48 protein-coding genes, 1 tRNA gene and 1 pseudogene (1 of these 50 running past the window's edge) are annotated in these 57,671 nt (G+C 60.2%); 31 read left to right on the top strand and 19 right to left on the bottom strand.

What is annotated here, in order from left to right:
• The 9 genes from CKW25_RS23295 to CKW25_RS23255 all read right to left on the bottom strand — a co-directional run.
• On the bottom strand, positions 1 to 331 hold the start of the coding sequence (locus CKW25_RS23295) for a phosphoglycolate phosphatase (protein ID WP_095082954.1). 488 nt of this gene lie to the left of the window's left edge; 331 of the gene's 819 nt are visible here — the first part of the coding sequence; it begins with the start codon at positions 329 to 331; its stop codon lies off the left edge, out of view.
• Positions 328 to 1,002 (bottom strand): ribulose-phosphate 3-epimerase, encoded by a 675-nt coding sequence (gene rpe, locus CKW25_RS23290; RefSeq protein ID WP_095082952.1) that lies wholly within the window; start codon positions 1,000 to 1,002, stop codon positions 328 to 330. The genes CKW25_RS23295 and rpe overlap by 4 nt, the downstream gene beginning before the upstream one ends.
• An 80-nt stretch (positions 1,003 to 1,082) precedes the next feature.
• Positions 1,083 to 2,231 (bottom strand): iron-containing alcohol dehydrogenase, encoded by a 1,149-nt coding sequence (locus CKW25_RS23285; protein ID WP_095082950.1) that lies wholly within the window; start codon positions 2,229 to 2,231, stop codon positions 1,083 to 1,085.
• A 202-nt stretch (positions 2,232 to 2,433) separates the two neighbouring features.
• Positions 2,434 to 3,258 (bottom strand): ABC transporter permease, encoded by an 825-nt coding sequence (locus tag CKW25_RS23280; RefSeq protein ID WP_095082948.1) that lies wholly within the window; start codon positions 3,256 to 3,258, stop codon positions 2,434 to 2,436.
• Between the two features lie 13 nt (positions 3,259 to 3,271).
• Positions 3,272 to 4,519: an ABC transporter permease gene (locus CKW25_RS23275; RefSeq protein WP_095082946.1), complete on the bottom strand. Its 1,248-nt coding sequence runs from the start codon at positions 4,517 to 4,519 to the stop codon at positions 3,272 to 3,274.
• Between the two features lie 226 nt (positions 4,520 to 4,745).
• Positions 4,746 to 5,789: an ABC transporter substrate-binding protein gene (locus tag CKW25_RS23270; RefSeq protein WP_095082944.1), complete on the bottom strand. Its 1,044-nt coding sequence runs from the start codon at positions 5,787 to 5,789 to the stop codon at positions 4,746 to 4,748.
• A gap of 43 nt (positions 5,790 to 5,832) precedes the next feature.
• Positions 5,833 to 6,957: an ABC transporter ATP-binding protein gene (locus CKW25_RS23265; RefSeq protein ID WP_095082942.1), complete on the bottom strand. Its 1,125-nt coding sequence runs from the start codon at positions 6,955 to 6,957 to the stop codon at positions 5,833 to 5,835.
• Positions 6,958 to 7,305: 348 nt separating this feature from the next.
• A complete protein-coding gene (locus tag CKW25_RS23260; protein ID WP_095082940.1) occupies positions 7,306 to 7,935 on the bottom strand; it encodes a response regulator transcription factor in 630 nt (209 codons plus the stop codon).
• A 23-nt stretch (positions 7,936 to 7,958) separates the two neighbouring features.
• Positions 7,959 to 10,355 (bottom strand): PAS domain S-box protein, encoded by a 2,397-nt coding sequence (locus CKW25_RS23255; RefSeq protein WP_095082938.1) that lies wholly within the window; start codon positions 10,353 to 10,355, stop codon positions 7,959 to 7,961.
• A gap of 74 nt (positions 10,356 to 10,429) precedes the next feature.
• Here CKW25_RS23255 and CKW25_RS23250 point away from each other — a divergent pair, with 74 nt between their 5' ends.
• Positions 10,430 to 11,419 (top strand): alpha/beta hydrolase family protein, encoded by a 990-nt coding sequence (locus CKW25_RS23250; RefSeq protein ID WP_095082936.1) that lies wholly within the window; start codon positions 10,430 to 10,432, stop codon positions 11,417 to 11,419.
• 43 nt (positions 11,420 to 11,462) lie between these two features.
• On the opposite strand, the gene CKW25_RS23245 is transcribed toward CKW25_RS23250, so the two are convergent.
• Genes CKW25_RS23245 through CKW25_RS23235 form a run of 3 tightly spaced genes read right to left on the bottom strand, consistent with a single transcriptional unit; the run spans position 11,463 to position 13,925 of the window.
• Positions 11,463 to 12,230 (bottom strand): TerB family tellurite resistance protein, encoded by a 768-nt coding sequence (locus CKW25_RS23245; RefSeq protein WP_095082935.1) that lies wholly within the window; start codon positions 12,228 to 12,230, stop codon positions 11,463 to 11,465.
• A gap of 1 nt (position 12,231) precedes the next feature.
• A complete protein-coding gene (gene murU, locus CKW25_RS23240) occupies positions 12,232 to 12,903 on the bottom strand; it encodes an N-acetylmuramate alpha-1-phosphate uridylyltransferase MurU (protein WP_095082933.1) in 672 nt (223 codons plus the stop codon).
• Positions 12,900 to 13,925 carry an aminoglycoside phosphotransferase family protein gene (locus CKW25_RS23235; protein ID WP_095082931.1) on the bottom strand — a complete coding sequence of 342 codons (1,026 nt, stop codon included), beginning with the start codon at positions 13,923 to 13,925 and terminating at the stop codon, positions 12,900 to 12,902. The genes murU and CKW25_RS23235 overlap by 4 nt, the downstream gene beginning before the upstream one ends.
• 130 nt (positions 13,926 to 14,055) lie before the next feature.
• Between CKW25_RS23235 and CKW25_RS23230 the strand changes: the two genes are divergently transcribed.
• The 11 genes from CKW25_RS23230 to CKW25_RS23180 all read left to right on the top strand — a co-directional run bounded on the left by CKW25_RS23230 (position 14,056) and on the right by CKW25_RS23180 (position 28,145).
• Positions 14,056 to 16,854, top strand: a complete 2,799-nt coding sequence (locus tag CKW25_RS23230) for an LPS-assembly protein LptD (protein ID WP_095082929.1) — start codon at positions 14,056 to 14,058, stop codon at positions 16,852 to 16,854.
• A complete protein-coding gene (gene surA / locus CKW25_RS23225; protein ID WP_143497457.1) occupies positions 16,835 to 18,151 on the top strand; it encodes a peptidylprolyl isomerase SurA in 1,317 nt (438 codons plus the stop codon). The genes CKW25_RS23230 and surA overlap by 20 nt, the downstream gene beginning before the upstream one ends.
• Positions 18,148 to 19,137, top strand: a complete 990-nt coding sequence (gene pdxA, locus CKW25_RS23220) for a 4-hydroxythreonine-4-phosphate dehydrogenase PdxA (RefSeq protein ID WP_095082925.1) — start codon at positions 18,148 to 18,150, stop codon at positions 19,135 to 19,137. The genes surA and pdxA overlap by 4 nt, the downstream gene beginning before the upstream one ends.
• Positions 19,134 to 19,952, top strand: coding sequence for a 16S rRNA (adenine(1518)-N(6)/adenine(1519)-N(6))-dimethyltransferase RsmA (rsmA, locus tag CKW25_RS23215; RefSeq protein ID WP_095082923.1), 819 nt, complete (start codon positions 19,134 to 19,136; stop codon positions 19,950 to 19,952). Before pdxA ends, rsmA begins: the two co-directional genes overlap by 4 nt.
• Before the next feature lie 123 nt (positions 19,953 to 20,075).
• On the top strand, positions 20,076 to 20,456 hold the full coding sequence (gene apaG, locus CKW25_RS23210; RefSeq protein ID WP_095082921.1) for a Co2+/Mg2+ efflux protein ApaG: 381 nt from the start codon (positions 20,076 to 20,078) through the stop codon (positions 20,454 to 20,456).
• Positions 20,456 to 21,337, top strand: a complete 882-nt coding sequence (locus tag CKW25_RS23205) for a symmetrical bis(5'-nucleosyl)-tetraphosphatase (RefSeq protein WP_095082919.1) — start codon at positions 20,456 to 20,458, stop codon at positions 21,335 to 21,337. Before apaG ends, CKW25_RS23205 begins: the two co-directional genes overlap by 1 nt.
• 33 nt (positions 21,338 to 21,370) lie before the next feature.
• The gene (gene glpE, locus CKW25_RS23200) at positions 21,371 to 21,700 is read left to right on the top strand and encodes a thiosulfate sulfurtransferase GlpE (protein WP_095082917.1); all 330 of its coding nucleotides are present in this window, start codon (positions 21,371 to 21,373) and stop codon (positions 21,698 to 21,700) included.
• 283 nt (positions 21,701 to 21,983) lie between these two features.
• Positions 21,984 to 23,906 carry a PrkA family serine protein kinase gene (locus tag CKW25_RS23195; protein WP_095082915.1) on the top strand — a complete coding sequence of 641 codons (1,923 nt, stop codon included), beginning with the start codon at positions 21,984 to 21,986 and terminating at the stop codon, positions 23,904 to 23,906.
• Between the two features lie 118 nt (positions 23,907 to 24,024).
• Complete coding sequence (locus CKW25_RS23190; RefSeq protein ID WP_095082912.1) at positions 24,025 to 25,296, top strand: YeaH/YhbH family protein; 1,272 nt, start codon at positions 24,025 to 24,027, stop codon at positions 25,294 to 25,296.
• A complete protein-coding gene (locus CKW25_RS23185; protein ID WP_095082910.1) occupies positions 25,293 to 26,855 on the top strand; it encodes a SpoVR family protein in 1,563 nt (520 codons plus the stop codon). The genes CKW25_RS23190 and CKW25_RS23185 overlap by 4 nt, the downstream gene beginning before the upstream one ends.
• A gap of 63 nt (positions 26,856 to 26,918) precedes the next feature.
• Positions 26,919 to 28,145 (top strand): multifunctional CCA addition/repair protein, encoded by a 1,227-nt coding sequence (locus CKW25_RS23180; protein ID WP_095082908.1) that lies wholly within the window; start codon positions 26,919 to 26,921, stop codon positions 28,143 to 28,145.
• An 81-nt stretch (positions 28,146 to 28,226) separates the two neighbouring features.
• Here CKW25_RS23180 and folK read toward each other — a convergent pair whose 3' ends face one another.
• Entirely contained in the window at positions 28,227 to 28,745 is a 519-nt protein-coding gene (gene folK, locus CKW25_RS23175) for a 2-amino-4-hydroxy-6-hydroxymethyldihydropteridine diphosphokinase (protein ID WP_095082906.1), read from the bottom strand.
• Positions 28,736 to 29,089, bottom strand: coding sequence for a dihydroneopterin aldolase (gene folB, locus CKW25_RS23170; RefSeq protein WP_095082904.1), 354 nt, complete (start codon positions 29,087 to 29,089; stop codon positions 28,736 to 28,738). Before folB ends, folK begins: the two co-directional genes overlap by 10 nt.
• A 74-nt stretch (positions 29,090 to 29,163) precedes the next feature.
• Here folB and plsY point away from each other — a divergent pair, with 74 nt between their 5' ends.
• The gene (gene plsY / locus CKW25_RS23165) at positions 29,164 to 29,733 is read left to right on the top strand and encodes a glycerol-3-phosphate 1-O-acyltransferase PlsY (protein ID WP_095082902.1); all 570 of its coding nucleotides are present in this window, start codon (positions 29,164 to 29,166) and stop codon (positions 29,731 to 29,733) included.
• Positions 29,734 to 29,770: 37 nt separating this feature from the next.
• On the opposite strand, the gene tsaD is transcribed toward plsY, so the two are convergent.
• Positions 29,771 to 30,796: a tRNA (adenosine(37)-N6)-threonylcarbamoyltransferase complex transferase subunit TsaD gene (tsaD, locus tag CKW25_RS23160; RefSeq protein ID WP_095082900.1), complete on the bottom strand. Its 1,026-nt coding sequence runs from the start codon at positions 30,794 to 30,796 to the stop codon at positions 29,771 to 29,773.
• A gap of 199 nt (positions 30,797 to 30,995) precedes the next feature.
• Here tsaD and rpsU point away from each other — a divergent pair, with 199 nt between their 5' ends.
• The 17 genes from rpsU (at position 30,996) to CKW25_RS23075 (ending at position 53,942) form a co-directional block, all read left to right on the top strand.
• Positions 30,996 to 31,211, top strand: coding sequence for a 30S ribosomal protein S21 (gene rpsU, locus CKW25_RS23155; protein WP_002551877.1), 216 nt, complete (start codon positions 30,996 to 30,998; stop codon positions 31,209 to 31,211).
• A 485-nt stretch (positions 31,212 to 31,696) separates the two neighbouring features.
• The gene (dnaG, locus tag CKW25_RS23150; RefSeq protein WP_095082898.1) at positions 31,697 to 33,664 is read left to right on the top strand and encodes a DNA primase; all 1,968 of its coding nucleotides are present in this window, start codon (positions 31,697 to 31,699) and stop codon (positions 33,662 to 33,664) included.
• 67 nt (positions 33,665 to 33,731) lie between these two features.
• Positions 33,732 to 35,579 carry an RNA polymerase sigma factor RpoD gene (rpoD, locus tag CKW25_RS23145; protein ID WP_095082896.1) on the top strand — a complete coding sequence of 616 codons (1,848 nt, stop codon included), beginning with the start codon at positions 33,732 to 33,734 and terminating at the stop codon, positions 35,577 to 35,579.
• 124 nt (positions 35,580 to 35,703) lie between these two features.
• Entirely contained in the window at positions 35,704 to 39,447 is a 3,744-nt protein-coding gene (locus CKW25_RS23140) for an EAL domain-containing protein (RefSeq protein WP_095082894.1), read from the top strand.
• 15 nt (positions 39,448 to 39,462) lie between these two features.
• A tRNA-Ile gene (locus CKW25_RS23135) sits at positions 39,463 to 39,539 on the top strand.
• A 1,325-nt stretch (positions 39,540 to 40,864) separates the two neighbouring features.
• Positions 40,865 to 41,647 (top strand): lipopolysaccharide biosynthesis protein, encoded by a 783-nt coding sequence (locus CKW25_RS23130; protein ID WP_256578011.1) that lies wholly within the window; start codon positions 40,865 to 40,867, stop codon positions 41,645 to 41,647.
• Between the two features lie 488 nt (positions 41,648 to 42,135).
• The gene (locus tag CKW25_RS23125; RefSeq protein WP_095082891.1) at positions 42,136 to 42,930 is read left to right on the top strand and encodes a lipopolysaccharide biosynthesis protein; all 795 of its coding nucleotides are present in this window, start codon (positions 42,136 to 42,138) and stop codon (positions 42,928 to 42,930) included.
• A gap of 103 nt (positions 42,931 to 43,033) precedes the next feature.
• A complete protein-coding gene (locus tag CKW25_RS23120; RefSeq protein ID WP_095082889.1) occupies positions 43,034 to 43,495 on the top strand; it encodes an Lrp/AsnC family transcriptional regulator in 462 nt (153 codons plus the stop codon).
• Between the two features lie 140 nt (positions 43,496 to 43,635).
• The gene (locus CKW25_RS23115) at positions 43,636 to 45,318 is read left to right on the top strand and encodes an NAD(P)/FAD-dependent oxidoreductase (RefSeq protein WP_095082887.1); all 1,683 of its coding nucleotides are present in this window, start codon (positions 43,636 to 43,638) and stop codon (positions 45,316 to 45,318) included.
• 12 nt (positions 45,319 to 45,330) lie between these two features.
• On the top strand, positions 45,331 to 46,125 hold the full coding sequence (locus CKW25_RS23110; protein ID WP_095082885.1) for a carbon-nitrogen hydrolase family protein: 795 nt from the start codon (positions 45,331 to 45,333) through the stop codon (positions 46,123 to 46,125).
• A gap of 47 nt (positions 46,126 to 46,172) precedes the next feature.
• On the top strand, positions 46,173 to 48,617 hold the full coding sequence (gene pqqF, locus CKW25_RS23105) for a pyrroloquinoline quinone biosynthesis protein PqqF (protein WP_095082883.1): 2,445 nt from the start codon (positions 46,173 to 46,175) through the stop codon (positions 48,615 to 48,617).
• A gap of 127 nt (positions 48,618 to 48,744) precedes the next feature.
• Positions 48,745 to 48,819: a pyrroloquinoline quinone precursor peptide PqqA gene (gene pqqA / locus CKW25_RS23100; protein ID WP_003194766.1), complete on the top strand. Its 75-nt coding sequence runs from the start codon at positions 48,745 to 48,747 to the stop codon at positions 48,817 to 48,819.
• Positions 48,820 to 48,904: 85 nt separating this feature from the next.
• A complete protein-coding gene (gene pqqB / locus CKW25_RS23095) occupies positions 48,905 to 49,816 on the top strand; it encodes a pyrroloquinoline quinone biosynthesis protein PqqB (RefSeq protein WP_095082881.1) in 912 nt (303 codons plus the stop codon).
• 171 nt (positions 49,817 to 49,987) lie between these two features.
• Positions 49,988 to 50,740: a pyrroloquinoline-quinone synthase PqqC gene (gene pqqC / locus CKW25_RS23090; RefSeq protein WP_095082879.1), complete on the top strand. Its 753-nt coding sequence runs from the start codon at positions 49,988 to 49,990 to the stop codon at positions 50,738 to 50,740.
• Entirely contained in the window at positions 50,737 to 51,012 is a 276-nt protein-coding gene (gene pqqD / locus CKW25_RS23085) for a pyrroloquinoline quinone biosynthesis peptide chaperone PqqD (RefSeq protein WP_095082877.1), read from the top strand. Before pqqC ends, pqqD begins: the two co-directional genes overlap by 4 nt.
• A gap of 10 nt (positions 51,013 to 51,022) precedes the next feature.
• Positions 51,023 to 52,153 (top strand): pyrroloquinoline quinone biosynthesis protein PqqE, encoded by a 1,131-nt coding sequence (gene pqqE / locus CKW25_RS23080; RefSeq protein WP_172736614.1) that lies wholly within the window; start codon positions 51,023 to 51,025, stop codon positions 52,151 to 52,153.
• Positions 52,119 to 53,942, top strand: a complete 1,824-nt coding sequence (locus tag CKW25_RS23075; RefSeq protein ID WP_095082873.1) for a S9 family peptidase — start codon at positions 52,119 to 52,121, stop codon at positions 53,940 to 53,942. Before pqqE ends, CKW25_RS23075 begins: the two co-directional genes overlap by 35 nt.
• Positions 53,943 to 53,995: 53 nt before the next feature.
• On the opposite strand, the gene CKW25_RS23070 is transcribed toward CKW25_RS23075, so the two are convergent.
• From CKW25_RS23070 to CKW25_RS23060, 4 genes and pseudogenes are all read right to left on the bottom strand, one after another.
• On the bottom strand, positions 53,996 to 54,154 hold the full coding sequence (locus CKW25_RS23070) for a YqaE/Pmp3 family membrane protein (RefSeq protein ID WP_003228885.1): 159 nt from the start codon (positions 54,152 to 54,154) through the stop codon (positions 53,996 to 53,998).
• Positions 54,155 to 54,273: 119 nt separating this feature from the next.
• Positions 54,274 to 54,399 (bottom strand): annotated as a pseudogene (locus CKW25_RS26480) (helix-turn-helix domain-containing protein); the annotation flags it as partial.
• A gap of 118 nt (positions 54,400 to 54,517) precedes the next feature.
• A complete protein-coding gene (locus CKW25_RS23065; RefSeq protein ID WP_095082871.1) occupies positions 54,518 to 55,795 on the bottom strand; it encodes an aspartate aminotransferase family protein in 1,278 nt (425 codons plus the stop codon).
• On the bottom strand, positions 55,792 to 56,490 hold the full coding sequence (locus tag CKW25_RS23060; RefSeq protein ID WP_095082869.1) for an MOSC domain-containing protein: 699 nt from the start codon (positions 56,488 to 56,490) through the stop codon (positions 55,792 to 55,794). Before CKW25_RS23060 ends, CKW25_RS23065 begins: the two co-directional genes overlap by 4 nt.
• A gap of 101 nt (positions 56,491 to 56,591) precedes the next feature.
• Between CKW25_RS23060 and CKW25_RS23055 the strand changes: the two genes are divergently transcribed.
• A complete protein-coding gene (locus CKW25_RS23055; RefSeq protein WP_095082867.1) occupies positions 56,592 to 57,521 on the top strand; it encodes a LysR family transcriptional regulator in 930 nt (309 codons plus the stop codon).
• Positions 57,522 to 57,671: the final 150 nt, after the last annotated feature.

Here is a 57,671-nt window from a genome sequence, read left to right as displayed (position 1 = left end):
TCAGGGTGTCGCGTACGCCGGGGTAGACCACCGTCAACTCATGGCCGTCCGCGTAGGCCTCCATGAAAATCGCCAGGGCGTGCTCGGCCTCGCCATCGTCGACGTGGCTGTGGTCGATACTGCCCGCCAGCGCGCGCCGCACCAGCACCGGCGCACCGTTGCCGACCCACTCGCGCACCGCGACCAGACCGGCCGGTTCACGCCCCAGTTTGAGCAGCATGTTATCCACAGCCACTGCCAGGTCCGGGACCGAATCGATCAAAGTGCCATCCAGATCGAACATCACCAACCGTGGCAGGCGCCCCGGGAACAGCTGCTCAAACCCGCTCATGGGCGAGCCAGGGCCAGTTCGGAGCGCATCTTCTCAATCACTTCCTGGTAGTTCGGCGCGTTGAAGATCGCAGAACCCGCCACGAAGGTGTCGGCGCCCGCCGCCGCGATTTCACGGATGTTGTTCACGTTCACGCCACCGTCGATTTCCAGGCGGATATCACGGCCCGATGCGTCGATCAGTGCACGGGCTTCACGCAGCTTGTCGAGGGTCGCCGGAATGAACGTCTGCCCGCCGAAGCCTGGGTTGACGCTCATCAGCAGGATCATGTCGACCTTGTCCATCACGTACTTCAGCACGTCCAGCGGGGTCGCCGGATTGAACACCAGGCCCGCCTTGCAACCGCCTTCGCGGATCATTTGCAGGGAGCGGTCGACGTGGGTCGAGGCGTCCGGGTGGAAGGTGATGTAGGTCGCGCCGGCTTCGATGAAGTCGCCGATGATGCGGTCTACCGGGCTGACCATCAGGTGCGCGTCGATCGGCGCGGTCACGCCATACTTGCGCAAAGCCGAGCAGACCATCGGCCCGATGGTCAGGTTTGGCACATAGTGATTGTCCATGACATCGAAGTGAACGATGTCGGCACCCGCGGCCAGAACGTTGTCCACTTCTTCACCCAGGCGGGCGAAGTCGGCGGAGAGAATCGACGGAGCAATTGCGAAGGGCTGCATGACGCACCTTTTTTGAGCAGGATCACGATGGCGCGCATTGTATACCTCATGCTTTGACGCGCACACCGTGAGTGCAATGATCAGTAGGCAGCCCGGTAAATCTTCTCGATATCGACAGCACTCAACTGGCGTGGATTGTTGCGCATCAACCGCTCGATTCCCGCGGCCTCCACGGCCATCGCCGGGATCGCGTCTTCCGGCACCCCGAAACTGCGCAAGCCTTGAGGGATCTCCACTGCGGCACAGAGTCGCGCCATCGCCTCAACCGCCTGGTCCGCCGCTTCCTGCACACTCAAGTGCGTCGTCTTCACGCCAAATGCCTCGGCGATGTCCTGCATACGTTCCACACAGGCCATCTTGTTCCAGGTCATGACATGGGGCAGCAACAGGGCATTGCTCACGCCGTGGGCAATGTTGAAACGCCCGCCCAGCGGATACGCCAGGGCATGCACCGCGCCGACACCCGCGTTGCCAAAGGCCATGCCGGCCATCAGGCTGGCGGTAGCCATGTCCTCACGGGCCTGCAGGTTCGAGGGGTTGGCATAGGCCTTGGGCAACGCATTGGCGATCAACCTGATCGCACCAATGGCCAAGGCGTCGGTAATGGGCGATGCGTTGACCGACAGATAAGACTCCACCGCGTGCACCAGCGCATCAACGCCGCTGGCGGCGGTCACGCTGCGCGGGCAGGTCAAAGTCATTTGCGGACTGACCAGGGCCACATCGGGTAACAGGTAATCGCTGACGATGCCTTTTTTGAGTTGCGCCACCTTGTCGGACAGGATCGCCACATTGGTGACTTCCGATCCGGTACCGGCGGTGGTCGGGATGGCGATCAGCGGTGGGCCCTTGCGTGGCACCTGATCGACACCGAACAGATCCTCAAGCGCCCCGTGATACCCGGCGTAGGCCGCCACGCTTTTGGCGATGTCGATGGCACTGCCGCCGCCCAGGCCGATCAGGCCGTCATGCCCGCCTTCGCGGTAGACGCGCATGCAGTCTTCGACGATGGCGATTTCCGGGTCGGGTAGCACCCGGTCGAAAATCTCGAAAGTACGCCCGCCCAATTGGGCCAGCGCCAGCTCTACCGTACCGGACTTGACCAGTGCAGCATCGGTGACGATCAGCGGGTGGTCGACATCCAGGCGGGTCAGCTCAGCGGCCAACTGCTCGATGGCGCTCGCGCCGGTGAGCAATTTGTGAGCGATTTTGAAAGAGGAAATACTCATGTGCGCAGCCTCTTATAGATAGGGGAGCTGGGCACAATAGTAGCTATGGATTCGGGTTTGTCTGTTATTCAGCCAGTGAATGGGCGGATGTCCTGCTACCCGTGGCAAGGGAGCTTGCTCCCGCTGGGCTGCGAGGCAGCCCTGAAAGAGCGCCTGCTGCGCAGTCGAACGGGAGCAAGCTCCCTCGCCACAAAGCAAACCGTCAGGCCTGGGCCGTGCGCAACTTCTCGCTACGCCCACGCAACCATTCCAGGGTCAGCAACAGGATCACCGAGAAAACGATCAGCAGCGTCGCGGCGGCGGCGATGGTCGGGCTGAGGTTTTCACGGATGCCGCTGAACATCTGCCGAGGCAAGGTCGCCTGCTCGGGGCCGGCGAGGAACAGCGTCACCACCACTTCATCGAACGAGGTGGCGAAGGCAAACAGTGCGCCGGAAATCACGCCAGGCGCGATCAGCGGCAAGGTTACCCGACGGAATGCCGTCAGTGGCGAAGCTCCCAGGCTGGCCGCTGCACGCACCAGGTTGTGGTTGAACCCCTGCAAGGTGGCCGACACCGTGATGATCACGAACGGCACACCCAGCACCGCATGCACGACGATCAGCGAGAAGAAACTGTTGCCCAGGCCCAGTGGAGCAAAGAACAGGTAGCTCGCCACACCGATGATCACCACCGGCACCACCATGGGCGAAATCACCAGTGCCATCACCAGCGCCTTGCCGGGGAAGTCCCCCCGGGTCAGGCCGATCGCCGCCAGCGTACCGAAGACCATCGCCAGAACGGTGGCCGCCGGAGCAACGATGATGCTGTTCTTCAACGCCCGCATCCATTCGGCGGAGGCGAAGAAGTCCTGATACCAATGCAACGAGAAACCTTGCAGCGGATACACCAGGAAACTCCCCGAGTTGAACGACAACGGGATGATGACCAGCACCGGCAGAATCAGGAACAACAGGATCAGCCCGCAGAGAATGCGCAAGCTGTAGAACCACACCCGCTCGACGGGCGACATATACGGACTCAGCATTTCGATTCTCCCCTTAGCTCAGGCGCAGGCGGCTCGCGCCTACCAGCCAGCTGTAAATCAGATAGAGCACTACCGTGGCCAGCAACAGCAGCCCACCGAGCGCGGTCGCCATGCCCCAGTTGATGCTGGTGTTGGTGTAGAACGCGACGAAGTAGCTGACCATCTGATCGTTCGGGCTGCCCAGCAGCGCCGGGGTGATGTAGTAACCAATCGCCAGGATGAACACCAACAGGCAACCGGCGCCGACACCGGCATAGGTCTGTGGGAAGTACACCCGCCAGAAGCTGGCGAACGGATGGCAACCCAGGGAAATCGCCGCACGCATGTAGGTCGGCGAGATCCCCTTCATCACGCTGTAGATCGGCAGAATCATGAACGGCAACAGGATGTGCACCATCGAGATGTAAACCCCGACGCGGTTGAATACCAGTTCCAGCGGTTTATCGATGATGCCCATGGCCATCAAGGCGCTGTTGATCAGGCCACCGGACTGCAGCAAGACAATCCACGCCGCCACTCGCACCAGGATCGAAGTCCAGAACGGCAGCAAGACCAGAATCATCAGCAGGTTGCTTTGCCGTGATGGCAGGTTGGCCAGCAGGTAAGCCAGGGGATAGGCCAGGACCAGGCAGATCGCGGTGATGACCAGGCCCATCCAGAAGGTTCGGGCAAAGATATCGAGGTAAATGGCTTGATCGGGGGTTGCCGGGGCGATTTCGCCCAGATCGTCGACCCGGTGGTCGACTGCCGCCAACAGATAATAGGGGGTGATGCTGCTGGTGTTGCGACGGACGGCCTGCCAGTAGGCCGGATCCCCCCAACGCTCATCCAGGGCTTCGAGCGCTTCCTTATAAGAAGCCGGCTCGGTCTTGAACGGCAGCGCGCGGGCGGTTTTGGTCAGCAGGCTGCGATAGCCGGCCAATTCCATGTTCAGGCGCTTGGACAGATCGCCCAGGGTTTGATGCTTGCGGGCTTCGGCCAGGTCTTCGCTGGCGGCCTTGTAGACCGGATCCGCGGGCAGGCCTCGGCCATCCCAGGACGCAATGGCTGCCACAGTGCGCGGCATGCCACCAACCACTTCCGGGTTACCGACACTTTTGTAGAGCAGCGCCACGATCGGCACCAGGAACACCAGCAACAGAAACAGCACCAAGGGCGCGATCAGGGCTTGCGCCTTCCAGCGGTTGACCCGCTCGGCACGCGCCAGGCGCTGCTTCAAGGTGCTTTGGGTGCCCTCGTTCAAGGGAACGGCGATGGCCATGGCGAACTCCGAAATTCTTGGATCAATCGTTAATGTGGGAGCGGACTTGTGGTGAGGGGCTTGCCCCCGCTGGGTCGCGAAGCGGCCCAAAAACCTGTAACCGAGGTGTTTCAGGCACACCACATGCGACAGTTTTACGACTGCTTCGCAGCCGAACGGGGGCAAGTCCCCTCGCCACACAAGCTCGCTCCCTCAGGTGGGCAAGCCCACCAGCAAAGGGTTGTGGTTACTTCGCAGCCCACGAGTTGAAGCGCTGCTCCAGTTGCTCACCGTTGTCAGCCCAGAAGCTGACGTCGATCTGCACCTGATTGGCGATGTTTTCCGGAGTGGTCGGCATGTCTTTCAGGACGTCCTGAGCCAACAGCGGTACGGCTTGGGTATTGGCCGGGCCGTAAGCGATGTTTTCCGAGTAGGTCTTCTGCTGCTGCGGCTGGACCGAGAAGGCGATGAATTTCTTCGCGGCTTCAGCACGGGTTTTGTCCAGGCCTTTTGGAATGGCCCAGGCGTCGAAGTCGTAGATGCCGCCGTTCCATACCACTTTCAGGTTGCTTTCTTTCTGCACGGCAGCGATTCGACCGTTGTAGGCCGAGCTCATGACCACGTCACCGGATGCCAGGTACTGCGGCGGTTGGGCACCGGCTTCCCACCACTGAATGCTTGGCTTGAGCTCATCGAGCTTCTTGAAGGCGCGGTCCTGACCGTCCTTGCCGGCCAGCACTTTGTAGACGTCCTTGGGTGCGACGCCGTCGGCCATCAAGGCGAATTCCAGGGTGTACTTGGCCCCTTTACGCAGCCCACGCTTGCCCGGGAAGTTCTTGGTGTCCCAGAAATCGACCCAACTGGTCGGTGCGGTTTTCAGCTTGTCGGCGTTGTAGGCCAGCACGGTCGACCACACGAAGAAGCCCACGCCACAGGGCTGTATCGCACCCTTGACGTAGTCTTCGTTCTTGCCGAACAACGCAGGGTCCAGCTGCTCGAACATGTCTTCGTCACAACCACGGGACAACTCAGGCGACTCGACTTCTACCAGGTCCCAGGACACGCTCTTGGTGTCGACCATGGCTTTGACCTTGGCCATTTCACCGTTGTACTCACCGGCGATGATCTTGCCATGGCCCGCGGCTTCCCAGGGTGCGTAGAAGGCCTTGACCTGTGCCGCCTTGTTCGCGCCGCCAAACGACACCACGGTCAGGTCCGGGCCCGCCGCCATCGCGTGCGCCGCACCCAGCATGCCCACGACCAGGGCGGTGAATTTCAGGGATTTTGACATTTATTATTCTCTCCACGTGCAGGGTTGGTGAAGCGGGGGGCGATCAGTTCGCCTCTAGAAGTGGGTCAAGCGCGCGAACGTGCTCGACCTGCCAGCCAAGCGGAACCACGTCTCCAACGGCCAGCGCCGGATCCAGCTCGGCAATGGGCTGTTTCACGAAGAAGTCGGTCTTGCCACAGACTTCCAGGCGTACCCGGACGTGGTCGCCCAGATAGATGAATTCCGCCACCCGCCCCGAGAAGCGGTTGACGCATGACTCGCTGGAGCCGTTGAGGCTCACGCGCTCCGGACGAATGGACAAGGTCACCGGCTCGCCGGTCTTGCCGACATTCACCGCCAGCGCTTCCACCTTCTCACCACGCCCCAGCTCGACCACGCAGCGGTCGCCGTTCTGGCTGTGCAGGCGGCCGTTGAGACGATTGTTCTCACCGATGAAGTTGGCGACAAAGGTGTTCTTCGGCTCTTCGTACAGCATGCGCGGGGGAGCGATCTGCTGGATTTCGCCTTGATGGAACACGGCTACGCGATCGGACATGGTCAGGGCTTCGCCCTGGTCGTGGGTCACGTAGACCACCGTCACGCCGAGTCGCTGGTGCAGGTGTTTGATTTCCATCTGCATGTGTTCACGCAGTTGCTTGTCCAGCGCGCCCAGCGGCTCATCCATCAACACCAGTTGCGGCTCGAACACCAATGCCCGGGCCAGGGCCACACGCTGTTGCTGGCCACCGGAAAGCTGCGCCGGGTAACGCTGGGCGAACTTGTCGAGTTGAACCATGCTCAGTACGCGCTTGACCCGGTCACTGACGTCGCTTTTGTTCAACCCGCGAACGGTCAGCGGGAATGCCAGGTTCTCGGCCACCGTCATGTGCGGGAACAATGCGTAGTTCTGGAACACCATGCCGATGTCGCGCTTGTGCGGCGGCACGTTGTTGATCGAACGGCCGGCCAGCAGGATCTCGCCCGCCGTCGGCGTTTCAAAGCCGGCGAGCATCATCAGACTGGTGGTCTTGCCGGAGCCGGACGGCCCGAGCAAGGTGAGGAATTCGCCTTTGCGAATGTCCAGGTTGAGGTCTTTGACGATCAGGTTCTCGCCGTCGTAGCTCTTTTGCACGCCACGAAAGCTGACCAGTACATCATTCGCCCCAGCGCTTGAATCAACCTCGCTCATACCCGCACCTTTGTATTCTTTATATGTAGGACTGCTGAGGACTAAGCCTAGTGGAGCCTTAAGACCACGCAAATCGGGGCGCAGGAGAGAATCGCCTCAGCCGGATGGAAGGCTGGGGGTAGGGATTGCCCTACAAGGATGGCGCGTTTTGACAAACGCAGAGGCAGGCTGTCAGCTACAAGCCGCAAGAATGGGCAACCGCGAGATCGCCAGCTGTCGTAAATGGATATGTCACGCCGCTCTTGTGGGAGCGGGCTTGCTCGCGACAGCAAGGGGCCAGTCGAAATCAATGCTGGCTGACACGGCCCCTTCGCGAGCAAATAGCCGTGAACCCGTGGAATGGTTGTGTCAGAGAAGTTTATGTTCCATCGCGTACTTCACCAGTTCCGCCAGGGAGGTGATGTTGAGTTTCTGCATCAGCCGCGCCTTGTGGGTACTGATGGTCTTGCTGCTCAACGCCAGTTGCTGGGCGATATCGTTGACGTTGGCGCCCTGCGCCAGGCGCTCGAACACCGAGAACTCACGCTCCGACAGCAGCGAATGCAACGGCCGAGAATCCGTCAGGCCGACTTCGAAGACCATGCGGTCCGCCAGTTCCGGGTCAATGTAACGTCCCCCCGAAGCCACCTTGCGGATAGCGGTCAACAGCAGCGCCGGGTCGCTGTCCTTGGTGGCATAGCCGGCCGCCCCCACCTTCAATGCCCGGGCAGCCATTTGCGCCTCGTCGTGCATCGACAGCACCAGAATGGCCGGTGGATTGTTCAGCGCGCGGATCCGCGGGATGGCTTCCAGCCCATTGACGCCTGGCATGGAGATATCGAGCAGCACCACTTCGCAGGGAACGTGGCGCAAGGTTTCCAGCAGTTGTTCGCCATTGCTCGCCTCCCCTACCACCAGCAAATCCTTGGCCAGGCCGATCAACTGCTTGATGCCCTCGCGGACGATGGTGTGGTCTTCGGCTACCAGTACACGGATCACAGATTTCTCCAGAAAAAACAGCGTCAGGCTTCAAGCAACGGTACGCGGACCTTGAGGGTTGTGCCTTCACCCGGCTCGCTGTCCAGGATCAACAGCCCCCCCATGATCAACACCCGCTCACGCATGCCAACCAACCCAAAAGACGTTGACCTGCCTGTGGGGGCGACAAAACCTACACCATCATCGCTGATCGTCAGGCATAACTCGTTGCCTTCCAGCACCAGCGTCAGCTCTACAGTATGCGCCTGGGCATGGCGCATGACATTGGTCAGTGCTTCCTGAAGTATCCGGAACAGGCCAATAGCCTTGGCATCGCTGAGGCTCGGCAGATTATCCGGCACCTGCACCAGGCACGGTATATGCGTGCGCGCTTCGAAGCGCCGGGCCTGCCACTCGATCGCCGAAGCGATCCCGGCGTCGAGAATCGGCGGACGCAATGCCGTGGCGACGTCGCGCACCAACTGGAACAGCTGGGCGATCAGGCGCTTCATGCTGTTGAGGCGCTCCCCCAGGCCCGGATCCAGGTCGGCGTAGGCCAGTTCACACATCGATGTTTCCAGCTTGAGCACGGTCAACATCTGCCCCAGCTCATCGTGAACCTCGCGAGCAATCCGTGCTTTTTCCTCTTCGCGCACATTTTCCAGGTGCGCCGACAGCTCACGCAATTGCTCCCGCGAACTGGCCAGCTCCAATTCGATGCGCTTGCTCTCGCTGATGTCCCAGACAATCCCGTCCCAGACAAAGGCGCCGTCGTCGAGGCGGCGAGTGATGGCTTTGATTTCTGCCCAGCGCTGCTGGCCCTGGCGGGTGACGATTCGTCCTTGCCACGACCAGTCGCTGTCGGTGTCCAGCGCGTGGTCCTGGGTCTGGTGATAGCTGGCCTTGTCATCCGGATGCACCAGGCTGCGCAGGCCCATGTCGCGATGACTCAAGGTCGCGGGCGAATACCCCACCAGGCTTTCGCTGCCCTCGCTGATGTAGGCAAAGTCGATTTGCCCGGTCACTGGCGCCCGTTCCAGTCGAAACACCAGTCCGGGAACGTTGGCGGCGATCCCCTGCAACCGTGCCTCGCTTTCTCGCAAGGCGGCCAAGGCCCGACGCCGTTCGGTGACATCGGTGAGGTAAACCACCAGGTATTCGCTGTCGCGAAAACGCAGGAAACTCAACGACACGTCGGCCGGCAAAATACTGCCATCGGCGCGCACGCAGTTGGTTTCGAAACTTTGCACCCCTTCTTCACTGGCCCGGGCACGCTTCCAGAGGTTCAACCAACGGTCCATGTGCAGGTCGGGCTCAAAATCGATCAGCGGCCGATCGATAACGCCGCCCGGCGCATAACCGAGCATGTTCTCGGCGGCACGGTTGGCGTAGCGCACATGGCTGTCCCAATTGACCCAAAGGATTCCGACGGTACTTTGATCGATTGAAAACTGGGTCAGGCGCAACGCCTCTTCGCTGGCTTCGCGCCGTGCAATGTTCTCTCTCGCGGCCAGCAAGCGCTGCTCCAGCACGTGTTGCTGACGACGCTGCCAGATCACGATGGCCATGGCACCGAGCACCATCACCACTAGCAGCAGGCAAAGGTTTTGCCAGAACCCCGGTGACTCCGACAGCTGCGGGTACTTGGGTTGTAGCCAGCGCGCGTGCAGCTGTTCCAGATCCTTGGCCGGTATCGCATGCAGCGCACTTTCGACAATGCCGGCCAACTCCGGCCAGTCGCGGCGCGTCGCCACCCTCAGCAACTGCGGCAACCCGATATCGCCAACCACGGCCAACCCGGCAAACTCAGGTTCGGCAGACAACCGACTCAGTTGGGCCTCATCGACGACGGCGTAGCGCGCCTGCTGAGTCAGCAGCAATTGCAGGGCCTGACGCTCCAGCGGTACGCCTTGCAGATTGAGGTTGGCGTAATTGCTGCGTAAATAATCGGCGATTGCACTTGGCATTCGCACCGCGACCCGCGATTGACTGTCGAGTTTCTCCAGGTCCACCACCCCCGCGGTTTTCTGCTCGCCCACCACCAGTTGCGGCACACGCATGTAGGGGTCGGTGAATTGCCACAGCCGCAAGCCTGCCGGGGTTTGCGTCAGGCCAGGAGCGACGTCGACCTCACCTTCGCGCGCTGCGGCCTCCAGTTGCGTCAGATCGGAAAAATGACGCCAGGTCAGCTCGACGTTCAGTGCGCCGGCCAACCACTGCATCAATTCGATATTGGCCCCGGACAAGCGCTGCAAACGCCGGTCGTACTGGGCATAAGGCGCTTGCAGGACCACCCCCACACGCAACTCACTGTGCTGCGCCAGCCATTGACGCTGCTCACTGCTCAGCGGAACGACGCGCGCAGGTGGCACGGCGACCGCCCACGCCATCAAGGGAAGCCAACAACAGCCGATAACCAACAGGCAGCGAAAACGCATCATCCGAAGTCTCACACACTGACAAATACTGACCAACCCATTAGGCTGCCGGGATTACTTCTGGCCTGGAATATCCGATGCCCCCTGTCTACCGCTCGGCACTGCCAGCATTGTGCCTGTCGCTGATACTGCCTTGTGCCTTTTCAGTTCAGGCCGCCGACCCGGCGCCTGCGACACCTGAAAAAACAGCCGAAGAAAAACCCCTGGAACGCCAGCCACTGCTTGAGCGTAGCCAAGAAGACGCAGCAGCCCTCGAACGCACGGTCCCCGCCCAGGAGCAACAACGGTTACAGGCGGGCAGCGAGACCTTTCTGGCACTCTGGAAGCCGGCCAACACCAGCGACCCCAAGGGTGCCGTGATTATTCTCCCGGGCGCCGGTGAAACGGCTGACTGGCCTCAAGCAATCGGTCCTTTGCGGAAAAAGTTGCCCGATGCCGACTGGGGCAGCCTGAGTCTTACCCTGCCAGACCTGCAAAGCAATGCCCCACAGTCACGTATCGTCGAGGCCCCGCCACCCGCCGCCACTACCGAGACACAGAACAAGGACGCCAGTACGGCGGCGCCCATCGAACAAGTGGCCGGCGGCGAAGTGGATATTGCGGATCGCCCGCTCGCCGAAACCGGCGAGGAGCGACTCAAGGCCGATGCCGAGCGGATCTACGCACGCATCGATGCCGCGATCGGCTTCGCCGAGCAACAGAGTGTGCGCAGCATTGTCTTGCTGGGCCACGGCACCGGGGCCTACTGGGCCGCTCGCTACCTGAGCGAAAGACAACCGGCACAGATTGATAAGTTGGTGATGATTGCGGCCCAGGCCCCTGCTCCCCAGCCCGGTTTAAGCGAACTGACGACCCAGCTGAAACTGGCAACGCTGGACCTCTACTACACGGACAAAGCGACCGCCCAGAACGCGGCCCAGGAGCGCTTGAAAGCAAGCAAGCGCCTGAAAGACTCGACCTTCAGGCAGATCCCCCTCAAGACCCTGCCGGGTAACAGTGCGGCCCAGCAGGAGCAATTGTTCCGCCGGGTGCGTGGCTGGTTGAGTCCACTGAGTGCACAAAGCTGATCGAGCCCGGGCCTCACCACAGGTCCGCCTTCAGGCAGCCCGACTAACGAAAGCCCCGCCGCTGACGAATCAACGTGTAAGCGTTGTGCAGCTCCCGGGTCTTTTCTGTCGCCTCGCGAACCTGCGACGGCGTCGCGCCACTGCCAGCGATTTTATCCGGATGGTGGCGACTGAGCAGGCGACGATACGCGCGTTTGATCTGTGACGGCTCACTGGTGACGGACACCCCCAACAGGCGCATCGCCTCCTGATATGCCTCGCCACTGTTGGGCCGCGCTCGCTTGTGCGGTTCGTAGTCACTGGCCAGCGCCTGCACCTGTCCAGGCGTGCAGCCCAGCCACTTACCCCACAGTGCAATCAGCTCGCGCTCGGCAGCTCCGGCCCGTCCGTCCGCCCAGACCATCCGCCAACACGCACGCAAGACCCCCTCCGCCGCATGAGGCTGGGCACTCAATCGCCGCAAATAGCCACGCAAGCGATCATGCCCGGACTTGCCCCGATTGAACGCGGCGATCGCCCGTTGCTGCGCAAAATCGTTCATCTCCAGCGCCCGCATTTCCTGACGTGCCTGGTAGATGTGGCTATCCACCACCCGGCCGTCACTCTTGGCCAGGCGCCCGAGCAACACAAACAGCAGTTCGTCGTTACGCAACATCGAACGACCGCCCAACTGCTCACGCAAATGCCCCAGGCTTTGCAGTTGCAGGCGCCGGTCCAGCGCCTGTCCCAACAAAGCGCCGAGCATGGCCCCCGGGATACTGGCTATAGCAAAGCCAGCCCCGGCTCCGATCAGAGTCCCTGGCCACAGCATCTCAGCGGCTCGCTTGCAGCAAATGTTCAACTTCGGCCAGGCGCTCGTGCGTGCCCACGTCGACCCAATGCCCCCGCAGTCGCTCGCCCGTCACCTGCCCTTGGGCCATGGCCTCGCGCAACAACGGCGCCAGCTTGAAGGCGCCCTCCCGGCAACCGGCAAAGAGCTTCGGATGCAGCACCGCAATGCCACTGTAGGTCAGGGTTTGTGCGTCCGCCCCGGCGTCATGCACCCGCCCCTCGACCAGACTGAAATCGCCCCGCGGATGGTGGGCCGGGTTGTCGGCCAGCACCAGGTGAGCCAGCCCGGCCAGCGGTTCACGCAAAGCGGCGAAGGCGTAATCCGTCCAGATATCACCGTTGACCACCACAAAGGCTTCCTCGCCGAGCAGCGGCAATGCACGAAAAATCCCGCCGCCGGTTTCCAGCGGCTCGCCTTCAGGCGAATACTGAATCTTCAGGCCATAGCGAGAACCGTCGCCCAGATAGTCTTCGATCTGCTGCCCCAACCAGGCGTGATTGATCACCACCTCGCTGAACCCGGCTGCCGCCAGCGCCCGCAGGTGATACTCGATCAACGGCATCCCCCCCACGCGCACCAGCGGCTTGGGCGTGGTCAATGTCAGCGGGCGCATACGCTCGCCCTTGCCGGCCGCCAGAATCATTGCCTTCATGCAGAGACTCCCACCGAAGCGCGCAGACTGGTCAGCAATGCACTCAAGTCAGCCAGCTCAGGACGACGAGCCAGCACAGCGTCTATATAAGCAAAGAACCGGGGCACGTCCGTGAGATAACGCGGCTTGCCATCGCGGTGGCAGATGCGGGCAAAGATCCCGATCACTTTCAAATGCCGCTGCACACCCATCAGATCGCTGGCACGCAGGAAGTCTTCGAAGTCCGGTTGAACCGGGATCCCGACACTGCCAGCTTGTTGCCAGTAGCTTTCCAGCCAATCACGCACACGCGCCTCGGGCCAACTGAGGAAGGCGTCCTTGAACAGGCAGGTCACGTCATAGGTCACCGGCCCGTACACCGCGTCCTGAAAGTCCAGCACGCCCGGGTTCGGCTGACTGATCATCAGGTTGCGCGGCATGTAGTCGCGGTGCACCAGCACTTTCGGCTGGGCCAGGGCGCTGTCGATCAGCAGGTCGCTGGCACGCTGCCAGAGTGCCTGCTGAGTCGCATCGAACTCGATACCCAACTCCCGCTTCACATACCACTCGGGGAACAGCTCCAGTTCGCGGCGCAGCAGTGCCACGTCATAGCTGGGCAGCGGTGCAGCCATTGGCAACTGTTGGAAAGCCAGCAATGCCTGCAGCGAATCCTTGAACAAATCGTCGGCATTGTCGCCGTTGATCACGTCCAGATAGGTCTGATTGCCCAGGTCGTTGAGCAAAAGAAAACCGCGATCAAGATCCTTTGCATAGATTTTCGGCACATTGATGCCGGATTTCGCCAGCAAAAAGGCGATATCCACGAAGGGCTTACAGTTTTCCTGAGGGGGTGGAGCGTCCATCACGACAAAGCTCCTGTCGCCGCCTTCCCAGCGGAAATACCGACGGAAGCTCGCGTCGCTGCTGGCCGCGGTCAACGTGGCCTGGGGTACGTCCCCCCATCCTTGAGCGGCAAATACAATTGCCAATTGCTCATCGAGCCAAACTTTCAGGTGTTGCAAGCGTACATCTTGATCAGGCATTACAAGGGTCTCCGACGGCGCTAGCCGTCAAGCGGGTCATGCTTTATTATCCAGCATCTTTTTCAGACCATCGAGAGGCGTGCGGCCCACACCGCGGGCAGATGGCACGCAGGAAGCCCGGACTAATAAGATGGCATTGAAATCCCCCGCGTTTCGTAAAAAATTTCCGTTGTTTGTGACCGGCACTCTGCTGGCCATGCAACCACTAGCCACTTCCTTCGTGGTCGCCGCGGAACAGTATGACTGCTCAGTCTCTGCTTCGGGTGCCTGGGATTGCGCGCCGAAAACCAACGCGGCTCAACTGCCCCCGCGCCCTGTGCATGATGCCAGCGCGGTCAGTTCGAACAACGAATCGGCAGCAGACGGCACAACTGAAGGCGAAACCGCCGACAAACCGGCATTGGTCACCGAGGCCAAGGGCCGTGGCCTGAAGTCGCGCAGTGCTGACTACAGCCACCTCGACTGGGTTCCGCGTGAGCAGCTCACTGCGGCGCAACTGGCCGAAACAGGCCCTTATTGCGCGGGCGGCTATGTCGAACCGACGCGTCCCGGCATGAATGACACGACGGCCAAGAGCGACGCCCCCACCTTCATCGGCGCCAAAGCCTCCCGCTACCAGCAGGAAGAGCAGATTGCGACCCTTGCCGGTGACGTGGTCATGCGCCAGGGCAGCATGCAGGTCGAGGCCGACGAGGCCAGCCTGTACCAGGCCGAGAACCGTGGCGAGCTGAGCGGCAACGTGCGCGTGCGCGACAACGGTGCACTGATCGTCGGCGATCACGCCGACGTTCAGCTGGATACCGGTGAAGCCAAGGTCGACAACGCCGAATACGTGTTGCACAAGTCCCGCATTCGCGGCAGCGCGCTGTACGCCAAGCGGGCCGAGAACGCGATCATCCGCCTCAAGGATGGTACCTACACCTCGTGCGAACCGAGCAGCAACGCCTGGCAGCTCAAGGGCAACAACATCACCTTGAACCCGGCAACCGGCTTCGGCACCGCGACCAACGTGACGCTACGGGTCAAGGACATCCCGGTGATGTACACCCCGTACATCTACTTCCCGATCGATGATCGCCGCCAGTCCGGCTTCCTGCCGCCGACCATCGGCAGTGGCAGCGATACCGGCATGCTGCTGGTCACACCGTATTACTTCAACCTGGCACCCAACTACGATGCCACGTTGTATCCGCGCTACATGAGCAAGCGCGGCCTGTTGATGGAAGGCGAATTCCGTTACCTGACCGAATCCAGCGAAGGCCAGTTCGGCGCGGCCTATCTGGACGACCAGGAAGACGAGCGCAAGCTGCAGTCCGACTACGAAAAAACCCGCTACATGTACAACTGGCAGCACAAGGGTGGCCTGGACTCGCGCGTCCTGACCGAGGTCGACTACACCAAGATCAGCGACCCTTACTACTTCCAGGACCTGCAGACCGATCAGCTGGGCGTCAAGAGCGTTTCCGACTTCGTGAACCAGCAAGGTGCGGTCAGCTATCGTGGCGATACGTATACCGCGCGTATCAACGCACAAGCCTTTGAGCTGGCCTCGGTATCCAACCTCACGCCTTACGACCGCCTGCCGCAGATCACCTTCAATGGTTTCTTGCCGCAGACACCTGGCGGGCTGAATTTTGCCTATCAGACCGAACTCGTGCGGTTTGATCGGGATTTGCAAAACGGTGACTACGTCGATGAGGATGGCATTTCAGCTCCCCGAATCGATAACAACATCCAGGGTCTGGCACGCGCCACCGGCGATCGCATGAACCTGGCACCGAGTATGAGTCTGCCGCTTGATGCGACTTATGGTTTCGTGAAGCCTACGCTCAAGTTCCAGTACACCCAATACGAACTCGATTTGGACAGCATCGGCAAGGGCCAGGTTGCAAATCAGACACCGGCCCAAGATGACGCCAATGGCACCTTCGACAGCAATCAGAGCCGTGCGGTCCCCATCGCCAGCATCGACAGTGGCCTGTACTTCGACCGAAATACCCAATGGTTCGGCAAGAACTATCGCCAGACCCTGGAACCGCGCCTGTACTACCTCTATGTCCCCGAGAAAGACCAGGCCGACATTCCGGTATTCGATACCAGCGAATCCACGTTCAATTATTCCTCGTTGTTCCGCGACAACCGTTTCACCGGCTCCGACCGTGTCGGCGACGAGAACAAGCTATCGCTGGGCGTGACCAACCGCTGGATCGAAGACAACGGCTTCGAACGCCAACGCATCAGTGTTGGCCAGGCCATGTACTTCAAGGACCGCGAAGTTCAGCTCCCGGGTATCGAAGCCAAAGACCGTGCGGATGCCCAGTCGAGTGTTTCGCCGTACGCTTTGGAATACGAATACCGCTGGAACCGCGATTGGCGTACCACGGCTGACTACAACTGGGACCCGGACAGCCAGAGCCCTCGCTCGGGCAGCGCGATGTTCCACTACCAGCCTGAAGACAACCCGAACAAGGTGATCAACGCCGGCTATCGCTATCGCAACGACCAGGTGATCTACAACCAGAACACCGGTAAATGGCAGTTCGGTGGTGACTATGGCACTCCGGGCACGGATGGCTACGTGAAGGACTACTACAAGATCGAACAGCACGACTTCTCGGTCATCTGGCCAGTCGTGCCGCAGTGGAATGCCATCAGCCGCTGGCAGTACGACTACAACCGCAACCGTACCCTGGAAGCCTTCGGTGGCTTCGAGTACGACAACTGCTGCTGGAAACTGCGCCTGATCAACCGTTACTGGGTTTCGTATGACGAGTTCAGTCAAGAAGCTCCGGAAAACGAGAAAGGCGACCACGGCATTTTCCTCCAAATTGTTCTGAAGGGACTCGGTGGCGTGACTGGCGCCAAGGTAGAGAGCTTCCTCGACAAAGGCATCCAAGGTTATCGTGAACGTGAAGACCAAGCTTTCTGATTGTCTGCGCCCGCTGATGCTGGGCGCGTTGTTCCTGAGTACCGCGGCTAGCGCCGCGGTGCAGTCCATCGACAAAGTGGTGGCCATCGTCGACAACGACGTGGTCATGCAAAGCCAACTGGACCAGCGGGTTCGCGAAGTTCAGCAAACCATCGCCAAGCGAGGCTCGGCCGTTCCACCGGCCGGTGTCCTGGAGCAACAGGTGCTGGAGCGCCTGATCGTCGAGAACCTGCAATTGCAGATCGGCGAACGCTCCGGTATCCGCATTACCGATGAAGAACTGAACCAGGCAATCGGCACCATTGCCCAGCGCAACAACATGACCGTGGATCAATTCCGCGCCGCCCTGTCCCGCGACGGCCTGTCTTATGAAGACGCTCGCGACCAGGTTCGCCGGGAAATGATCGTCAGCCGTGTGCGTCAGCGTCGTGTGGCCGAGCGCATCCAGGTGTCCGAGCAGGAAGTGAAGAACTTCCTTGCCTCCGACCTCGGCAAAATGCAGCTATCCGAAGAACTGCACCTGGCCAATATCCTGATTCCAACCCCGGAAAGCGCTAACTCCGAAGCGATTCAGAGCGCTGCGCGCCAGGCCATGGAGATCTACCAGCAGCTCAAGCAAGGCGCTGATTTCGCCCAGCTGGCCATTGCCCGTTCGGCAAGCGACAACGCCCTGGAAGGCGGCGACATGGGCTGGCGCAAGGCCGCTCAACTGCCACCGCCGTTCGACCGCGAGCTGAGTGCCATGGCGGTCGGTGACGTGACCCAACCTGCGCGCACGCCAGGCGGTTTCATCATCCTCAAGCTGCTGGCCAAGCGTGGCGGTGGTAATCAGGTGCGTGACGAAATCCACGTTCGCCACATCCTGATCAAACCAAGCGAAATCCGTAGCGAAGCAGAGACCAAGCGTCTGGCGCAGAAGCTCTACGACCGCATTGAAGCGGGCGAAGACTTCGCCGAACTGGCCAAGAGCTATTCGGAAGACCCGGGCTCCGCCCTCAATGGCGGCGACCTGAACTGGATCGACCCGAACGCACTGGTACCGGAATTCCGCGCCGTGATGGACAAGACCCCACAAGGTCAACTGTCCCAGCCATTCCAGAGTCCTTACGGCTGGCATGTCCTGGAAGTCCTTGGCCGTCGCGCCACCGACAGCACCTCCCAGGCTCGCGAGCAACAAGCAATGACAGTACTGCGTAACCGCAAGTACGACGAAGAGCTGCAAACCTGGCTGCGTCAGATCCGTGACGAAGCCTACGTTGAAATCAAGCTCCCTGGCGTCGACCAGGCGGCGAAGTGAAACCCCAACGTTTCGCTCTGACACCCGGTGAACCAGCCGGCATAGGTCCAGACCTATGCCTGCTGCTCGCCTCGCAAGCCCAGCCGCACCCCCTGATTGCCATTACCAGCCGCGACCTGCTCCTTGAGCGGGCCACGCAGCTGGGCGTGGTCGTCAACCTGCTGGACGTCACGCCTGGCCACTGGCCGGACGCGCCTGCGCCAGCCAATAGTCTTTACGTCTGGGACACCCCGCTCAACGCCAAGGTCACCGCCGGACAACTGGACAAGGCCAATGCGGCTTTTGTTCTGGAAACCCTGACCCGCGCCGGCCAAGGCTGCCTGGACGGAGACTTCGCCGGGATGATCACCGCCCCGGTGCACAAGGGCGTGATCAATGAATCCGGCATCGCCTTTTCGGGCCATACCGAGTTCCTGGCGGACCTGACCCATACCGCCCAAGTGGTGATGATGCTTGCCACCCATGGCTTGCGCGTCGCACTGGTGACCACGCACCTGCCATTGCGGGAGATTGCCGACGCCATCACCCCTGAGCGCCTGGAGCGGGTCACGCGGATCCTGCATACCGACCTGCAGCAAAAATTCGGCATTGCCCGGCCACGCATCCTCGTCTGTGGGCTCAACCCCCATGCCGGCGAAGGCGGACACCTGGGCCATGAAGAAATCGACATCATCGAACCCACCCTTGAGCGTCTGCGCGGTGAAGGCATGGACCTGCGTGGCCCCCTGCCCGCCGACACTCTGTTTACCCCAAAATATCTGGAGCACTGCGACGCAGTGCTGGCGATGTACCATGACCAGGGCCTGCCCGTGCTGAAGTACAAAGGCTTCGGCGCGGCAGTCAACGTGACCCTTGGCCTGCCGATCATCCGCACCTCAGTCGACCACGGCACCGCCCTGGACCTGGCTGGCAGCGGAAAAATCGACACCGGCAGCCTGCAAGTCGCCCTGGAAACCGCCTACCAGATGGCCGAGACCCGTTTATGACCGAGCACTACCAACACCGGGCGCGCAAGCGCTTCGGCCAGAACTTCCTGCACGATGCCGGTGTTATCGACCGCATCCTGCGCTCCATTCACGCCAAGGCCGACGACCGCCTGCTGGAAATCGGCCCGGGCCAGGGCGCCCTGACCGAGGGCCTGCTCAACAGCGGTGCCCAGCTTGATGTCGTGGAGTTGGACAAGGACCTGATCCCGATCCTCAACCAGCAATTCGCCGGCAAGAGCAACTTCAACCTGCATCAGGGCGACGCACTGAAGTTCGACTTCAACAGCCTGAATGCCGCTCCCAATAGCCTGCGCGTAGTCGGCAACCTGCCCTACAACATCTCCACGCCGCTGATCTTCCACCTGCTGAACAACGCAGGCATCATCCGCGACATGCACTTCATGCTGCAAAAGGAAGTGGTCGAGCGCCTGGCAGCAGGTCCTGGCGGTGGTGATTGGGGTCGCCTGTCGATCATGGTTCAGTACCACTGCCGGGTCGAACACCTGTTCAACGTCGGCCCGGGCGCGTTCAATCCGCCACCGAAAGTCGACTCGGCCATTGTTCGCCTGGTGCCGCACGCCGTACTGCCACACCCGGCCAAGGATCATCGCCTGCTGGAGCGCGTCGTTCGCGAGGCGTTCAACCAGCGCCGCAAGACCCTGCGCAATACCCTCAAGGCCCTGATGAGCAGCGCCGAAATCGAAGCCGCCGGCGTCGATGGCAGCCTGCGCCCGGAACAGCTCGACCTGGCAGCCTTCGTGCGCCTGGCCGACAAACTCAGCGAACAGGTCGCCGAGAATCCAGCCGACATCTGACCGGCCTGAAGCGTTATCGGGTAGGAACCAGGCGCCCGGTCTGGTTTACTACCCGATACTTGGCCTAGACTGATCCACATCAGTCACGCCCCGCGTCCCGCTTTGCTTTTAAGGCCTTTTTGCATGTCCGATCCTCGTTATCAGGTCGACGTCAGCGTCGTCACTCGCTTTCTGGCAGAACAATCGCAACCCGAGCACAACCGCTTTGCCTTTGCCTACACCATTACCGTACAGAACAACGGCCTGCTACCGGCCAGGCTGCTCTCACGGCACTGGGTGATTACCGATGGCGACGGGCATGTCGAAGAGGTTCGCGGTGCCGGCGTGGTTGGCCAGCAGCCGCTGATCGAACCCGGCAAGAATCACACCTACAGCAGCGGTACCGTGATGACCACCCGCGTTGGCAACATGCAAGGCAGTTATCAGATGCTCGCCGACGACGGCACCCACTTCGACGCCATCATCGCGCCATTCCTCCTGGCCGTACCCGGAGCCTTGCACTGATGGCGACCTACGCCGTCGGCGATCTCCAGGGTTGCCTCGAGCCGCTGCAATGCCTGCTCAAGCGTGTCGCCTTCGACCCGGCAAAGGACCACTTGTGGCTGGTCGGCGACCTGGTGAACCGGGGGCCGCAATCACTGGAAACCCTGCGCTTCCTCTATAGCATCCGCCAATCGCTGGTGTGCGTACTGGGCAACCACGACCTGCACCTGCTAGCGGCTGGGAAAAATATCGAGCGCCTGAAAAAAGCCGATACCCTGCGCGAAATCCTCGACGCTCCGGACAGCAAGGACCTGCTTGAGTGGCTGCGCCAGCAAAAACTCCTGCACTACGACGAACAACGCGACATGGTGCTGGTGCATGCCGGCATACCGCCGCAATGGTCCCTGCGCAAAGCCATCAAGTACGCCGCCGAAGTCGAGACCGCACTGCGTGACGACAACCTGTTCACCCCGTACCTGGACGGCATGTACGGCAGCGAACCGGCGAAATGGGACAACGACCTCAACGGCGTGACCCGTTTGCGGGTGATTACCAACTATTTCACCCGCATGCGCTTCTGCACCCGCGAAGGCAAGCTTGACCTCAAAAGCAAGGAAGGCATCGACACCGCCCCACCCGGCTACGCCCCCTGGTTCAAGCACAAGGAGCGCAAGACCCGCGGCCAGAAGATCATTTTCGGTCACTGGGCGGCACTCGAAGGCCAGTGCAACGAACCCGGCATCTTCGCCCTCGACACCGGTTGCGTCTGGGGTGGCGCCATGACACTGATGAACATCGACACCGGCGAGCGCCTGAGTTGCAAATGCGACGAACACGGCCACCTCGCACCACCTGTCGCCTCACCCACCCCCGAACCATTGGCGGCCAGCGCCAAGCGCTAGGCTGCGCCCCCAGCCAGGCCACAGGAGTCCACCATGAGCGAATTCAAACGCATCCCCCCCGAACAAGCCCAGGCCCTGCGAGAGCAAGGCGCGGTGGTGGTCGACATCCGCGACCCGCAGACCTATGCCGCACTGCACATCAGCGGCTCAAAGCACCTGGACAACCATTCGATCTCGGATTTCATCCGCGGTGCCGACCTCGACGCACCCACGGTAGTGGTCTGCTACCACGGCAACTCGAGCCAGAACGCCGCCGCCTACCTGATCAGCCAGGGCTTCTCCGACGTCTACAGCATGGACGGCGGCTTCGAACTGTGGCGCACGACCTTTCCTTCGGAAACGGCGCAAGGCACGTCCGAATAATTTTTTTCAGTGCTGCAGCCCACGTCTGCCGTGGGCTGACAGACGGTCATTTACAACAAATTACGCATTGCCCCTTTACCTCCCGGATTCCGAACTATCCTTAGGCTCAGGCCATCCAAAACAGGGGAGAGCCGGTACACCGGCGTGCGGGTCATCGGGAGTAACCTTTCAAGGTTGATAGCTTTGAAGGTGTTCTGGGGGGGTAAAAAGCAGCTGCACTTTCAGTTGCTTACCAGCATCGACTGATCCGGCGCCGGCTCCACGTATCGAGCGAGGTGTCGTCATGAGTATTTTTAGCCACTTCCAACAACGCTTCGAGTCCACACGCCAGGAAGAACTCACGCTGCAGGAGTACCTGGAGCTGTGCAAGCAGGACCGGAGCGCCTACGCTTCCTCCGCCGAGCGTCTGCTGTTGGCCATCGGTGAGCCGGAATTGCTGGACACCTCGACCAACTCGAGGCTGTCGCGCATCTTTTCCAACAAGGTGATCCGCCGTTATCCGGCCTTTGAAGACTTCCACGGAATGGAGGAATGCATTGACCAGATCGTCTCCTACTTCCGCCATGCGGCCCAAGGCCTGGAAGAGAAGAAACAGATCCTCTACCTGCTCGGCCCCGTCGGTGGCGGCAAGTCGTCCCTGGCCGAAAAGCTGAAACAGCTGATCGAGAAAGTCCCCTTCTATGCCATCAAGGGCTCTCCCGTGTTCGAGTCGCCACTGGGGCTGTTCAACGCCACCGAAGACGGCGCGATCCTGGAAGAGGACTTCGGCATTCCTCGGCGCTACCTGAACACCATCATGTCGCCTTGGGCGACCAAGCGGCTTGCCGAGTTTGGCGGCGATATCAGTCAATTCCGGGTGGTCAAGCTCTACCCTTCGATCCTCAACCAGATCGCCGTCGCCAAGACCGAACCGGGCGACGAAAACAACCAGGACATCTCGGCGCTGGTGGGCAAGGTCGATATCCGCAAACTCGAAGAGTTCCCGCAAAACGACGCCGATGCCTACAGCTACTCGGGCGCACTGTGCCGGTCCAACCAGGGCCTGATGGAATTCGTTGAAATGTTCAAGGCGCCGATCAAGGTGCTGCACCCTCTGCTGACCGCCACCCAGGAAGGCAACTACAACAGCACCGAAGGCCTGGGCGCGATTCCGTTCACCGGGATCCTGCTGGCGCACTCCAACGAATCGGAATGGCACACCTTCCGCAACAACAAGAACAACGAAGCCTTCATCGACCGGATCTACATCGTCAAGGTCCCGTACTGCCTGCGGGTCACCGACGAAGTGAAGATCTACGACAAGCTGCTGTTCAACAGCTCCCTGGCCAAGGCTCACTGCGCACCCGATACCCTGAAGATGCTCGCCCAGTTCACCGTGCTCTCGCGCCTCAAGGAGCCCGAGAACTCGAACATCTACTCGAAAATGCGCGTGTATGACGGCGAGAACCTCAAGGACACCGATCCGAAGGCCAAGTCGATCCAGGAGTACCGCGACACGGCCGGCGTCGACGAAGGCATGAACGGTCTTTCGACCCGTTTCGCCTTCAAGATCCTGTCCAAGGTCTTCAACTTCGACCCGCACGAAATCGCCGCCAACCCGGTGCACCTGCTCTACGTGCTCGAACAACAGATCGAACAGGAGCAATTCCAGGCGGAAACCCGCGAACGCTACCTGCGCTTCCTGAAGGAATACCTGGCGCCGCGCTACATCGAGTTCATCGGCAAGGAGATCCAGACCGCATACCTGGAGTCCTACAGCGAGTACGGGCAGAACATCTTCGACCGCTATGTGCTGTACGCCGACTTCTGGATTCAGGACCAGGAGTATCGCGACCCGGAAACCGGCGAAATTCTCAACCGCGTCGCCCTCAACGAAGAATTGGAGAAAATCGAAAAACCGGCGGGCATCAGCAATCCGAAGGATTTTCGCAACGAAATCGTCAACTTCGTCCTGCGTGCCCGGGCCAACAACAATGGCAAGAATCCGACCTGGCTCAGCTACGAGAAGCTGCGGGTGGTCATCGAGAAGAAAATGTTCTCGAACACCGAGGATCTGCTGCCGGTCATCAGTTTCAACGCCAAGGCCAGCAAAGAGGACCAGCAAAAACACAACGACTTCGTTACTCGAATGGTCGAGCGCGGCTACACCGACAAACAGGTACGGCTTCTGTCCGAGTGGTACCTGCGGGTCCGGAAATCGCAGTGAGACAGCTGCAAGCTACAAGCCACAAGCTGCATGAGAAAGGCGCGTAAGCCCGAGAGCCGGGTAACAGCTTCTACTTGCAGCTTGTAGCTCACAACTTGAAGCTGCCCGGAGGGCCCCTATGAGTTATGTGATCGACCGACGCCTCAATGGCAAGAACAAGAGCACGGTAAACCGCCAGCGGTTTCTGCGGCGCTACCGTGACCACATCAAAAAGGCCGTCGAAGAGGCCGTGAGCCGGCGCTCCATTACGGACATGGAGCACGGCGAGCAAATCAGCATTCCCGGGCGCGATATCGACGAGCCAGTGCTTCACCATGGTCGTGGTGGCAAACAGACCATCGTGCACCCCGGTAACAAGGAGTTCACGACCGGCGAGCACATTGCCCGCCCACCGGCAGGTGGGGGTGGCCGTGGTCCGGGCAAGGCCGGAAATTCCGGCGAAGGCATGGACGAGTTCGTGTTCCAGATCACCCAGGAAGAGTTCCTCGAATTCATGTTCGAGGACCTGGAGCTGCCCAACCTGGTCAAACGCAACCTCAGCGGCACCGACACCTTCAAGACTGTGCGCGCCGGTATCAGCAACGAAGGCAACCCGTCACGAATCAACATCATCCGCACCCTGCGCTCGGCCCATGCCCGGCGTATTGCGCTGTCGGGCAGCAGCCGGGCAAAACTGCGCGAAGCCAAGGACGAGCTGGCACGCCTCAAACAGGAAGAACCGGACAACTTTGGCGATATCCAGAAAATCGAGGCTGAAATCGAACGCCTGAGCGCGCGCATTCACCGCGTGCCGTTTCTCGACACCTTCGACCTCAAGTACAACCTGCTGATCAAACAGCCCAACCCCAGCTCCAAGGCGGTCATGTTCTGCCTGATGGACGTTTCCGGCTCCATGACCCAGGCGACCAAGGACATCGCCAAACGGTTCTTCATCCTGTTGTACCTGTTCCTGAAACGGAACTACGAAAAGATCGACGTCGTGTTCATCCGCCACCACACCAGCGCCCGGGAAGTCGACGAAGAAGAGTTCTTCTACTCTCGTGAAACTGGCGGCACCATTGTCTCCAGCGCCCTTAAACTGATGCAGGAGATCATGGCCGAGCGCTATCCGAGCAACGACTGGAACATCTATGCCGCACAGGCCTCCGATGGCGACAACTGGAACGATGACTCGCCAATCTGCCGTGACATCCTGATCAACCAGATCATGCCTTTCGTGCAGTATTACACTTATGTAGAGATCACTCCGCGCGAGCACCAGGCCCTGTGGTACGAATACGAGCGTATCGCCGAAGCCTTCACCGACACCTTTGCCCAGCAGCAGCTGGTTTCGGCCGGAGATATCTACCCGGTCTTCCGTGAACTCTTCCAGCGCAGGTTAGTGACATGACCGCCAAAGAGCAGAAACGCCAACCCATTTCCACCGGCTCCGAATGGACGTTCGAGCTGATCCAGGCCTACGACCGCGAAATCAGCCGTATAGCGGCCCGCTATGCGCTGGACACCTACCCCAACCAGATCGAAGTGATTACCGCCGAACAGATGATGGATGCCTATGCGTCCGTCGGCATGCCACTGGGTTATCACCATTGGTCCTATGGCAAACACTTCCTCAGCACGGAAAAGTCCTACAGTCGTGGCCAGATGGGACTGGCCTACGAAATCGTGATCAACTCCGACCCGTGCATTGCCTACCTGATGGAAGAAAACACCATCTGCATGCAAGCGCTGGTGGTGGCCCATGCCTGCTATGGCCATAACAGCTTTTTCAAAGGCAACTACCTGTTCCGCACCTGGACCGATGCCAGTTCGATCATCGATTACCTGGTCTTCGCCAAGCAGTACATCATGCAATGCGAGGAGCGCCACGGCATCGACGCCGTGGAGGACCTGCTGGACTCCTGCCACGCCCTGATGAACTACGGCGTCGACCGCTACAAGCGCCCTTACCCGATCTCCGCCGAAGAAGAGCGACGCCGGCAAAAGGACCGCGAAGAGCACCTGCAAAAGCAGATCAACGACCTGTGGCGAACCATTCCCAAAGGCGCTGGCAAGTACAGCGAGAAAGACAACGCACGCTTTCCGGCCGAACCGCAGGAGAACATCCTCTACTTCATCGAAAAACACGCCCCGCTGCTGGAGCCATGGCAGCGGGAAATCGTGCGGATCGTGCGCAAGATCGCGCAGTACTTTTATCCACAGCGCCAGACGCAAGTCATGAACGAGGGCTGGGCAACGTTCTGGCACTACACCCTGATGAACGACCTGTACGACGAAGGCCTGGTGACCGACGGCTTCATGATGGAGTTCCTGGCCTCGCACACCAGCGTGGTCTTCCAGCCCGGGTTCGATAGCCCGTATTACAGCGGGATCAACCCCTACACCCTGGGCTTCTCCATGTACCGCGACATCCGCCGCATGTGCGAGGAGCCGACGGAAGAGGACTACCGCTGGTTTCCGGAAATCGCCGGGACCGACTGGCTGTCAGCCATCAAGTTCGCCATGAGCAGCTTCAAGGATGAGAGTTTCATCCTGCAGTACCTGTCGCCGAAGGTGATCCGCGACCTCAAACTGTTCAGCATTCTCGATGACGATCAAAAGGACGATCTTCTGGTACCCGCCATTCATGACGAGGACGGCTACCGCACCATTCGTGAAACCCTGGCAGCCCAATACAACCTGGGCAACCGCGAACCCAACATACAGATCTACAGCATCGACCGCCGCGGCGATCGCTCGCTGACCCTGCGCCATCAACAACACGACCGCAAACCACTGGGAGACTCCACAGACGAGGTTCTAAAGCACCTGCACCGCCTCTGGGGCTTCGATATCCACCTGGAGACCCTGCAGGGCGACCAGGTGATGAAAACCCACCACGTGCCCCCCAGGGGCGAGCACAGCGAGGGCGACTACGGTCGACTCGACCTGGCCGTCATTCACCTTTGAACCTTCCAGAACCTCCGGAAGTTCGACACAAGGGTTATCCTGTCGAGCTAACGGAGGTTTTTTATGCAGATTTATAAAGTCGGCGGCGCGGTCAGGGATCGCCTGCTCGGCAAGCCTGTCACCGACATTGACCGGGTTGTGGTCGGTGCCAGCACCGAAGAGATGCTCGCCAAGGGCTTTCGCCCGGTCGGAGCCGATTTCCCGGTCTTCCTGCACCCTGAAAGTGGCGAGGAATATGCCCTCGCCCGCACCGAACGTAAAACCGGGCGCGGTTACGGTGGCTTCACCTTTCACGCCAGCCCCGAAGTCACCCTGGAAGAAGACCTGATTCGCCGTGACCTGACGATCAATGCCATGGCTGAAGACGATCGGGGCCAACTGACCGACCCCTATCATGGCCAGCGCGATCTCGAGGCACGCATACTTCGCCATGTTTCCCCCGCATTCGCCGAAGATCCCTTGCGAGTCCTGCGCGTTGCCCGTTTCGCCGCCCGTTACGCCGAGCTCGGTTTCACGGTCGCACCCGAAACCCTCGAACTGATGCGCCAACTCAGCGAATCAGGCGAACTTGAGGCACTGACTGCCGAACGCAGCTGGAAAGAAATATCCCGCGCCCTGATGGAAAACCAGCCTCAGGTTTTCATCCAGGTACTCAGGGACTGCGACGCTTTGAAGGTGCTGATGCCCGAGGTTGATGCGCTGTTCGGCGTGCCGCAGCCTGAAGCCCATCACCCGGAAATCGACAGCGGCCTCCATACCCTGAGCGTTCTGGAACAGGCCGCTGCCCACAAGCAGCCGCTGACCGTGCGCTGGGCCTGTTTGCTGCATGACCTTGGCAAAGGCCTGACACCCGAGAGCGAATGGCCCAGGCACATCGCCCATGAACACAAGGGACTGAAACTGATCAAGGCCGTCAACGCACGCTTCAAGGCTCCGCGCGACTGCCAGGAACTGGCGCTGCTGGTGGGGGAATACCACACCCACGGCCATCGCGCCCTGGAGCTGAAAGCCTCGACCTTGCTGGAGTTGCTACAGAGCTTTGATGTGTATCGACGGCCGCAGCGATTCGAGGAGTTCATTGCAGCCTGCGAAATGGACGCACGAGGCCGCAAAGGTCTTGAACAGAGAAGTTATCCACAAGCCGATTACTTGCGAGGTGCAGCCACGGCCGCACGCAGCGTGGCGGTTCAACCCTTGCTGGAGCAGGGATTCAAGGGCCCGGAGCTGGGCGAGGCCATCAAGCGCGAGCGGCTCAAGGCGTTGAAAGCCTACAAGGAGGCGCTTGCCTGAAAACATCGCGGGCAAGCCCGCTCCCACAGGTACGGCGCACACCTTGTGGGAGCGGGCTTGCCCGCGATAGCGTCCGTCAGGTCACAGCAAATTCAAAGGCGTCAACGGCTCACTGCGCCACTCAAACGCCACCGGCGCCAACACCTGGTCAATCTGCGCTTCACCCCACAAGGTCGCGAAGTTTTTGCCGACACCCGGATGCACCCTGTCCGGCGCAATCAGCGACAGCGGCCATAACACAAAGGCGTTTTTCAGGATTTCCGCTCGCGGCAGGACCAACCCATCGAAATTACCCACCAGATCGCCGTACAGCAGCACGTCGATATCCAGCGGCAAGCCCTTGCGATCCGGGGCGTACCGACCATTGTCGGCCTCAATGAACTTCAATCGCCGATCCAGCTCCATCAAGGGCAGATCGGTAAACGCAGACACCACGAAATTGAAAAATGGTCCGCTCTTGATCCCGACCGGCTGGCTTTCGAACACCGCCGAGCAGCGGATATCCACCAGGAAGCCCGACAGCGCTTCCAACCCAGCCCGCAGATGAGCTTCGCGCTCGACATTGCTGCCGAGCCCGAGAAATACCTGAGTTAGCGACATCCGCGCTCGATCTCCACGCCCACGCCCGCTGCAGCCGGGATGGCGCCTGGCTTGGTCAGCTTGAGACGCATCCAGGTGATCTTGAATTCGTCCATCAAGACTTCCGCCAGACGCTCGGCAAAGGTCTCCACCAGTTGGTAGCTGGACTGCTCGGCGAACGCCTGGATACGCGATGTGACACTGGCATAGTCGAGCGCCAGGGTCAGGTCATCACCCGCCGCTGCCGGACGGTTGTCCCAGGCAAAGCTCAGGTCAAGACGCAGGCACTGACGGATGCCGCGCTCCCAGTCGTAGGCACCAATCACCGTGTCGACTTCCAGGCCCTCGATAAACACTCTGTCCAAGCACTTTTCTCCGCAGCACGACAAGGGCGCAATGCGCCGTTAGAATCAGGGCGTCCTCGCCCGGAATAGTTAGCATGTTTTGGTTACTGGCGATCCTCGCCTACCTGCTTGGCTCTCTGTCCTTCGCCATTTTGCTCAGCCGCCTGACCGGTAACCCCGATCCGCGAATGAGTGGATCGGGTAATGCCGGCGCCACCAACATGTTACGCCTGGCGGGCAAAAAACTCGCCGTCCTCACCTTGCTGGGCGATCTTTGCAAAGGCTTGCTGCCCGTACTGATTGCCGGACTGGCAGGCCTTTCGATACAACAACAGGCCTGGATTGGCGTCTGCGCCGTCATCGGCCACCTGTTTCCGCTGTACTTCTGCTTTCGCGGCGGCAAAGGCGTTGCAACGGCCGCCGGCATGCTGCTGGGGCTATACCCGCCAGCGGCACTCCTGGCCATTGGCGCCTGGCTCCTGACCTTCTACCTCACCCGCACCAGCTCGCTGGCCGCCCTCATCGCCACGCCCCTGACCCTGCCACTACTGGCCTGGCAGGAACCGGCAGCGTTACTGCCCATGAGCGCATTGACGGCGCTGATCGTCTGGCGCCATCGCGGCAATCTACGCGACCTGTTTGCCGGGCGCGAACGGCATTTCTAACGACCGCGGGTGAATATCGCTCACGTGCGACGGTCCGTTACAACGGTGACAGCTGCTCCATCGGCCAGCGGGCCTGAACACTGATCGCCAGGCTTTCGTGCTGGCCAGCCTGCAATCGCTGGCAACCGGCAAATGCGATCATCGCGCCGTTATCGGTGCAGAACTCCGGACGTGCGTAGTAAACGTCGCCCTTCATGTCGCCGAGCATTTTTTCCAGGGAAGCACGCAAGGCCTTGTTGGCACTCACGCCACCAGCAATCACCAGGCGCTTGAGACCCGCCTGCTTCAGGGCGCGCTTGCACTTGATGGTCAGAGTCTCCACCACCGCCTGCTGGAAGGCCAGCGAGATGTCGCAGCGGGTTTGCTCGCTGTCGTCCCCGGCGCTGACGCACTGCTGCCAGGTGTTCAAGGCAAAGGTTTTCAAGCCGCTGAAACTGAAATCCAGACCCGGCCGATCACACATCGGGCGTGGAAAGACGAAACGCCCGACTACGCCTTGCACGGCCAGGCGCGCGATTTCCGGACCACCCGGATAATTGAGCCCCATCATCTTCGCCGTCTTGTCGAAGGCTTCGCCGGCGGCATCATCCAGGGTCTCGCCCAGCAACTCGTATTGACCGATACCATCGACCCGAACCAGTTGCGTATGCCCACCCGACACCAACAAAGCGACGAACGGGAACTCGGGTGGTTGCGGCTCCAGCATCGGCGCCAGCAAATGCCCTTCCATGTGGTGCACGCCCAAGGCCGGGATACCCCAGGCAAACGCCAGTGCCTGGGCGCAGGAAGCCCCCACCAGCAAGGCGCCGACCAGGCCAGGACCCGCGGTGTAGGCGATGGCATCGATCTCGGTCGGCACGCAGTCCGCTTCGGCCAACACCTGACGAATCAAGGGCAGCATACGCTTGACGTGATCCCGTGATGCCAGCTCCGGCACCACGCCACCATAGGCGCGATGCAGATCGATCTGGCTGAACAGCGCATCGGCCAGCAGGCCTTTTTCACTGTCGTAAAGTGCGACGCCGGTTTCATCGCAGGAAGTTTCTAATCCCAGTACTAGCATGGGTTTGCGCCTTGTTTAGGCTGAATTCGAAGGCGCGCATAATAGTCGCCGCGTGATGCCCCGACCAGCGGTTTTCGATCAGAGGCTTTGCATTCCGAGCGATGAGGGGTTAACATCCGCAACCCTTAAAAACCGACGTCTTCAAGTGCTCTTTTGCCGCGAGGATGTTGCCCCCGGTAATGAATGAAGGTAGCTCTGGATGCCAGCCGTCAAAGTAAAAGAGAACGAACCCTTCGACGTAGCTCTGCGTCGTTTCAAGCGCTCCTGCGAAAAAGCCGGTGTACTGGCTGAAGTTCGTAGCCGCGAATTTTACGAGAAGCCAACTTCTGAGCGTAAGCGCAAAGCAGCTGCTGCTGTTAAGCGTCACGCCAAGAAAGTTCAGCGCGAACAGCGCCGCGCCGTTCGTCTGTACTAATACGCAGACGACCGTAGCAAGCTTCTGCCAAGCCCGGCTCTCAGCCGGGCTAATGGCATTTGCGGATATCGCTTGATGCTTCACCGTCGAAGCCGCAGACGCGACCGAGACAAATCTGTTTTACACGTCAGACCTGGCTCTTTTGCCAGCAGTGCACGTCTCTTCTGACGAGCCTTCCAAGGCTACTGACGAGCACACCTTACTGATTCTATCGACGATCAGCCCAAGGCACCCTCTTGCGTGCCCGCTTTTGAGCTATCCGAGGCCTGTCACCGGGCACTGCCGGATTCAGCGCAACACTTTCGAACAGTCGAATACTGATTGGTACTAACCTCAGTGGATTTTCGGCAGATACACTCCCCGACAGCGAATACGCAGACGATACCTGGTCGAGCCGCACATCTGCCGCGCCTCAAAACCATGACCCGGCACCGTTCGCCCCTCGCGCGGGCCAATCATTCAGACGCAGTGATGACGAGAACGCCATGGCCGGGCTAATTCCCCAGAGCTTTATTGACGACCTTCTGAACCGCACCGACATCGTCGACGTGGTCAGCTCTCGCCTGCAAATGAAAAAAGCCGGCAAGAACTACACTGCCTGCTGCCCGTTCCACAAGGAAAAAACCCCCTCCTTCAGCGTCAGCCCGGACAAACAGTTCTATTACTGCTTTGGCTGCGGCGCTGGCGGCAATGCCCTCGGCTTCATCATGGACCACGACAACCTGGATTTCCCCCAGGCCGTCGAAGAACTGGCCAAAGCCGCCGGCATGGAAATACCTCGCGAGGAAAGCGGTCGCCCGCACAAGCCGCGGCAACCCACCGACTCGCCGCTCTATCCGCTACTGACCGCCGCCGCTGACTTTTACCGCCAGGCCCTGAAAAGCCACCCAGCGCGCAAAGCGGCTGTCGACTACCTGAAAGGGCGCGGCCTGACCGGCGAAATCGCTCGCGATTTCGGCCTCGGTTTCGCCCCACCGGGCTGGGACAATCTGTTCAAGCACCTGAGCAGCGATACGCTGCAACAAAAGGCCATGATCGATGCCGGCCTGCTGATTGAAAACGCCGAAACCGGCAAACGCTACGACCGCTTCCGCGATCGCGTCATGTTTCCGATCCGCGACAGCCGCGGGCGCATCATCGCGTTTGGCGGCCGGGTACTGGGCGATGACAAACCGAAATACCTGAATTCACCGGAAACCCCGGTATTTCATAAAGGCCAGGAACTCTATGGCCTGTATGAAGCCCGCAAGACCAACCGCAACCTCGACGAAATCATCGTCGTCGAGGGCTACATGGACGTTATCGCCCTGGCCCAGCAAGGCCTGCGCAATGCCGTTGCCACACTGGGCACCGCGACCAGCGAAGAACACCTCAAGCGGCTGTTCCGCGTCGTGCCCAGCGTGCTGTTCTGCTTCGACGGCGACCAGGCCGGTCGCAACGCTGCATGGCGCGCACTCGAGGCAACACTGTCGAGCCTGCAGGACGGCCGGCGCGCGCGCTTTCTGTTTCTACCCGAAGGCGAGGACCCGGATACCCTGGTCCGCTCCGAAGGCACCGACGCCTTCCGCGCGCGCATCAATCAGCACGCCCAGCCCCTGGCCGATTACTTCTTCCAGCAACTGACCGAGGAAGCCGATCCGCGCTCGCTCGAAGGCAAGGCCCACATGGCCACCCTCGCCGCACCGCTGATCGACAAAGTACCTGGTGCCAACCTGCGCACCCTGATGCGCCAGCGCCTGACCGAAATTACCGGCCTCACCAGCGAAACCGTGAGCCAACTGGCACACAACGCCCCGCAGGATGCGCCACCGGCCTATGATCCGGGCATCAATTACGACGCCATGCCGGACTACAGCGACTACCACCAGCCGCAAGCGCAAGACATGTATGCGCCGCAGCAAGAGTGGACACCCAAGAAAACCGGCGCCGGCGGCAAGAAATGGGACAAGAAACCCTGGGACAAGAACGGCAAGCGTGGCGGCGATCGCGACCAGCCACGAGCACCACGAGTGCCGGCAGCCGTAGAGCCACCTACACTGGCAGCCTTGCGCACGCTGCTGCATCACCCGCAACTGGCTGAAAAAGTCGAGGACGCCGGGCACTTCGCTGCCGAGGATCACTCCAACACTCAATTGCTGGTAGCACTACTGGAAGCCGTACAGAAGAATCCCAAGCTAAACTCATTTCAGTTGATTGCACGCTGGCATGGAACCGAACAGGGTCGCTTGCTCAAGGCATTGGCAGAAAAGGAATGGCTGATTGAGGGAGATAACCTTGAACAACAGTTTTTCGACACCATAACTAGCTTGTCAGCCCGCCAACGCGAGCGAAATCTGGAACAGCTGCTCAGGAAAGCACGTCAAAGCGAATTGAGTGGCGACGAGAAAAATCAACTGCGCGACCTTTTAAGTCGCAATGTTTCCGCATCAAGCCCGACCTCAACTGGCGCGTGAGGTCATAGCTCAGGTATAATCCTCGGCTTGTTTTTTGCCCGCCAAGACCTTCAGTGGATAGGGTGTTATGTCCGGAAAAGCGCAACAGCAGTCTCGTATCATCGAGTTGATCAAACTGGGTCGTGAGCAGAAGTATCTGACTTACGCAGAGGTCAACGACCACCTGCCGGAGGATATTTCAGATCCGGAACAGGTGGAAGACATCATCCGCATGATTAATGACATGGGGATTCCCGTACACGAGAGTGCTCCGGATGCGGACGCCCTTATGCTGGCCGACGCCGATACCGACGAGGCCGCTGCGGAAGAAGCAGCGGCTGCGTTGGCAGCGGTCGAGACCGACATCGGTCGCACCACCGACCCTGTGCGCATGTACATGCGTGAAATGGGTACGGTAGAGCTCCTCACACGTGAAGGCGAAATCGAAATCGCCAAGCGTATTGAAGAGGGCATCCGTGAAGTGATGGGCGCAATTGCGCACTTCCCTGGCACGGTTGACCACATTCTCTCCGAATACACTCGCGTCACCACCGAAGGTGGTCGCCTGTCCGACGTCCTGAGCGGTTATATCGACCCGGACGACGGCATTGCGCCGCCTGCTGCAGAAGTGCCGCCGCCTGTCGACGCCAAGGCCGCGCCAGCTGCCGACGACGCCGAAGAGGACGACGCTGAAGCCAGTGACGACGAAGAAGAAGCCGAAAGCGGTCCGGATCCGGTCATCGCAGCCCAGCGTTTTGGCGCTGTGGCCGACCAGATGGAAATCACCCGCAAGGCGCTGAAAAAGCACGGTCGTGGCAATAAGCTGGCAATCGCCGAGTTGTTGGCCCTGGCTGAGCTGTTCATGCCGATCAAACTGGTTCCGAAGCAATTCGAAGGCCTGGTCGAGCGTGTTCGCAGTGCCCTGGATCGTCTGCGTCAGCAAGAGCGCGCGATCATGCAACTTTGCGTTCGTGATGCCCGCATGCCGCGTGCCGATTTCCTGCGCCAGTTCCCGGGCAACGAAGTTGACGAAAGCTGGACCGATGCACTGGCCAAAGGCAAAAGCAAATACGCTGAAGCCATTGGTCGCCTGCAACCGGACATCATTCGTTGCCAGCAGAAGCTGACCGCGCTGCAAACCGAAACCGGTTTGACGATCGCCGAGATCAAGGACATCAACCGTCGCATGTCGATCGGTGAGGCCAAGGCCCGCCGCGCGAAAAAAGAGATGGTCGAAGCGAACTTGCGTCTGGTGATCTCCATCGCCAAGAAGTACACCAACCGTGGCCTGCAATTCCTCGACCTGATCCAGGAAGGCAACATCGGCTTGATGAAAGCGGTAGACAAGTTCGAATACCGTCGCGGCTACAAATTCTCGACTTATGCCACCTGGTGGATCCGTCAGGCGATCACTCGCTCGATCGCCGACCAGGCCCGCACCATCCGTATCCCGGTGCACATGATCGAGACGATCAACAAGCTCAACCGTATTTCCCGGCAGATGTTGCAGGAAATGGGTCGCGAACCGACCCCGGAAGAGCTGGGCGAACGCATGGAAATGCCTGAGGACAAGATCCGCAAGGTATTGAAGATCGCTAAAGAGCCGATCTCCATGGAAACCCCGATCGGTGATGACGAAGACTCCCATCTGGGTGACTTCATCGAAGACTCGACCATGCAGTCGCCAATCGATGTCGCTACCGTTGAGAGCCTTAAAGAAGCCACTCGCGAAGTACTCTCCGGCCTCACTGCCCGTGAAGCCAAGGTCCTGCGCATGCGCTTCGGTATCGACATGAATACCGACCACACCCTTGAGGAAGTCGGTAAGCAGTTCGACGTTACCCGTGAACGGATCCGCCAGATCGAAGCCAAGGCGCTGCGCAAGCTGCGCCACCCGACGAGAAGCGAGCATCTGCGCTCCTTCCTCGACGAGTAACCCCAAGACCCCCGGCCCTGCCGGGGGTTTTGCTTTCTACAGATTTAATCCTCCCCGCACCCCACCTCCCCCCGCCAGCGCGTCTACACTCGAAACATCCCCCCCGAGCCATAACGAGACCGTTATGCCCAGAATCCCGGCCGTACTTTTACTGTCGCTGATAACCTGGACCGCAACGGCTGGCGCGCTGTCTCTTACAGACGAAGAACGTCGCTGGCTTGCGGCTCACCCTGAATTGCGCCTGGGGGTAGATGCCTCCTGGCCACCCTTTGAGTACCGCGATGAACAGGGCCATTACCAGGGGCTGGCGGCCGATTACATCAACGTCATACGCAATCGCCTGGCAATCAAGGTCACCCCCGTCGAACCCGTCAGTTGGACCGAAGTACTGGACCAGGTCAAACACGGCAAGCTGGACCTCCTGCCCGGCATCATGTCGACCCCCGAGCGCCAGACCTATCTCTCGTTCACGCGGCCCTACCTGGACTTTCCCATCGTCATCCTGGCCCATGTGGGCAGTGCGCAACCGCGCAACCTTGATGACCTGTACGGCTTGAAGATCGCCGTGGTGGAAAACTACGCCCCCCATGAACTGCTGCGTACGCACCACCCCGACCTCAATCTGGTGCCCATGCCCAACGTCAGTTCAGCCTTGCAGGCCCTGGCCACCGATGGAGTGGATGCGGTCGTGGGCGACCTGGCATCAAGTGTCTGGAGCCTTCGCCAACTCAAGCTTGAAGGCCTCTACGTCAGCGGTGAAACGCCCTATCGCTACCAACTGGCGATGGCGGTACCTCGCAACAACACCGTCTTGGTCGGCATACTGGATAAAGTGCTGGCCGACATGACCCCAGGCGAGATCAGCTCCATCCAGGAACATTGGGTAGGCAACGTCCTCGATCACCGGACCTTCTGGGTCGATCTATTGAAATACGGCCTGCCCGGCATACTGCTGCTGGTCATCGTCCTGGCCGCGGTGATTCGCATCAATCGGCGCTTGAGTTCGGAAATCGCACGTCGGGTCGATCTGGAGCAGGAACTGCGCTCCAGCGAATATCATTACCGCGGGCTGGTGGAGAGCCTTTCTGCCATTGCCTGGGAAGCACGCATCAGCGATTTCACTTACAGCTACGTCTCGCCACATGCCGAAGACCTGCTCGGCTACCCCCTCTCCCACTGGCTGATTCCGGGCTTCTGGCGCAACATCATCCACCCTGCGGACCTCACCCGTGCGCAAAATTTTTGCGACCACGAACTCCTCGCCGGACGCGATCACAGCCTGGACTACCGAGTCATCACCGCAGACGGCCGCTGCCTCTGGGTGCGAGACATCGTCAGCCTGATCGAGCACGGCCATGAACCGGTGATGCGCGGGCTGATGATCGACATCAGCGAAGCCAAACGCACCGAGGAAGCCTTGCGCCTCTCCGAGCAGAAATTCGCCTCGGTATTCCAGCAATGCCCGGACATCCTGGTGATCGCGCGCCTGGTGGATGGCTGCCTGCTCGAGGTCAACGAAGCGTTCGAGGAGCAGATTGGTCTCAGCGCCAACGAAGTCATCGGCCGAACCGCCACCGAATTGAACATATGGGGCATCGCCGGTGTGGGCCCCGGGCTGTTGAAACGCTTGCAGGCGGGCAGCATTCGCAACCTGGAAATGCCTTTTCGCCGCAGCAATGGCCAAGTGTTCACCGGCCTGATCTCCGCCGAACCCTTTGAACTCGATACCACGCCGGCGCTGGTCGTGGTGGTGCGCGACATCAGCCAGCTCAAGGAAACCCAACAGCAACTGCAGACCTCTGAAGAAAAGTTCGCCAAAGCCTTCCATGCCTCCCCTGACGGTCTGCTGCTGTCGCGGGTCAGCGACGGGTTGCTGATTGAGGTCAACGAAGGATTCAGCCGCATTACCGGCTTCAACAGCGCGATGTCACTGGATCGCTCGACCCTCGACCTCGGGATTTGGGTCAACCTGAACGAACGCAGGAAAATGCTCGACCAGCTCAAGCGCGATGGTTTTGTCCGCGACTTCAGCTGCCATATCCGGCGCAACGATGGGCAGATCCGCCTCTGTGAGATGTCGAGCCGGCCGCTGCCGATCGGCAACGAGGACTGCATGCTGACCATCGCTCGCGACATCACCGAGCGACACCTGATGCAGGAAAAGCTGCAACAGGCCGCTACGGTATTCGAGAGCACGGCCGAAGGTGTGCTGATCACCGACACTCAACAGCACATCAGCGCCGTCAACCGTGCCTTTACCGAGATCACCGGCTACAGCGAGACCGAGGCCCTCGGCCATACACCCCGACTACTCGCCTCTGGCCTGCACGACAGCGCCTTCTACGCGGCCATGTGGCACCAACTGACCGCCGAAGGGCATTGGCAGGGCGAGATTTCCAACCGGCGCAAGAATGGCGAGCTGTATCCCAGCTGGCTGACCATCAGCGCCGTGCGCAACAAGGACCGCTTCATCACCCACTTTGTGGCGGTATTTGCCGACATCTCGAGCCTCAAGCACGCCCAGGCGAAACTCGACTACCAGGCCCACCACGACCCGCTCACCGGCCTGCCAAACCGTACGCTGTTCGAGAGCCGGCTGCTCACGGCCCTCAACGGCCAGCAAGAACGGGGTGGCCAGGGCGCCGTGCTGTTCCTGGACCTGGACCGTTTCAAACACATCAACGACAGCCTTGGCCACCCCGTCGGCGACCTGCTGCTCAAAGGCATCGCCGTGCGCCTCAAGGAGCAACTGCGGGACATCGATACCGTGGCGCGCCTGGGCGGTGACGAATTCATCATCCTGTTGCCCGGCCTGCAGCAAGCCAGTGACGCCGATAATATCGCCAACAAGCTGTTGAACTGCTTCGCCGCGCCGTTCCAGGCGGGTGAACACGAGTTTTTCATCAGTGCCAGCATCGGCACCAGCCTCTACCCCAGGGACGGCAGCGACGTGGCCACCCTGGTCAAGAACGCCGATGCCGCGATGTACCGCTCCAAGGCCAAAGGCCGTAACCGGGTCGAAAGCTACACACGCGATCTCACCGCGCAGGCCAGCGAGCGAGTCGCGCTGGAACATGAACTGCGTCGCGCCATCGAACGCAATGAGCTGACCCTGTTCTATCAACCAAAGATCAGCCTCAACCAAACACGCCTGGTGGGGGCCGAGGCGCTGATTCGCTGGCATCACCCCAACTTTGGTGACGTGCCCCCCGAGCACTTCATCCCGCTGGCCGAAGAAAACGGCATGATCATGCAGATCGGTGACTGGGTACTCGAGCACGCCTGCCGGCAACTGCAGGAATGGAACGCGTGCTATGAAAGCCTCGGCTCGCTGTCGGTCAATCTCGCCGGAGCTCAATTGCGCCAGCCCAACCTGCTGGGCCGCATCGAACAACTGCTCAAGGACAACCACCTGAAACCCGGCTTGCTGCAGTTGGAAATTACTGAAAGCTTCATCATGAGCCAGGCCGAAGAAGCCCTGGAAGTCCTGCACCAGCTCAAGCACCTGGGTGTGCAACTGGCGATCGATGACTTCGGCACGGGCTATTCCTCTCTGAGCTACCTCAAACGCCTGCCTCTGGACTTCCTGAAAATCGACCAGTCCTTTGTCCGAGGCCTTCCGGACGACCCCCATGACGTCGCCATCGTCCGGGCAATCATCGCCCTTGGCCGCAGCATGCAACTGACCATCATTGCCGAGGGCGTCGAAACCCAGGCGCAGCAGCAATTCCTGACGGCCGAAGGTTGCGAACAGATCCAGGGCTATATCGTCAGCCTGCCGCTGCCAGCCGACGAATTCGCCGCAACCTTTCTTCGTATCGCAGTTTCAGATTTTTCGGATAGCACAGCCGAGAAACCGTCGCTATAATCCGCGACCTACTGAGGGCCTATAGCTCAGTTGGTTAGAGCAGAGGACTCATAATCCTTTGGTCCACGGTTCAAGTCCGTGTGGGCCCACCATACTCAAAGCCGCGCATTGCGCGGCTTTCGTGTTTCCGGCTCAAACTTTCTGCGTTGACATGTATGGCCCCTCCAGCCAGGGGCGCACTCGTTATGCAAAGCATTCTTTAGCAGGCAACCCATCACGGACACGACGTCAAGTCTTGGCCCAGCATGAACTGGCGCCAGCCCGTCGCTGCATGGGTACGGCCGACGGTCGTCATGTAACCCGCTGCCGGTGCCCACTTCAGCTCCCGGGTTTCTGAGCATCAGCGCATTGACGCTCCCATGCCAACAAAACCGAGCCGCTGGCAAAACCGTCGGAGCGCACAAAAATCAAAGGCGACGACTAATGATTGCCATCATCGGCAGGCCCAAATGCAGGTGATGCACCCACCAACCACACCATGGACATTCTCGATTTCGTTACCCATGAGCTCCACCACTGGCTCAACAATCAGTCTTCCGTGGCTTTGTTTTTCTCAAGATCACGTGACAACATATCGCTACTTCGTTTATCCGCTGTTCCGTAACGAAGCTCACGCAACTCCTCGCGAGTAGGCTGATACTCATCCTCATCAACTAGAAATCGATACAACTTACTAGCCTTCAGAAACTCCACAAGCTTTCTCATGCACCCAAACCCTTAAAAACGATGCTGCATCCGAAAAAAGCAAAACCGCTATCACATGAATTATCAGAGTTGCGCCTTCTTGCAGCCCCCATTCACTGTGCCATGCTGGAAAGTTTCAAACTTACCGTTCAACCTGACTGAAACGTCACTTACAACTGACTCGCCGATGACAGGCAGACGCTCTAACCTTACCGTTTCACCCACACAATCAACCTGCCTCATGCCTGATGACTCCAACATCCCCTCATCAGCGTTTCCGCACCGAGACTAAAAAATACCCAGAAATCGACATAATGACAGTGGCACAATGAGCCTTTCATTCGGGCGACGCTATAGATACCACACTTCTACCCCGCCTCATGAAACCAACGAACTGGATTTATTTTCTGACCAGTTACAACATTTCAAAACAGAAATACAACAAGCTCCAGCACCACGCAAGACTGTAATAAACCCAAGTCCCATGGAGACTAGCCGCTTGACTTTAACGAACACCTCGCAGGCACAAGACCCGCCTCGCCCGTATTCGTCAGTCACCATCGACGTGCCAACCATAGATTAGACGGCAGGAAGGTTTTCCCCGGCGGTAGGGTATTCTTGGCCGAACCCAGGTAACACACGCAGTTTTCAAATGGAGTATGATAAAATGTTTCCGAAACACTCATCATGAATGACAAGTGCCTGCGATTGAAAATCACACATGAATTGAGACATGCAAAATTCTGCGGACAAGGTGAAAAATCCAATGACGTTTGACCTAGCGAAGGGCTCAAGAAAAGGACCCGTTTTCATTGTAGCCTCCGGAAGTTCGGCACGTGACTTCCCGATTGAACGTTTTTCGGAATACCCTACCATCACCATGAATGGTGCAGTCTCATTGCTTGTAGAAAAAGGGCTGCAGCCCTCTTTCTATATCTGTTCTGACGTCAGTTTTCCAGTAGAGCAACCTTTACTATATGCACAGGCATTGGAGCATAGCGAAAACATTGTACTGGCGGGCTCATTATCTCGCGCCAATATACTTAGAAAGAACGTATTCAGGCTTTCCAAAGCGCCGACCTCTTCGCTGCTCCGCTCTCTTTTAAACCCGGAAAAGTCTCACGTCCGAAACAGTAGATTTCAATTCGGAAGCCAGCGTTCAATTGGATTCAGCAAAGACTTGAGCACGGGCTACTTTGACGCACGAACAGTTGCATACATTGCCATGCAACTTGCTTACCACTTAGGCTTTAGCAAAGTTTTTTTGGTCGGGATTGATTTAAACCCCAGCGCCGGCCGCTTCTACGAAAAAAATGAACAGGCTGTCTCGCCCTGCAACCTGGACGCTGCTTTACAGCGCCGAATACTGCCTTCACTGCGCCTGATGTCGGAGCATGTCGTCAATGAAAGCTTCAAAGTCTACAACCTGTCTGCAACTTCTAAAATCCCAACCAGCGTATTCCCTAAAATCAGCGTGTCGGAGTTGAGCGATATATTAGCCGCAGAGAGCATCTGAGGTTAGATCCGAGCACGCCAGCCCCTTAGGCGAACACCACCCAGCTAATTTGATAGTGTTTGTAACACCGCCCAGACAGTCAAAGCCCCGCTCAACGAATGAAAGGCGACGCACAACAGTCGCGTAACAAATAGAACATGCCGCGTAGGTGATGCGATATCTTCAGGCCGCCAGTGACTCAGGCACCGTGGAGATTCTCGAGCCGACTGGCTAACTGGGGGATCCCGGACGAATGACCGTGCGGTCACCCACACGGCCTTATTGTTTCTGCCCTCCCGCGCCTCAGTCTTTTCCCTCGATTTTCGACCGCACTACCGTTCGGTAACATTTGAGTTGGTTGCATTCATTGCGATTTGCTAGATTCGACCATTGCCGCCGGTAGCGACCGGGCGCAAGACGCGACGCCTCGCCGGGCATCCGTCGCGCCATGCTTCATGGATCAATAAAAATATAAGCATTGTCAATGGCATAACAATCGGACACCCGACATGGAAGCAGCTCAGGAACGCCCATTGGTTGACTCCAGGTTGAGTCATACGAGTGATCTCGACGAGTGCCGCAACAGCGAAATCGGTACCGTGTTCATTATCGCCTCGGGGAGTTCGGCCAAAGATTTTCCGGTCGAAGAGTTCGCCCACGTTCCGATGATCACCATGAACGGTGCCATTTCGCTGTTCATCGGCACAAACATCAAGCCGTACTTCTATATTTGTACGGACATGGGTTTCCCCAAGCAGCAACCCGAACTCTTTTCCCTGGCGATGAACATCAGCCAACGCGTCGCCTTATGGACAGAACATGTACGGCGAGCGGGGAGTCGACCCGCAGGGAAGCTCTTTGCGTTAAAACGGGCCCCAAAAAAAACCTGGCTCGACTACTTCTTCAGAAGCAACAAGAACCTGGTGCACAAGCATTCGCTTCTAAGTCATCGCGCCAGAAGCGTCGGCTTCAGCAAGAACCTGAGCGACGGCGTCTTCGATGCCCGCACCGTGGCGTACCTGGCCCTGCAACTTGCCCACCACCTGGGTTTCAGCAAGGTGATCCTGGTCGGGTTCGATCTGACCCCGGCCATGGGGCGGTTCTATGAGAACAACGATTCCGTGTTGTCACCGTGCAGGCTGGATGAGCACTACCACACCCGAATTCTGCCGTCATTGAAGTTGATGTCGAAGAAAGTCATGGGTGATAGTTTCTCGGTCTACAACCTGTCTAAAACCTCCAGGATTCCTGAGAGCGTCATTCCCAGGATCGAACTTCAGGCATTGAGGTCGCTTCTCGGGTGAAGCCTTTGGCGTGACGCTCGTTGCGCAACCTGTCTGCGGGCACTCGCATTCCCCCATCAGCCTGTAACATGCGCCCCACTGAAGTGTGCCGCCGGAGACCACCTTGCCTGACACCCGCCCTCTCGCCCTCGATGAAATCGACCGCCAACTGATTGCAGCCCTGCAGATCAATGCCCGTGAAAGCGTGGCCATGCTCGCCCGGCAACTGGGCATCGCCCGCACTACCGTGACGTCAAGGCTGGCACGCCTGGAAAAGGCCAGGGTGATCACCGGTTACGGCGTACGCCTGGGCCAGCGCGTGGTCGAGGGTGGCCTGCAGGCTTATGTCGGGATCACCGTGCAACCGCGCTCCGGCAAAGAAGTGCTGCGCCGGCTCAGTAGCATGGCGCAGGTCCAGCAACTTTGTGCGGTGAGTGGCGAGTTCGATTACGTGGCCTGGCTGCGCACCGACTCACCGGAACAGCTCGATCAACTGCTTGACCAGATTGGCAGCGTCGACGGTGTGGAAAAGACCACCACGTCGATCATCCTCAGCAGCAAGATCGACCGTGGACAGCCAGTCTGACCACAATCCTCGTCAGATTGATTCAAAGACATGCAAAACGACGACACTTTGCGTCTTATTAACGTGCGCTACGCCCCCTAGAATGGCGACAGTCTTTTCTATACTCAGCACCTGTGTGCACGTCGCCAGCAAGGTCCGCCATGAACAAGAACAATCGCCATCCTGCAGACGGTAAAAAACCAGTCACCATCTTCGGTCCCGACTTCCCTTTCGCCTTTGACGACTGGATCGAGCACCCAGCCGGCCTGGGCAGCATTCCAGCACACAACCACGGCACGGAAGTGGCCATTGTCGGTGCCGGTATCGCTGGCCTGGTGGCCGCTTATGAATTGATGAAGCTGGGCTTGAAACCGGTCGTCTACGAAGCCTCGAAAATGGGCGGCCGCTTGCGCTCCCAAGCCTTCGAAGGGGCCGAAGGCATCATCGCCGAGCTGGGCGGCATGCGTTTCCCGGTGTCCTCCACCGCGTTCTATCACTATGTCGACAAACTCGGTCTTGAGACCAAACCCTTCCCCAACCCCCTGACCCCGGCCTCCGGCAGTACGGTCATCGACCTGGAAGGCCAGACCCACTACGCACAGAAGCTCGCCGATCTTCCTGCCCTGTTCCAGGAAGTCGCCGACGCCTGGGCCGATGCATTGGAAGACGGCTCGCGCTTTGGCGAGATCCAGCAGGCGATCCGCGACCGCGACGTACCGCGCCTCAAAGAACTGTGGAACACCCTCGTGCCGTTGTGGGACGACCGCACGTTCTACGACTTCGTGGCCACCTCAAAAGCCTTCGCCAAGTTGTCGTTCCATCACCGCGAAGTCTTCGGTCAGGTCGGCTTCGGCACCGGCGGCTGGGATTCGGACTTCCCGAACTCGATGCTGGAAATCTTCCGCGTGGTGATGACCAACTGCGACGACCACCAGCACCTGGTAGTAGGCGGTGTGGAACAAGTGCCGCTGGGCATCTGGCGCCATGCCCCTGAGCGTTGCGCTCACTGGCCGCAAGGCACCAGCCTGAGTTCCTTGCACAAGGGTGCGCCACGCACCGGGGTCAAACGGATCGCGCGCGCTGCCGATGGCCGCTTCAGCGTCACCGACAACTGGGGCGACACGCGTGAATACGCGGCGGTGCTGACCACCTGCCAAAGCTGGCTGCTGACCACTCAGATCGAATGTGAAGAGTCGCTGTTCTCGCAAAAAATGTGGATGGCCCTGGACCGCACCCGCTACATGCAGTCCTCGAAAACCTTCGTCATGGTCGACCGCCCGTTCTGGAAAGACAAAGACCCGGAAACCGGCCGGGACCTGATGAGCATGACCCTCACCGACCGCCTGACCCGTGGCACCTACCTCTTCGACAACGGCGACGACAAACCCGGGGTGATTTGCCTGTCATACTCGTGGATGAGCGATGCGCTGAAAATGCTCCCGCAACCGATCGATAAACGCGTGAAGCTGGCACTCGATGCCCTGAAGAAGATCTACCCGAAAGTCGACATCGCGGCCCGCATCATCGGCGACCCGATTACCGTGTCCTGGGAAGCCGACCCGCACTTCCTCGGGGCATTCAAAGGCGCCCTGCCCGGCCACTATCGTTACAACCAGCGCATGTATGCGCACTTCATGCAGCAGGACATGCCCGCGGAACAGCGCGGGATATTTATCGCCGGGGATGATGTGTCCTGGACGCCGGCCTGGGTCGAAGGCGCGGTACAAACCTCGCTCAACGCGGTCTGGGGCATCATGAATCACTTTGGCGGTACGACTCACGCCGAAAACCCGGGTCCGGGCGACGTGTTCCATGAGATCGGGCCGATTGCCCTGCCCGAGTAAGAGGAGTCCGAGATGCGTGTAGCCCTTTACCAATGCCCACCGCTGCCGCTGGACGTTGCCGGCAATCTGAAACGCCTGCAGCGCCTTGCAACAGAGGCCGGGGATGCCGATCTGTTGGTGTTCCCGGAGATGTTCCTGACCGGCTACAACATCGGCGCGGAAGCGGTCGGCGCATTGGCCGAGGCGCAAGACGGTGCATCGGCGCAACACATCGCCAACGTTGCCAGGGCCAATGGCATGGCCATTGCCTATGGCTACCCGGAGCGCGCCGAGGACGGGCAGATCTACAACGCGGTGCAGTTGATCGACAGCCAGGGCCGGCGACTGGCCAACTACCGCAAGACCCACCTGTTCGGCGAACTCGACCACTCGATGTTCAGCATCGGACCGGATGAGTTTCCGTTGGTCGAGCTCAATGGCTGGAGGCTGGGCTTCTTGATCTGTTACGACCTGGAGTTCCCGGAAAACGCCCGACGCCTGGCACTGGCCGGTGCCGAGTTGATACTGGTGCCGACGGCGAACATGGTTCCCTACGACTTCATCGCCGACGTCACCGTACGTTCGCGCGCCTTCGAGAACCAGTGTTACGTGGCCTATGCCAACTACTGCGGCAGCGAGGATCAGATCCACTATTGCGGCCAGAGCAGTATTGCCGCGCCGGATGGCAGCCGTATCGCCCAGGCCGGGCTGGATGAAGCGCTGATCGTTGGCACCCTGGATCGGCAGTTGATGGTCGATTCACGCGCCGCCAATCGCTACTTTCTCGACCGCCGGCCAGAGCTCTACGGCGAGCTGAACAAGCGCTGACCCAAGGTTTTCGCTAGCATGAGCGCTTCTTTGTAGCGGAAGTGCTCATGCCTGCGCCGACCCCTCTTCACCCTCACACCGAAACCCTGGCCAACGGCCTGCGGGTTTCACTTCGTCATGCGCCCGGCTTGAAACGCTGCGCGGCTGTCTTGCGGGTCGCCGCCGGTAGCCACGATGCCCCACGGGCCTGGCCTGGCTTGGCGCACTTTCTTGAGCATTTGCTGTTTTTGGGCACTGAACGCTTCCCCGCGGACGAAGGGCTGATGGCCTACGTACAACGGCATGGCGGCCAACTGAATGCACAAACCCGCGAGCGCACCACCGACTTCTTTTTCGAACTGCCTGTGCATGCCTGCGCCGCAGGGCTGGAACGCTTGTGCGACATGCTCGCCCATCCACGCCTGAGTCCCGACGATCAATTGCGGGAACGGGAAGTGCTGGAAGCCGAGTTCATCGCCTGGTCCCAGGATGCGACGGCGCAGCAGCAACAGGCGCTGCTCAACGCGCTTTCAGCCGATCATCCCTTGCGCGACTTCCATGCTGGCAACCGCAACAGCCTGGCGGTGGAGCAACCGGCGTTCCAACAGGCACTGCGTGCCTTCTATCAGCGCTTCTACCAGACCGGTCAAATGACCTTGAGCCTTGTCGGCCCACAGCCTGTGGATGAATTGCGCAGCATGGCCCAGCGCTTGAGCGTCGACCTCAACGTCGGCGAGGTACAACCGCAAAGCCTGCCGACCGCCTTGATGACCAGCCCAACGGGCCACTATCAACAGATCGACAAACGTCGACTCAACCTGGTATTTGCGTTCGAAGCCTTACCCGCTGCCTCCCGTGAGGCACTGGATTTCCTCTGCACCTGGCTCAATGCTGCCAAGCCCGGCGGCTTGCTTGCCGAGTTACGCCATCGCCAATTGATCGACCACATGAAGGCCGTGCCGGTGTACCACTTTGCCGGGCAAGCACTGCTGCACGTCGAGTTCAAACTGAGCAGCCCCGACACGCAACCTGCAGCAGTAAGCGAGTGGTTCAACGACTGGCTGCATGACTTCGGTCAACAGGCCGACTGGCCTGGACTGCGCGAAGAATATGCCCTCCTGCAACGGCGAAAAGCTGAATCCAGCCAGGCCCTGGCGCTGGCCCGACGGGGCAGTGAGCAACTGGAGCCACAGTTGTCGGACCTGGGCGTTGCGGCCTTGACGGCGATCTTGCGTCACATGAATCCAACACCTGCGCCACACCCGTCGATCGCCTGGCAATTGCCACCCGCCAATCCATGGCTGCGCAGCGTCGACGAACCGGCGCCCGCCGGATTGATCCGGGGGCAGACCAGCGCTCACCGGGGCTTGCGCACGTTCGCCCAGGACCGCACACGCGGCCGCCGTGAACGTTCGTCCATGCAGTTCAGCCCTGCGCCGACGGAGACCGGCGGCGAAGCAGCGATATGCCTGCGCTGGCGCCTCGACTCAACGCCGCCAGGCAATTTTCAGCTGGTATTCGACCGCAGCCTGCAAAGCCTGCGCGACGACGCGCTGCAAGCCGGTGTCGAACTGTCCTTCAGTGAAATGGGCGATCAATGGCGGCTGAAGTTGAACGGCTGGCACGAGCCGATGCCTGCGATTCTCGAACAGGCGCTGCAGTGCCTGGCCAGCCCCGCCGCCCTCGCCTGGCACAGCGTTGATGACGCTGCCCCCATGATCGCGATTCGGCAAATGCTCAAGGCACTGCCCGCCCACTGCCTGGGCCAAGGCTCACAACCGGCATCGCCGCCCGGCACGGTGGACGACCTGCACCGAACCTGGGCCAGCGCACGCTGGGACGGACTGGCGACAGGCCTGTCGCCATCGGCTCAAACCGCAATCACCCGCGCATTGAGCCGAGCCCCTGGGATTCCCGACAGCGAGCCGACCGCGCCGCAGTCGATTGCCGGGCAACGGCTTTGGAGCGAGCTACCGGGTACCGCCAACGAGCACGCGCTGCTGCTGTTTTGCCCTGCTCCCACCCAGGCACTGGCCGACGAAGCCGCATGGCGCATGCTGGCTCACCTGTGCCAAACACCCTTCTATCAACGCCTGAGGGTCGAGTTGCAATTGGGCTACGCGGTATTCAGCGGTATCCGACAGATCAACGGGCAAACCGGGTTGCAGTTCGGGATACAGTCGCCGCAAGCGTCGGTGACAGTGCTGGCTGAACAGGTGGAGTTGTTCCTCAAGCAATTGCCCGATCTCATAGAGGCGATCGATGATCAAGCGCTGGCCCATCAGCAACAGGCCCTGGCTGAGCAACTCGACGACCGTACACTGCCACTGGCCCAGGCCTTTGAGCTGCAATGGCAAGGCAAACTGGGCGGCCATTCGTCGGATTATCTTCAGCAGTTGCAACAGGCCATATTGCGACTGGACCGCACAACACTGCTCGACGCGGCAGGCCGGTTGACTCGCGCAGAAGGTGGCCGTAGGTATCTGGCCACGGGATCATTACCGAAGCTGTAACAGGCTTTCTTCGACAGATATCTCCAATTTGCAGAAACGTTTCAGTAACATAGGCCCGACAAGCATCCGAACACCTCCTGCCGGAGGTGGACTATATGTATAGAGCCCAATTTGAAGGAGCGTTTTTATGACCTGGTCCAAACCTGCCTACACCGACCTGCGGATCGGCTTTGAAGTCACCATGTACTTCGCCAGCCGTTGATTCTGCCTGCGGGGAGAAGATGCGGTTCAACGCCTCGGCCCGTCCGGGGCGTTTTTATTTTCAGCGTTGATGGGGTGGAGCGGTCATGTTTGTCCAGATTCTAGGGTCCGCCGCTGGCGGTGGTTTTCCGCAGTGGAACTGCAACTGCGTGAACTGCGCGGGTTTTCGCGATGGCAGCCTGCGGGCCACGGCACGGACCCAGTCATCCATCGCCATTTCCGATGACGGTGTGAATTGGGTGCTGTGCAATGCCTCTCCCGACATCCGCGCACAACTCCAGGGTTTTGCGCCCATGCAGCCCGGCCGGGCACTGCGCGATAGCGGGATCAGTGCAATCATCCTGATGGACAGCCAGATCGACCACACCACCGGCTTGCTCAGCCTGCGCGAAGGTTGCCCGCACTCGGTGTGGTGCACCGACATGGTCCACGAAGACCTGAGTACCGGCTTCCCGCTGTTCACCATGCTCAGCCACTGGAACGGTGGGCTGAACTGGAACCGCATCGAGCTCGACCAGAGCTTCACCATCCCGGCCTGCCCGAACCTGCGGTTCAACCCGCTACCCTTGCGCAGCGCGGCACCGCCCTACTCACCGCACCGCTTCGACCCACACCCAGGCGACAACATCGGCTTGGTCGTCGAAGACCTGCGTACGGGCGGCAAGCTGTTCTATGCGCCGGGGCTGGGCAAGGTCGATGGGCCGCTGCTGGAGATCATGGCCGGCAGCGACTGCCTGCTGGTGGACGGCACCCTGTGGGACGACGACGAAATGCAGCGCCGTGGCGTTGGCACCCGCACCGGCCGGGAAATGGGCCATCTGGCACAAAACGGCCCGGGGGGCATGCTCGAGGTGCTGGAGCAGTTGCCCAGCCAGCGCAAGGTACTCATCCACATCAACAACACCAACCCGATCCTCGATGAGGACTCGACCCAGCGCGCCGAACTGGCTCGGCGCAATGTTGAAGTGGCGTATGACGGGATGAGCATCGAGCTTTAACAAAAGCAGACCCAGACCGCGGCGCGGTCTATCGCGGGTAAGCCCGCTCCCACAGGGATCCGAGTCTAACCAGACTGTCTGAAACGACCGGAGCAGATGTGGGAGCGGGCTTGCCCGCGCAGAGGCCGGCAAAAACACTCCATCTCTACGGTTGTTCCCCGGAGAACCGCAATGACTGACGCACCACTGTCCCCCGCCGAATTCGAAGCCGCCCTGCGGGCCAAGGGCGCCTACTACCACATCCATCACCCTTATCACGTGGCGATGTACGAAGGCCGGGCGAGCCGCGAACAGATCCAGGGCTGGGTCGCCAACCGGTTTTACTACCAGGTGAACATCCCCCTGAAAGACGCCGCGATTCTGGCCAACTGCCCGGACCGCGAGATCCGTCGCGAGTGGATTCAGCGCCTGCTTGACCACGACGGCGCGCCCGGTGAAGACGGCGGCATCGAAGCCTGGCTACGCCTTGGCCAGGCCGTCGGCCTGGACCCTGATCAACTGCGCTCCCAGGAACTGGTATTGCCTGGGGTGCGTTTTGCCGTGGATGCCTACGTCAACTTCGCGCGCCGCGCCTGTTGGCAGGAAGCCGCGAGCAGCTCCTTGACTGAGCTGTTCGCCCCTCAGATCCATCAATCACGCCTGGACAGCTGGCCGCAGCACTACCCCTGGATCGATCCGGCCGGCTACGCGTATTTCCGTACACGCCTGGGCCAGGCGCGGCGCGATGTCGAACACGGCCTTGCGATCACCCTGCAGCACTACACCACCTATGACAGCCAGCAGCGCATGCTGGAAATTCTCCAGTTCAAACTGGACATACTTTGGAGCATGCTCGATGCCATGAGCATGGCCTATGAACTGAACCGCCCGCCTTATCACAGCGTGACCGGGCAGCGGGTCTGGCACAAAGGGATCGCCTTATGAGTTTCGACCGCAGCAAGACCCCACGCTGGCGTCCCGGCTATCGTTTCCAGTACGAGCCGGCCCAGAAAGGCCACGTACTGCTGTACCCCGAAGGCATGATCAAACTCAATGAAAGCGCCGCACTGATTGGTGGCCTGATCGATGGGCAGCGGGATGTCGCGGCGATCATTGCCGAACTGGACACCCGGTTCCCCGGCGTGCCCGAGCTCGGTGACGACATCGAGCAATTCATGGAGGTCGCCCGTGCACAGCACTGGATCGAACTCGGCTGATCACCTGGCCATGCCGGCGAAGCCTGAGACCGGCCTGCCGCTGTGGCTGCTGGCCGAACTGACCTACCACTGCCCGCTGCAATGCCCGTACTGCTCCAATCCGCTGGATTTCGCCGAACAAGGCAAGGAGCTCAGCACCGAGCAGTGGCTCAAGGTGTTTCGCGAAGCCCGGGAAATGGGCGCGGCGCAACTGGGGTTTTCCGGTGGCGAGCCACTGGTGCGCCAGGACCTCGCCGAACTGATCGGTGAAGCCCGCAAACTGGGGTTCTACACCAACCTGATCACCTCGGGGATCGGCCTCACCGAGCAGAAAATCAGCGATTTCAAAAAGGCCGGGCTCGATCACATCCAAATCAGCTTCCAGGCCAGCGACGAGCAGGTGAACAACTTGTTGGCCGGCTCGAAAAAAGCCTTCGCGCAGAAACTCGAAATGGCCCGAGCCGTGAAAGCCCACGGCTATCCGATGGTGCTGAACTTCGTCACCCATCGGCACAACATCGACAGGATCGACCGCATCATCGAGCTGTGCATTGCCCTGGAGGCCGACTTCGTCGAACTCGCCACCTGCCAGTTCTATGGCTGGGCCCAGCTCAACCGCGTCGGTCTGCTGCCGACCCAGGAACAGTTGGTACGCGCCGAACGCATTACCAACGAGTACCGTGCCAGGCTCCAAGCCCAAGGGCACCCGTGCAAACTGATCTTCGTCACGCCCGACTATTACGAAGAGCGCCCCAAAGCCTGTATGAATGGCTGGGGCAGCGTCTTCCTGACCGTGACCCCGGATGGCACCGCATTGCCGTGTCACGGCGCCCGACAACTGCCGGTGCAATTTCCCAACGTGCGCGATCACAGCATGCAGCACATCTGGTACGACTCGTTCGGCTTCAACCGCTTTCGCGGTTACGACTGGATGCCCGAGCCGTGCCGCTCCTGCGACGAGAAGGAAAAGGACTTCGGCGGCTGCCGCTGCCAGGCCTTCATGCTGACCGGTGACGCCAGCAACGCGGACCCGGTGTGCAGCAAGTCGGCCCATCACGGCGTGATCCTCAAGGCCCGCGAAGAGGCCGAACACGCCACCCAGACCATCGAACAGCTGGCCTTTCGCAATGAACGAAACTCACGCCTCATCGTCAAGGGCTGACTCCTTGAGCGCCCTCAAAGCCGTGGCCGCCGGCATCGACTTCGCAGACTTGCGCATCGGTGCCCATGGTTTGTTCTGGAATGAGTACCGCCCCGACGACGCCGCCTGCCGGATCTGGCATTGGCGTGACAACGCGGCGCACTGCCTGACCCCGGCCGGGTTCAGTGTCCGCAGCCGGGTCTACGAGTACGGCGGTGGTTCGTTCTGCCTGAGCGATGAGGGTGTGGTCTTCGTCAACGAAGCGGACCAACAGCTTTATCGGCAAGCGCTGACCGGTGAAACGCCGCAGGCCCTGACATCGGGTCAGTGCCGATATGGCGACCTGCAATTCGCCAACGGGCAAGTGCTGGCCGTCGAAGAGCAGGCCAACCAGCATCGCCTGGTCGCCATCCAGCTGGCGGACGGTCATCGCCAAGTGCTGGCCGAAGGTGCCGACTTCTACAGCGCGCCGACCCTGAGCCCCGATGCCCGGCGCCTGGCGTGGATCGAATGGAGCCGCCCCCATCAACCCTGGACCGCCACACGCCTGATGGTTGCCGAGCGCGACCACAGCGGCGGATTTACCAAGCCTCGTTGCGTCGGCGGTGACGCTGATGAAGAGGCCCTGCAACAGCCGCGCTTCGATCAGGCCGGTCGCTTGTACTGCCTGACCGATCGCGGCGGCTTCTGGCAACCGTGGGTCGAAAGCGAATCAGGCTTGCAGCCACTGCCCAGTGCCGTCGCCGATCACGGCCCCGCGCCTTGGCAACTGGGAGGCTGTACCTGGTTACCACTGGATCGGGAGCATTACCTGGCGAGCTGGACCGTGGACGGCTTTGGACGCCTGGGTGTGCGCACCGGGACCTGCATTCAAGACCTCACCGGCGACTACAGCCGCTTTCGCAACCTGGCGCTGGATGACCGGTTTGTCTATTGCATTGCGGCCTCCACCACCACCCCTTCAGCGGTGCTTGCCATCGACCGCGACAGTCATCAGGTCAAGGTGCTGGCCGGTGGCGTTGCGCTATTGCCTGCTGAACACATCAGCCAGCCACAGACTCTGCGTTACCCCAGCGGCACAGGCGAGGCCCACGGGTTCTTTTATCCGGCCTTGAGTGATGTCGCCAAGCCGCCGCTGGTGGTGTTCATCCATGGCGGCCCGACTTCGGCCTGCTATCCGATGCTCGACCCGCGCATCCAGTACTGGACACAACGGGGTTTCGCCGTCGCCGACCTCAATTATCGGGGCAGCAGCGGCTACGGCCGGGCCTATCGACAGACCTTGCACTTGCGCTGGGGTGACGTGGACGTGGAGGACGCCTGTGCCGTGGTCGGTTACCTCGCGGAACAAGGCTTGATCGATCGCAATCATGCGTTCATCCGGGGTGGCAGCGCAGGCGGGTATACCACCCTCTGCGCCTTGGCGTTCCATGACGTATTCAGTGCTGGGGCCAGCCTGTACGGGGTCAGCGACCCGGTGGCCCTGGGCCGTGCGACCCACAAGTTCGAAGGCGATTATCTGGATTGGTTGATCGGCGACCCGCTCAAGGACGCCGAACGCTACGCGGCCCGCACACCCCTGCTGCACGCCAGCAACATCCGCGTGCCCGTGATTTTCTTCCAGGGTGAGCTCGATGCCGTTGTGGTGCCGCAACAGACCCGCGACATGATCAAGGCGCTACACGACAACGGCATCGCTGCCCAGGCCCACTATTACCCCGACGAACGACACGGCTTTCGCAAGGCCACCAATCAGGCCCATGCATTGGAGCAAGAGTGGCAGTTTTATCAAGCGGTGATGGATCGATAACCGGGCGGGTCGCAGCCATCGTCAATCGCTGCCGAGCCTTCGGGGGTAAAGGCTCAACGCTTGGCGATGATGTACACCGCATGCACGATGCCCGGGATGTAGCCGCACAAGGTCAACAGGATGTTCAGCCAGAAAGCGCCACCGAAACCCACCTGCAGGAACACACCCAGTGGCGGCAACAGAATGGCGATGATGATGCGGATAAAATCCATGGGGGCAGCTCCTGAGAAAAGTTGGCTCCAATGAGCCATACACCTGATTGACCCGTAGCGCGTGGCAGGGTTCCACGGAACTCCGGCAAGATGCCACTATTGAAGCGCAGCGGGATGCCTCAGGCCAGTATTTCCAGGCCGTGTTTCTGCACGATGCTCAACAGTTTGAGGGCCATGCCACTGGGGTGCTTGTCGCCCGCCTCCCACTGTTTGACGGTGGAGGCGCTGGTGTTCAGACTCGTAGCACCGAACAGAGCCCTGAAAATCGTCGAGACAAAAAAACGCCCCATGCCAAAAAGATCAGGCATGGGGCGGCGCGTTATACCGCGAGACGGTTCAGGTATCAGGAAAGTGCCGCTGGCTTCAGACCGCGATGCCCCTGCGGCATTGAAGTTGAGCGGTGTGTACCCGGGAAAATGCTCGCGCCAGGCGCAGGAGCATTTCGTCGATGTTGGCCTTGCTGACCGTGAGTGCCGGCGTCAACAACAGACAGTCGGGCTGTGGGGCGCTGAGCAACAGGCCTTCGTACCGCGCGGCTTTCACCACGGCGTCAGCCGAGTCGTCACTGAGCGTCAGCCCCCAGAGCAGCCCTTGCCCTCGTAATTCACCGTGTCCGTAGCGGTTGGCCAGGCGACCCAAGCCTTCGCGCAGGTGTTGCGCGCTGTCGCGAACATGCTCGAGGAAGCCGTGATTGAGTACGCTGTCGAGCACCACCAGACCGGCCGATGCCATCAGGGGATTGCCATGATGGGTACCGTCCAGCTCGCCCGGTTCAAAACAACAGGCTTTGCCGCGCGCCAGCAAGGCTGCCACCGGTACTCCGCCACCCAGGCCCTTGCCCAAGGCGATGATGTCGGCACGCACCGCATACTGCTGTTCGGCGAGCAGACTGCCGCAACGGCCAATCCCGGTGTGTACTTCGTCGAGAATCAACAGAATGCCCAACTCACGGCACAGGCGCTCGACGCCCTTGAGGTAATGCTCCGTCGCCGGCACGACACCCGCGCTGGCCTGGATCGGCTCCAGCATGATGGCCACGGTCTGCGCATCCACTGCCGCATGCAGCGCGGGCAAGTCATTGAACGGAACCTGAGCAAAGCCCGGGAGCTGTGGCTCAAAGCGATTGCTCTGACAGTCCGATGCGGACATTGCCGCCAGGCTGCGACCATGACAGCTACCGCTGGCGGTAATGATTCGCGAAGCCCCCCCGCGATGCAGTTGACCCCATTTACGCGCCAACCTGATCGCTGCTTCGCAGGCCTCACTGCCGGTGTTGAGCAGATACGCCTGGTCACTGCCCGTACTCAGGCACAGCCGCTCGGCCAGGCTGAGCTGACCACGGTTGAGCAACCCCGACCCGGGATTGATCAGCGCCTGGGCCTGGGCAGCGATGGCCTTGACCAGCGCCGTTGGGCTGTGACCGAGACTGTTGGCCGCCGCGCCTTGCGTGAAATCCAGGTAAGCGCGGTCGCTGCTGTCCCATAACCAGGAGCCCTGGCCACGGACGAACACCTGTTGGGGCCGCTCGACACTCGCCATCAGGCACTCACTGGAGGGGGTGTCACCTCTCGACGATTGAACAGGGTCCGCCGCCAGGTCATCAAGACTCGGCTGAGGCCGGCGCAAGTTGAACAAGCTCATGCCCGCAGGCCCTCCAGCGGCAAACCCAGCAAACGCGAGGACCAATTCTCCACGCGCCCGGTGCGCATGCGCTTGAGCGCAAGATCACGCCAGCGCGAAGACAGCGCCGGGCAATCGACCAGTTTTTTCAAACCGGCATGCTCCAGCGGTTCGCGATAGAAACTGCGCAAGGCCCAGGCCACGGTCAGGCCCGGATAGCTGCGTTGAATCAGCTCGAACGGTTGGTCGCCGCTGACAAATCCGGGCTTGAGCACCCGATAGAACCAACCACAGCGGCCTGTGTCCTGAGCCAGCTGAGGCAGGATCGGCCCCCCCCAGCGATGGCTCAGCCGATAGCACGGCGAGCGCGGCTGGCTGACCTGCAGCAAGGCACCGCCCCAACGAAACAGGTCGCCCAGGCACACGTGTTCTTCGGTGAGCCCTCGGGTCGAGAGGTTTTCACCGAAGGCCGGCGCGCACCAGTCGATCTGTGGATAACGTTTACGCCAATAGGTGTAGTGCTCGGCCGGGTAGTGATGCAGCGCGCGTTCGGGACCGGTGTGAAAGCGCGGATCGCCGTGCTCGTCGCTGCCCAAACCTTGCGGCCACAACCAGAGCCGGTTGGCAATCCGCTCTTTGTCGGTATCGCTGACCAAGCCCTGCCCGAGGTTTTTTGCCTTGCCTATGTAAACACCATCAACGTAAACGGTATTCATCGCGCTCTCTGGCCCTGTAAGCCTTGTGAATGCGGTTAGACTAGGCTTCTGTCAGGCGCTGAGCCATTTCGATTTTCCAGCTTTTTCGATAAGAAATACTTATGGATTTTAAGCAACTGCGTTATTTCGTCGCGGTGTATGAAGAAGGCCATGTCGGGCGGGCCGCGGAACGCTTGTCGATCTCCCAGCCGGCGCTGTCACAACAGATCCGCCAACTGGAACAACACCTCGATGTGAGCCTGTTCGAACGCAGCAGTAAACGCCTGCTGCCCACCCTGGCCGCCCATACGCTGTACAACCATGCCGTGCCCCTGCTCGACGGCCTGCAACGGGCACGCGAGGCGCTGGGTAACTTCAAGGGGCAGGCCCTGCGTACATTGGCCATCGGCGTGCTGCAAACCGTTCATACCAGCCTGGTGCCGAAAATGCTCGAACGGGTGCGCACGGCACAGCCGCACCTGGTGGTGCAGATCTACGAACTCACCGGGCTGGAGATCGAGCGTCGATTGCTCAACGGCTCACTGGACATCGGCATCAGTTACTTGCCGCCACGCCAACCGGGGCTGCATGGCGTGTTGCTGTACGAAGACGAACTGACCCTGGTCATCCCTGCCGATCACCCGTTGCGTGAATTCAAGAAAGTCTCCATGAGCCAGGCGGCCGAATTGCCGATGCTGCTCTTGGGCGAGGAGTTTCAGATCCGGCAGATCTGGCAGGGACAACTGGCCAGTCTCGGACGACGCCCGCAGGTACAGGCGGAATTGAACAACATGGCCGGCATTCTCGACAGTTTGCCCCATACCCGGCTGGCCACGGTCCTGCCCGGTCGCTCGCAACAGGAACACGGCAACAAGGCGCTGCTGTGGAAACCCTTGAGTGAACCGCGAGTGCCGCTGAAAATCGGCTTGGTGTGTCGTGATGTGCAGCGCCAGCAAGCCACCCTGGAGCTGCTGCGTAACCTGCTGGAAGACGTGATGAGCAGTCCGGAGGGACGCTTGGCAAGCCCGACGGTACTGGATGTACAGGCCTGAGGCGCAAAAACACAAATCGCAGGATCGAGTAGGAGGCGGATTTACATCCGCCGTCCTCTCACATACATGGACGCCCCCAGTTTGCCGAGCTTTCAATTCGTGACAACACAGACGGGGTTGAGATTGCAGCCATACATCCGGACTTTATGT

Origin of the sequence: Pseudomonas sp. Irchel s3h17, assembly GCF_900187505.1 — a bacterium.
Classification (GTDB): Bacteria; Pseudomonadota; Gammaproteobacteria; order Pseudomonadales; family Pseudomonadaceae; genus Aquipseudomonas.
This window is presented reverse-complemented; position numbering and strand designations above follow the sequence as displayed.

What these genes read in the sequence shown, in the direction of transcription:
- CKW25_RS23110 (WP_095082885.1), top strand. Translation starts at nt 45,331, where the DNA reads ATGCGTGTAGCCCTTTACCAATGCCCACCGCTGCCGCTGGACGTTGCC.
- CKW25_RS23285 (WP_095082950.1), bottom strand. Translation starts at nt 2,231, where the DNA reads ATGAGTATTTCCTCTTTCAAAATCGCTCACAAATTGCTCACCGGCGCG.
- CKW25_RS23185 (WP_095082910.1), top strand. Translation starts at nt 25,293, where the DNA reads ATGACCGCCAAAGAGCAGAAACGCCAACCCATTTCCACCGGCTCCGAA.
- pqqE (WP_172736614.1), top strand. Translation starts at nt 51,023, where the DNA reads ATGCCGGCGAAGCCTGAGACCGGCCTGCCGCTGTGGCTGCTGGCCGAA.
- CKW25_RS23230 (WP_095082929.1), top strand. Translation starts at nt 14,056, where the DNA reads ATGGCATTGAAATCCCCCGCGTTTCGTAAAAAATTTCCGTTGTTTGTG.
- CKW25_RS23270 (WP_095082944.1), bottom strand. Translation starts at nt 5,789, where the DNA reads ATGTCAAAATCCCTGAAATTCACCGCCCTGGTCGTGGGCATGCTGGGT.
- plsY (WP_095082902.1), top strand. Translation starts at nt 29,164, where the DNA reads ATGTTTTGGTTACTGGCGATCCTCGCCTACCTGCTTGGCTCTCTGTCC.
- CKW25_RS23195 (WP_095082915.1), top strand. Translation starts at nt 21,984, where the DNA reads ATGAGTATTTTTAGCCACTTCCAACAACGCTTCGAGTCCACACGCCAG.
- rpoD (WP_095082896.1), top strand. Translation starts at nt 33,732, where the DNA reads ATGTCCGGAAAAGCGCAACAGCAGTCTCGTATCATCGAGTTGATCAAA.
- tsaD (WP_095082900.1), bottom strand. Translation starts at nt 30,796, where the DNA reads ATGCTAGTACTGGGATTAGAAACTTCCTGCGATGAAACCGGCGTCGCA.
- pqqD (WP_095082877.1), top strand. Translation starts at nt 50,737, where the DNA reads ATGAGTTTCGACCGCAGCAAGACCCCACGCTGGCGTCCCGGCTATCGT.
- CKW25_RS23275 (WP_095082946.1), bottom strand. Translation starts at nt 4,519, where the DNA reads ATGGCCATCGCCGTTCCCTTGAACGAGGGCACCCAAAGCACCTTGAAG.
- CKW25_RS23075 (WP_095082873.1), top strand. Translation starts at nt 52,119, where the DNA reads ATGAACGAAACTCACGCCTCATCGTCAAGGGCTGACTCCTTGAGCGCC.
- CKW25_RS23125 (WP_095082891.1), top strand. Translation starts at nt 42,136, where the DNA reads ATGGAAGCAGCTCAGGAACGCCCATTGGTTGACTCCAGGTTGAGTCAT.
- rpsU (WP_002551877.1), top strand. Translation starts at nt 30,996, where the DNA reads ATGCCAGCCGTCAAAGTAAAAGAGAACGAACCCTTCGACGTAGCTCTG.
- CKW25_RS23280 (WP_095082948.1), bottom strand. Translation starts at nt 3,258, where the DNA reads ATGCTGAGTCCGTATATGTCGCCCGTCGAGCGGGTGTGGTTCTACAGC.
- glpE (WP_095082917.1), top strand. Translation starts at nt 21,371, where the DNA reads ATGAGCGAATTCAAACGCATCCCCCCCGAACAAGCCCAGGCCCTGCGA.
- CKW25_RS23130 (WP_256578011.1), top strand. Translation starts at nt 40,865, where the DNA reads ATGCAAAATTCTGCGGACAAGGTGAAAAATCCAATGACGTTTGACCTA.
- pqqB (WP_095082881.1), top strand. Translation starts at nt 48,905, where the DNA reads ATGTTTGTCCAGATTCTAGGGTCCGCCGCTGGCGGTGGTTTTCCGCAG.
- CKW25_RS23265 (WP_095082942.1), bottom strand. Translation starts at nt 6,957, where the DNA reads ATGAGCGAGGTTGATTCAAGCGCTGGGGCGAATGATGTACTGGTCAGC.
- CKW25_RS23250 (WP_095082936.1), top strand. Translation starts at nt 10,430, where the DNA reads ATGCCCCCTGTCTACCGCTCGGCACTGCCAGCATTGTGCCTGTCGCTG.
- rsmA (WP_095082923.1), top strand. Translation starts at nt 19,134, where the DNA reads ATGACCGAGCACTACCAACACCGGGCGCGCAAGCGCTTCGGCCAGAAC.
- CKW25_RS23245 (WP_095082935.1), bottom strand. Translation starts at nt 12,230, where the DNA reads ATGCTGTGGCCAGGGACTCTGATCGGAGCCGGGGCTGGCTTTGCTATA.
- CKW25_RS23055 (WP_095082867.1), top strand. Translation starts at nt 56,592, where the DNA reads ATGGATTTTAAGCAACTGCGTTATTTCGTCGCGGTGTATGAAGAAGGC.
- apaG (WP_095082921.1), top strand. Translation starts at nt 20,076, where the DNA reads ATGTCCGATCCTCGTTATCAGGTCGACGTCAGCGTCGTCACTCGCTTT.
- CKW25_RS23180 (WP_095082908.1), top strand. Translation starts at nt 26,919, where the DNA reads ATGCAGATTTATAAAGTCGGCGGCGCGGTCAGGGATCGCCTGCTCGGC.
- dnaG (WP_095082898.1), top strand. Translation starts at nt 31,697, where the DNA reads ATGGCCGGGCTAATTCCCCAGAGCTTTATTGACGACCTTCTGAACCGC.
- CKW25_RS23205 (WP_095082919.1), top strand. Translation starts at nt 20,456, where the DNA reads ATGGCGACCTACGCCGTCGGCGATCTCCAGGGTTGCCTCGAGCCGCTG.
- CKW25_RS23255 (WP_095082938.1), bottom strand. Translation starts at nt 10,355, where the DNA reads ATGATGCGTTTTCGCTGCCTGTTGGTTATCGGCTGTTGTTGGCTTCCC.
- pqqF (WP_095082883.1), top strand. Translation starts at nt 46,173, where the DNA reads ATGCCTGCGCCGACCCCTCTTCACCCTCACACCGAAACCCTGGCCAAC.
- CKW25_RS23190 (WP_095082912.1), top strand. Translation starts at nt 24,025, where the DNA reads ATGAGTTATGTGATCGACCGACGCCTCAATGGCAAGAACAAGAGCACG.
- CKW25_RS23115 (WP_095082887.1), top strand. Translation starts at nt 43,636, where the DNA reads ATGAACAAGAACAATCGCCATCCTGCAGACGGTAAAAAACCAGTCACC.
- CKW25_RS23235 (WP_095082931.1), bottom strand. Translation starts at nt 13,925, where the DNA reads ATGCCTGATCAAGATGTACGCTTGCAACACCTGAAAGTTTGGCTCGAT.
- pqqC (WP_095082879.1), top strand. Translation starts at nt 49,988, where the DNA reads ATGACTGACGCACCACTGTCCCCCGCCGAATTCGAAGCCGCCCTGCGG.
- murU (WP_095082933.1), bottom strand. Translation starts at nt 12,903, where the DNA reads ATGAAGGCAATGATTCTGGCGGCCGGCAAGGGCGAGCGTATGCGCCCG.
- folK (WP_095082906.1), bottom strand. Translation starts at nt 28,745, where the DNA reads ATGTCGCTAACTCAGGTATTTCTCGGGCTCGGCAGCAATGTCGAGCGC.
- CKW25_RS23060 (WP_095082869.1), bottom strand. Translation starts at nt 56,490, where the DNA reads ATGAATACCGTTTACGTTGATGGTGTTTACATAGGCAAGGCAAAAAAC.
- CKW25_RS23065 (WP_095082871.1), bottom strand. Translation starts at nt 55,795, where the DNA reads ATGAGCTTGTTCAACTTGCGCCGGCCTCAGCCGAGTCTTGATGACCTG.
- rpe (WP_095082952.1), bottom strand. Translation starts at nt 1,002, where the DNA reads ATGCAGCCCTTCGCAATTGCTCCGTCGATTCTCTCCGCCGACTTCGCC.
- CKW25_RS23070 (WP_003228885.1), bottom strand. Translation starts at nt 54,154, where the DNA reads ATGGATTTTATCCGCATCATCATCGCCATTCTGTTGCCGCCACTGGGT.
- CKW25_RS23140 (WP_095082894.1), top strand. Translation starts at nt 35,704, where the DNA reads ATGCCCAGAATCCCGGCCGTACTTTTACTGTCGCTGATAACCTGGACC.